Here is a 55,824-nt window from a genome sequence, read left to right as displayed (position 1 = left end):
ATGGCGAACACCACCCCGTCCTTCACCAGGACCGTCTGCTCGACCTCCCGGGCCTGGTCGCCCCCGTGTGGCTCGTCGACGGTCCTGAGGCCCGACTGCACGCCCCAGCCGGGCGGCACCGTCATGGAGACCTCCGTGGTGACCTGGAAGGCCTCACCGGCGCTGGTGGTGTCGTCCCACGCCACCTGGGAGTCGACCCACGGCATCACCCACGCCCACAACGCGATGACGGCGAACGCCACCAGCCCGTAGGGGATCGATCGACGGTCCAGGCCGAGCCAGCGATGCTCCACCGGCACCCGTCGTACGTCCTGCGCAGTCGGCGCCACACCGAGTCCCCTCCGCGAGCTGCGACCGCGTGCCGCAGGCGTGTCGGGAAGTCTAGTCAGGGGACGGCAAGGTGTGGCGCCCGTTGCGCGAGGAACCGGGTCTCGGTGGACCCGGTCCCTCGCGTCGTCACGAGGGGCAGGCCTCGGCTACTTCTTGAAGGCGTCCTTGACCTTCTCGCCGGCCTGCTTGAGGTCCGCGACGCCCTGCTCGCCCTTGCCCTGGGCCTCGCGCTCCTCGTCGCCGGTGGCCTTGCCCTCGGTCTCCTTGGCCTTGCCGCTCACCTTGTCCGCGGTGTTCTTGATCTTGTCATCGAGTCCCATCGGGGCCTCCTTCGATCGGTTTCCTCCAGTGGAGCACGGTCCCTCAACCCGTACCCGGTGGCGGCGGGAGTAGCCGGGGGTCGGTGGCGGTCGCGGGGGTTCGGCGCGCCCCATTCCGATTGGTCGAGGATCCGCCGAATTCTCGACCAATCCGAATGGGGCGCGAGCCGACCGCAAACCAGCCGCGAGCCCCTCACGCCGGGGTGAGGCGGACCAGACGACCGGCGCCCTCGTCCTCGAGCAGCCAGATCGCGCCGTCCGGCGCCTCCTCCACCGCACGGATCCGGGCGGGCATCTCCCAGGCCGTGACCTCGCCGGCCTCGGTGCCGTCGAGGTCGACCCGGATCAGCGTCTCCCCGGAGAGTCCGCCGAGGAACGCGTCCCCGTTCCAGTCGGCGAAGAGGTCGCCGCGGTAGAGCAGCAGGCTGCCGGGGGAGATGCTCGGGTTCCACGAGGCCACCGGGGCGTCGTACCCGTCTCCGGGGGCGTGGTCGGGGATGCCCGCGCCGTCGTAGTGGTCGCCGTTGGAGACCTCCGGCCACCCGTAGTTGTTGCCGGGCTCGATCAGGTTCAGCTCGTCGCCGCCCTCGGGACCCATCTCCGAGGACCAGAGGTGGCCGTCGGGGGCGAACTCCAGGCCGAGCGGGTTGCGGTGGCCGTAGCTGTAGATCTCGGCGCTCGGCCCGCCCCGGTCGGCGAACGGGTTGCCCGGCGCCGGGTCGCCGTCAAGGGTCAGCCGCACGATCGACCCGAGGGTGTTGGAGGTGTCCTGGGCCGGGTCCATCAGCTGGCGCTCGCCGGAGCTGACGAAGAGCCGGCGGCCGTTCGGGCTGAACGCGATCCGGTGGCCGAAGTGCCCGTCGCCGGAGACCTTGGGCGTCTGCCGCCAGACCACCTCGAGGTCCTCCAGGGAGGCGGAGCCGTCACCGCGTTGGAGCCGGGCCCGGCCGACCGCGGCCCCGACCCCGCCATCCCCCTCCTCGGCCCAGCTCAGGTAGACGACCTGGTCGTCGACGAACGTCGGGCCCGGTACGACGTCACCCAGCCCGCCCTGCCCGGCGTCGACGACCTCGGGCACACCGTCCACCTCGATCCGGTCGCCGGTCTGCTGGTCGCGCAGGTGCAGCACGCCGCTGCGCTCGCTGACCAGCAGGTCGCCGGTGTCGGGGAGGAACGCCATCGCCCACGGCTCGTCGAACCGGTCGACCTCCTCGACGGCGAACGGACCGTTGGTGGTGACCTCGCCGGTCGGCTCCCAGCTCGGGATCCCGTCCGCGCCGGACTCCTCTGCTCCCTCGGAGGCGCTGGGCTCCGCGGGCTCGGCGGACGTGCTCGGCCCGGCCGACCCGCCGGTGGGGCTCGCGGCCGACCCGTCACCGTCCTCGCCCGAGCAGCCGGAGGCGACCAGAGCGGTCACCGCCGCCAGTGAGAGGGCCCGGCGTAGGCGCGTCATCCCCCATCCTGCCTGGTGGTTGGTCGGGCGGCGCTCCCGTCACCGCCGTCGCAATCGTCGGCGTCCACAGGATCGGGCTGTCCGCGACCCGCCGGCCGGCGCGGTCGAGGGTTGACGCTGCGTCAAGGTCAAGCAGGTTCCGCGGACGCCATTGTCAGCACCGCGTCGCGGGCCAGCCGTGCCCAGCGCCGCGACCCGTGCAGCAGGTAGTGCCCGGTCAGCCCCATGTCGACGAACCGGGCGTCGGCCCCCGCCTCCCCCGCCCGTACGACGAACGCGCGGGTCATCCGCGCCGAGGTGATCCGGTCGCGGCGACCGTGCGCGGCGACCAGGCTCTTGCCGGCCAGGGGCGCCACCGGGTCGGCGGAGTCGAACCAGGGCGCGAGGGCGACCAGTCCGCGCACGGCCGGGTCGTCGGCCACCCGGGCACCGGTGCGCGCGCCCATCGAGTGGCCCAGCAGCACCACGGGCAGCCCGGGATGCTCCTCCCGCGCCCGGTCGAGTGCCCACCGTGCGTCGGCCACCGGGGCGCCGCCGTTCCACCCGCGGGCGTCGTACCGGAGCAGCCAGGAGGCGAGCCCGTGCCGGGCGAGCGCCGGTGCGACCGCGTCGCGCATCGCCTGCATCCGCCACACCGAGGCGCTGCGCGGCGGGACGGGGCCGGGGTCGCGGGGCTTGCCGCCGTGCAGCAGGAGCACGATCCCGCGGGGGTCCGGCGGACCCTGGCGGGCCAACGCCCGTCCGGTCGCCGCGTCGAAGCCGATCGAGGTCACGGGGTCGGTTCGTCACCGACGACCGGGCGGATGGGTGCGCCGGCGCGGAACCTGATCGGGAAGCGCAGGGCTCCGGTGTTGCCGGAGACCGGGAGCCACTCGCCGGGGCCGTCGGCCACCGCCTCCGGCATCCGTTGCGCGAGCAGCGGCAACGCGACGGCCATGTCGGTGCGGGCGACGAAGTGACCGAGGCAGTGGTGCACGCCGCCGCCGAAGCCGAGGTGCGGTGGCCGCCCGGCGGCGCGGGTGATGTCGAACCCCGGCTCCTCGACCGCGCTCGGGTCGGTGCCGGCCGCGTGCGAGAGCACCTGGACGATCGAGCCTGCGGGCAGGTGGAGGCCGTGCAGGTCGACGTCCTCGACCGCCTCCCGGGTCACCCAGGTGACCGTCGGGTTGACCCGCATCACCTCCTCGACCGCGGCGCTGCCGAGCTCGGGACGCTCGGCGAGCAGCCGCCACTGGTCGGGGTGGCGCAGGAAGGTCTGGATCGCGAGCCCGACCTGGTTGCGGGTGGTCTCCATCCCGGCGAACGCCAGGAAGACCAGCGACACGATCAGCTCGTCGCGAGTCAGCCGGCCGTCGCTCTCCTGCGCCTGGAGCAGGGTGGTGACCAGGTCGTCGCGGGGGTGGGCGGCGCGGTCGTCGACCACCCGCTCGACGTACTCGGTGAGGCCGGCGAGGGCCGCCTCGATCCGCGGCAGGTCCTCCTTGACCCGGATGCCGAAGGACTTGCCGAGGTCGTCGGCCCAGTGCGCGACCTGCTGCCACTCCTCCTCGGGCAGCCCGAGCAGCAGGCAGAGGATCCGCGCGGAGTAGGGCTCGGCGAACTCGGCGATCAGCTCGACCTCGCCGCGGTCGGCGAAGGCGTCGAGGAGCTCGGTGGCGATCCGCTGGAACTCCGGCTGCATCGCCTCGATGGCCTTGCGCCGGAACGCGGGCATCAGCAGTCGGCGCAACCGGGCGTGGTCGGCGCCCTCCAGGCTGAGCAGCACCTCCTGCCACCAGCGCAGGAACGGCCCTTCGTGGACGCCGTTCTGCTCGGGCCAGCGGGCGTTGCCCTGGCGGAAGCGGCGGTCGGTGAGCAGCGCGCTCGCCTCGGCGTAGCGGAGCACCGCGTGGCCGTAGGAGGTCTCGGCGTACCACTGCTGGTCGCGGGTCCGGTGCACCTGCGGGGAGGTGACGTCGAAGGCCGGGTCGGCGAGGTCGAGGAAGGGCGCCGGGGCAGCGGGGTCGGACACGCCGCGAGTCTGGCACGCGGGGGTCGGGGTGGCCGCGCGCCCCATTCGGATCGGCTCCGATCCGGCCGGATCCACGACCAATCCGAATGGGGCGCGCCACCCCACCACACCGCCCCGTGACAGATGTCATCGCGGACCGATGACGCTCGGCAGTCCCGGACCGGCGCGCCGACGAGCAGAGTCGTCCCCATGAGTTCACCGACCACGCCCGCCATCGAGCTGCGCGACCTGCGCAAGTCGTTCACCCGGCCGGGACATCCCCGGTCGAGGCCGTGCGCGGCCTCGACCTCACGGTCGACCGCGGCCAGATCGTCGCCTTCCTCGGCCCCAACGGCGCCGGGAAGACCACCGCCCTGGACATGGTGCTCGGGCTCACCGAGCCCAGCGCGGGCACCGTCCTCGTGTACGGCGAGCACCCCGCCGGGCCATCACCACCGGCCGGGTGTCGGCCGTGCTCCAGACCGGCGGACTGCTCCGCGACCTGACCGTGCGGGAGACGGTGCGGATGGTCGCCTCGACCTTCGCGGATCCGCAGCCCGTGGACGACGTACTGGAGCGGGCGGGGTTGCGCGAGCAGCGCAACCGGATGGTCAGCAAGTGCTCGGGCGGTGAGCAGCAGCGGCTGCGGTTCGCGCTGGCGCTGCTGCCCGACCCGGACCTGCTCGTCCTCGACGAGCCGACCGCGGGGATGGACGTCTCGGCCCGGCACGACTTCTGGGCGACGATGCGCGCCGAGGCCGACGCCGGCCGCACGGTCGTCTTCGCCACCCACTACCTGGAGGAGGCGGACAGCTTCGCGGAGCGGATCGTGATGATCGGCCAGGGCCGGATCATCGCCGACGGCACCACGGCCGAGATCCGCGGTCGCGCCACCGGCCGCACCGTCACCGCCGCGATCGACGCGGCCCGGGTGGTCGCGGTGGCCGACGCGCTGCGCCGCGAGGAGCACGTCGTCGAGGTGAGCGTCCACGGCACCCGGTTGACCGTCCGCACCGCCGACTCCGACCGGGTGGCGCGCGCCCTGCTCACCGAGCTGGGCGGCACCGACCTGGAGATCACCACCGGCTCGCTGGACGACGCGTTCCTGGCGATCACCGAAGCGGGGGCCACGGCATGAGCACCGTCTCCCTCGACAGCACCTCCTCCGACGACGCCCCCCGCACCGCCTCCTTCAACGCCGTCTACTTCGGCCTGGAGCTGCGGCGGATCACGCGGGACCTGGTCTCGATGTTCTTCACCGCGGTGCTGCCGGCGTTCATGTACCTCATCTTCGGCGCCGCCCAGGACTACGGTCAGGAGAGCGCCGGCAACGGCAACGTGACCATGTACGTGATGATCTCGATGGCCGCCTACGGTGCGGTCACCGCGACCACCGGGATCGGCGGGATCGCCGCCCTGGAGCGGATGCAGGGATGGGGGCGTCAGCTCGGCCTGACCCCGATGCGCGACGGACAGTACGTGCTGGTCAAGACGTTGGTCGGGCTGACCATCGCGGCGATCCCGGTGGCGTTGGTCTATCTGGTCGGCGGGCTGACCGGTGCCGAGGGCGAGCTCTCCGCGTGGGTGCTCAGCGGCATCCTGGTGATGGTCGGTGCCACGGTGTTCGCGGTCTTCGGCCTGGTCTTCGGCCTGGCGTTCCGCAGCGAGGCCGCGGTCGGCGCCGCGTCGGGCACCCTGGTCATCTTCGGCTTCCTCGGCAACCTCTTCTTCCCGCTCAGCGGGGTGCTGCTGACCATTGCCAAGTTCACCCCGCTGTACGGCTACGTCTCGCTGGCCCGCCGCCCGCTCACCGAGGGCTACGTGGTGGACGCGGGCAACGGCCAGGTCGAGTTCGAGCCGCTGTGGGTCGCGGTGACTAACGTGACCGTGTGGCTGCTGATCCTGAGTCTGCTGGCGATCTGGCTGGTACGACGCGGGCGCGGCCGCCAGTGACCGGCGCGACCTCCCCGGCCCGGTCCCCGGGTAAGCCCCAGGACCGCCGGGATCCGTGGGAGCGCCACGGCTGGCTGATGGGAGCCGTGTGGCTCTTCTTCCTCGGCTTCCCGATCATCGCGGTCCTGGACGGCGACGACTACTCCCCGCCCGTCCAGGTCGCCGCGCTGGCCCTGATCGTGGCCTTCGCGGTCGCCTACGTGTTCGGGTTCGTGCGCGGCTGGGGTGGCGTCACCCGCCGTTGGCTGCCCGGTGGTCCGGTCGGCTGGTTCCTGCTGCTGGCCGCGATCGTGGTGGCCACCGCCGCGCTGATCGGGGACGAGGCGCTCGGCATGGCGCCGTTCCTGGTCGCCTACGCCGTCTTCGTGCTGCCGCGCCGGGCGGCCGTGGTGGCGGTCGCGGCGATCTTCACGGTCGCGGCCGTGGCGGCCTCGGTCGGCGGCTGGTGGTCGGACCTGTGGTTCCTGTTCGGGGTGATGGCGCTGCTGGTGGTCGTCGGCACGATCGTCCGCGGCCTGGAGGTCGCCGAGGAGACCCACCGTGCCCTGGAGCGCGACCACGAGCTGGTCACCGAGCGGGAGCGGATGGCCCGCGACGTCCACGACGTGCTCGGCCACTCGCTGACCGTGGTCTCGGTCAAGGCCGAGCTCGCCGGACGCCTCGTCGACGTCGACCCGGCCCGCGCCAAGGAGGAGATCGCCGACATCCAGCGCCTCGCGCGCACCAGCCTCGGTGAGATCCGGGCGACGGTCGCCGGCCTCCGGGTGGCGCGGCTGGACGAGGAGCTGGCCACCGCCGCGGACGCCCTGGCCGGCGCCGGCGTGGAGGCGGTGCTGCCCGACGACGTCGCCGCGGTCGACCCCCGACACCGGTTGGTGCTCGCCTGGGTGCTGCGGGAGGCGGTCACCAACGTGGTCCGGCACAGCGCGGCCACCCGCTGTACCGTCACCCTCGGTCCGGACCGGCTGCGGGTCGAGGACGACGGCCGCGGCTCGGCGCAGCTGCGCGAGGGCAACGGCCTGCGCGGCATCCGGGAGCGGGTGGCCGCCGCCGGTGGAGCGATCGAGGTGGAGTCGGTCCCCGGCTCCGGGACCCGCGTGGAGGTGCGGTTGTGACGATCCGGGTGCTGCTGGCCGACGACCAGGCGCTGGTCCGCGGGGCGCTCGCCGCCCTGCTCGGCATGGAGCCCGACATCGAGGTGGTCGCCGAGGTGGGCTCCGGGGACGAGGTGGTCGCGGCGGCTCGTCGTACCGACGCGCAGGTGTGCGTGCTGGACATCGAGATGCCCGGGATGGACGGGATCGCCGCTGCCGGTGAGCTGGGCCGGGAGCTGCCCGGCGTCCGCTCGGTGATCGTCACCACCTTCGGCCGACCCGGCTACGTGCGCCGCGCGCTGGACGCCGGCGCCTCCGGGTTCCTGGTGAAGGACACCCCCGCCACCGAGCTCGCCGAGGCGGTACGACGCGTGCACTCCGGGCTGCGCGTCGTCGACCCCGCACTGGCCACCGAGTCGCTGTTCGGGGGCGAGAACCCGCTCACCGAGCGGGAGCGGGACGTGCTGCGCGCGGCACTGGACGGCAGCCCGGTCGCGACGATCGCCACCCTGCTGCACCTCTCCCCCGGGACGGTGCGCAACTACCTCTCCTCGGCGATCGGGAAGACCGCGACCTCCACCCGGGTGGAGGCGGCCCGAGCCGCCCAGCAGCGCGGCTGGCTGTGACGGCGGACCTCCGCGTCAGAGCGGAGGCCGCCGCTGCCCCGCTCCAGGTCGCCGAGCACGCTGCGCACCAGCGCGGCCTCGGCGAAGTCGTCGTCCATCAGCGCCTCCTGCAGGAGGTCGTGGAGATCGTCGATCCGGTGGTCAGTGGTGGCATGGCGGTCGCTGGTCGTCATCGGGGCCCTCCTTCACGTCATCGATTAGGACGCATCGGACACCGTGAAGGTTGCACCCCACGCCGGACGATCTGCGATTCGGCGGGGGCGCTCAGTGGGGGCGACGCTCCAGGATCAGGTGGGTCACGCCGCTGGTCGAGGTCGTCGCCTCGATGGTGTAGTCGTCCTCCAGCGCCTCGAGCCCGTCCCAGAGCCGGACGCCGCGCCCCAGCACGATGGGCACCTGCACCAGGTGCAGGTGGTCGACGAGTCCGGCCGCCACGAAGTCCCGTACGACGCTCGGCCCGCCGCCGATCCGGACGTCCTGACCGGCGGCCGCTTCGCGTGCCACCTCCAGCGCGTCGGCCGGGGTGGTGTCGAGGAAGTGGAACGTGGTGCCGCCCTCCATGGCCAGTGACGGCCGGGGCCGATGTGTCAGCACGAAGGTCGGCGTGTGGAACGGTGGCTCCGGACCCCACCAGCCGGTCCAGTCGGGATCGTCCTGCCAGCCCGGCGGACCGAACTTGTTCGCACCCATGATCTCGGCGCCGATGCCGTCACTGTGCCGGGCGGCCAGCGCGTCGTCCACGCCGACGCTGCCGCCCTCGCCCCAGAACCGGGTGGCGATCATCCACTCGTGCAGCCGTTGGCCGGCGTGGCCGAAGGGTGTCTCGAGGCACTGCGGCTCACCGGTGGCGAAGCCGTCCAGCGAGATGGAGAGGTTGTGGACGCGGGTGCGGGACATGGCGGGTGGACCGTTGGGAGGGCTGGAACTCATCGGTCGACGGGTGGGCTGAGGCTGGGCGGGGCGGGGCTGGGCGGGGGCGTCTGGGCCGGGGCGGGACTGGTGCGGGGTGGGTGCCGTCCGGGGCGGGACTGGTGCGGGGTGGGTGCCGTCCGGGGCTTGGCGCGGCGAACCTGTCGGCCGAAACCCGCACGACACGCCGTGGCGCTCCGGCGTGTCGTGCGGGTTTCACCGGCTGACCGGTGAAACCCGCACCCCCCGACCGGCTCCACAAAACTTGTGCAAAGAACCCATGCATAACTATTGTGCACCCATGTCCGACTCCCAGATCCACCTCGACGCCGCGGCCGTCAAGGTGCTGGCCCACCCCCTGCGCTCCCGCCTCCTCAGCGCCCTGCGCCGCGGCGGGCCGACCACCGCGACCGAGCTCGCCGACCAGCTGGACACCAACACCGGTGCCACCAGCTATCACCTGCGCAAGCTCGCCTCGGTCGGCCTGGTCGAGGACACCGGGGAGGGTGAGGGGCGGCGCCGGGAGTGGAGGGCGGCGAGTCGGCTGCACTCCTGGGACCCCAGCGACTTCGCCGAGGACGAGGATGCGACCACCGCGCTGAACTGGCTGATGCGCGACTACCTGACCCAGTTCGTCGCCCGCTACCAGGACTGGCTCAACGTGGAGGACACCTGGCCGCTGGAGTGGCGCGATGCGACCGGCCACGACGACGACATGGTGGTCGCCACCCCCGAGCAGCTGCACCAGATGCGCACCGAGATCTGGGAGGTCGTTCAGCGCTACCGGCAGGCGGGCTCGGACGACCCGGCGGCCCGCGCGATCTCGGTGCACTACGTCGCCTACCCGCGCGACCCGCGCGCCGAGCCGTGAGCGCCCACCCCGCTCCCCGACCCGGCCGCACCTCACCCCGCCGCGGCCCGGCGGGTCTTCCTGCTGCTCTCCTTCACCCGCTGGTTCCCGGTCGGGCTGACCGTGCCGATCCTGGTGCTCTACCTGCTCGACCGCGGCCTCACCGTGCCCCAGGCACTGACCGTGAGCGCGATCAGCGGGATCGCCGTGATGGTGCTGGAGCTCCCCACCAGTGGCTTCGCCGACGGCTTCGGCCGGCGCCCGGTCTACGTCGCGGCCGCGGTCGTCAACGTGGCCGCCGCCGTCGGCTACCTGGTGGCCCAGGACTTCTGGATGTTCGCGGTCGCCTCCTGCCTGATGGGGACGTTCCGCGCCCTGGACTCCGGCCCCCTCGAGGCCTGGTACGTCGACACCACGCACCTCACCGACCCCGCGGCCGACGTGGACGGCGTCCTCGCCCAGCAGGGCGCCGTACTGGGTGGTGGGATCGCGGCAGGCTCCCTGATCTCCGGTGCGCTGGTCTGGTGGCACCCGGTGGGCGCAATGTCGGCGCTGACCCTGCCGGTCGTGCTCTACGTGGTGCTCAACGTGGCGCACCTGGTCGCCGTCCTGGCGCTGATGCACGAGCCGCCCCGCCCGGCCCCGACCCCGCGCACGCCCCCGTCGACGTCGGCGCCGACACCAGCACCCGCGGCGCGGGACGGGCCTGGGCGTCGGTCCGCGGTGCGCCGCGGGTGGTGCTCGACGGTCTCGGCCTGCTGCGCAGCAACCGCGTGCTCCGGGGGCTGGTGATGGTCGAGATCTTCTGGTCCGTCGCGATGGTCGTCTACGAGACGTTCCAGCCGATCCGGCTCGGCGAGTTGCTGGGCGACGAGGCGCGTGCCGGCGTCTGGATGGGTCCGGTCGCGGCGGCGGGCTGGGCGGTCTTCGCCCTGGGCTCGGGCCTGGCCGGGCTGGCCTCCCGCCGGATCGGGGTCACCCGCACCGCGATCCTGGCGCGGGTGCTCAACGGGCTGGGTGCCGTGGCGATGGGCCTGGTGGTCGGGCCCGCCGCGCTGGTCGTCGCCTACCTGGTCACCTACGCGCTGCACGGCGCGGCCGGACCGATGCACAACGCGCTGCTGCACCGGCAGGCCACGGCCGGCAACCGGGCCACCCTGCTGTCGATCAACTCGATGACCGCCTCGGCCGCCTTCGCGATCGGCGCGCCGCTGCTGGGCCTGCTCGCGGCCGCCACCTCCAACCAGGTCGCCATGGTCGCGGCCGGCGGGTTCAGCATCCTCGGCGCCCTCTGTTATCTCCCCGCCCGCCGGGCGGAGCGAGTCGTCCGGCACGAGGTCGATCTGACCGAAGGATCTCCCACAACTTTGGGGTAAAGACGGATCGGGGGGGTTCACACAGTCGCCGAGAGGCCCTAGGTTCGGCTGCACCGAAGGGTCGGCGATGCGCGCTCGGGAGCGTTGTCGCCCGGGTCCCCGTCGATCTCCCGAGCATGCACCTCGGGAGATTCATGTGAGGCGAACCCGCACACTCACGACCACGGCCGCCCTGGTTTCCGGCGGCCTGCTGCTCTCGTTCGGCGCCACCGCGCCGAGCAGCAGCGCCGTCCCGGACGTGGACGGCACGGAGAAGTCCAACACCAAGTCCGAGCGACGCTCGGCGATCCACGAGTCGGCAGCCAAGGGCGGCAAGAAGGATCCCAAGTTCGACTTCGCCGACACCGTCAAGGCGAAGGCCGTGATGGATCGACTGGAGGACTTCCAGGAGATCGCCGACGCCAATGACGGCAACCGCGCCGTCGGCACCCCCGGCTACGAAGCATCCGGCAAGTACGTCGAGCAGACCCTGCGCGCGGCCGGCTATGCGACCAAGCGTCAGTACTTCAGCGCCGAGCAGTACTCCGTCGACGCCTTCTCCCTCACCGTGACCGGCGTCCCGCTCGAGCCGATCGTCATGTCGTACTCGTCCTCCACTCCCGAGGGCGGCGTCACCGGCGACCTCGTGGCTCCCGCCGATCCGCTGGGCTGCGACGCCGCCGCCTGGGACGGCGTCGACGCGGCCGGTGGCATCGCGGTGGTCAGCCGTGGCGCCTGCTCGTTCGCGGAGAAGGCCGCTGCCGCCGGTGCTGCGGACGCCGCCGGCGTGATCGTCTACAACAACACCGAAGGCGCGCTCAACGGCACCCTCGGCGGGACCCTCGAGGGTTCCGCACCGGCCGTCGGCGTGACCCAGGCCGAAGGTCAGTCGCTGCTCGACGCGATGGCCCAGGGCCCGGTCGAGGCCACCCTGAACATCCAGGCCGCGGTGTCGACGACCCGGACGTTCAACGTGATCGCCCAGACCCGCACCGGCGACACGGACAACGTCGTCATGCTCGGAGCCCACCTCGACGGCGTCGAGGACGGAGCGGGCATCAACGACAACGGCTCCGGATCGGCCGCGATCCTCGAGACCGCGGTGCAGCTGGCCAAGGCGACCGGTCAGGACAAGGGCCGGTCGACCACCACGAGCGCGGTCAAGGGCGCGAAGGACAAGGCCAAGAACAAGGGCCCCAAGAACAAGTGCAAGAAGGACAAGGGCCCGAAGAACAAGGGCCTGAAGAAGTGCAAGAAGCCGAAGCCCCAGGGCCCGAAGATGGAGCTGGAGAATGCCGTCCGCTTCGCCTGGTGGGGCGCTGAGGAGATCGGTCTGGTCGGCTCGACGCACTACGTCGACAACATCGTCGAGAACAACCCCGAGCGCCTGGACCAGATCAGCTCCTACCTCAACTTCGACATGATCGGCTCGATCAACTACACCGTCGGTGTGTACGACGCCGACGAGTCGACGTACGAGGCGCCGGTCGAGGTGCCGGAGGGCTCGGCCGAGCTCGAGGCGGTCTTCACCGACTACTTCGACGACAACGGGCAGCCCTGGGTGGACTCGGAGTACTCGGGCCGCTCGGACTACCAGGCGTTCATCGAGAACGGCGTGCCGGCCGGTGGCCTGTTCAGCGGCGCGGACGCGATCAAGACGGAGGAGGAGGCCGAGGTGTTCGGCGGCACGGCGGGTCGTGCCCTGGACCCGAACTACCACTCCGCCAACGACGACATCGACAACATCTCGCGTGCGGCATTGGAGATCTTCGTCCCGGCGATCGCGCACTCCGTGCAGGACCTCGCCGCGAAGCAGCGTCGCCGCTGACCCGGCGCTGATCCAGCACGACCCACGACGACCGCCGTCGCGCCCCCCAGGTGCGGCGGCGGTCGTCGCACGTCGGGCCGGCACCCTCACCCCGGTGAGGTGCTCGCGCCGGACTCAGAGGTCCCAGGCCACCAGCCGGATCTCGGCGCGCTGGGGGGCGACGACCTGCTCGCACCGTGCGTCCACCGGGCAGTCCCAGCCGCTCCACCGCCCGTCCTCCTCGGTCACCACCAACACGCTGCCGTCGGTGTCGAACGTGGCCGCTCGCACCGACCCCGGCGGGTCGTAGCGGACGGTCTGGTCGGGGTCGCGCCAGTTGACGATGGTCGGCTTGCCGCTGTTGTCGAGGAACCAGGCGCCGTCGTAGGACAGGATGCCCTCGTAGCCGTCCACCGGCTCGGCGAACTCCCAGTCGCCGGCCAGCCGCGACACGTCGACCTCGAGGTCCTCGAAGCCGCCGACCACCCGGTCGTGCGCCTGGCTGACCATGCTGCCGGTGGACACGGTGGTGTCGGTGGCGACGTCCCAGGCCAGCGACCTGCCGCCCTCGCCGTAGAAGACCGTGCCGTCGGCCACCACGTAGGGGAACGGGCAGTCCACCCAGACGTCCTCTCGGGGCGGGGCGTGCCGTCCACCCCGAGGTCGCGGTCCTTGCCGGTCCTGGTGTCGAAGGCGGTGCGGGTGCAGGCCAGCGAACGCCTGGCGACCTCACGTTGCTGGTCGATGTCCCAGACGACCATCTCGGTGCGCAGGGTGGCCTGGTCCTCCTCGGCCCAGGAGACCAGGCCGCTGCCGCTGTCGGCCGCCACCCAGTCGCGGTACGTCGCACCCGGGGCAGCCGGCCGCGCCGGCCCCAGCGGGACCAGCCGTCCGTCGAGGTCCAGGAGGGTCGGTCGACCGGTGTCCGGGTCGGGGAAGGCGAGTCCCGCGCGCTCACGTGGGCGCCGGTGTCCCAGACGGTCTCGACCGCGTGCCGTTCGCCGTCGAGATACACGGCGTCACGGGTGATGAAGATACCGGTCGGACCGTCCACCGCGGCCGGTCCCGCCGCCCCGTTCGCCGCGACCGGGACGCCGTCGGAGATGCTCTGGCGGGTGGGGCCATCGCTCCCCGCGGCCACGCCGAGCGCGAGCGCCACCACGGTGGCGGCGCTCGCCAGCACGACCGCACCACGTCCGCGGCGCCGACGCCGGCCCCGGCGGACCAGGGATGCGCTGTCCGGCGCGCCCGGATCCAGCGCGTCGAGTCGCTCCTCGAACACCGCGGTGAGGCGGTCCTCCAGCTCGGTGCTCATCGGGGTCCTCCAACGTCGTCGCGGTCCTGGTCCGGGGTGCGTGGGTCCGCCGCGAGTGCGGCACGCAGCTTGGTCATCGCGGCGCTGGCCAGGCTCTTCACGGTGCCGCGGGCGATGCCCAGCGAGTCGGCGATCTCGCGCTCGGAGAGCCCCTCGTAGTAGCGGAGCACCAGCACCGCGCGCTGCCGCTCGGGCAGCTGGAGCACCAGCGTCCACAGCTCGTCATCGAGGTCGGGCGGGGACGTCGCCGGCGTCACGACTCCGCGCCACGGGTCGTCCGTCACCACCTCTCGGCGGGTGCTGGCCCGCCGCCACGTGCTGGTCGCCTGGTTGACCAGGATGCGCCGTACGTAGGCGTCCTGCTGATCGGCCCGTCGCACCCGGCGCCAGTTCGCATAGACCTTGATCAACGATGCCTGCAGCAGGTCGTCGGCCGCATCGATCGACCCGGTCAGGGCGTAGGCGGTGCGGAACAGCCGTGACCACGCCGCCTCCACGTAGGCGGTGAACTCCTCGGCCTGGTCCATGCCCTCTCCCCATCCGGCGATCCGCTCTCGCCAACCAGACGCGGGACGGCTCCACCGGGTTCGTCCCCGGTCGGAGGATCCTCAGCCGGCGCGTGCGTCGCGCCGGGCGAGCACCTCGACCACGGCCGGCGCCGCGACCTCGATCCCGAGCAGCAGGTCGTGGAAGCGGTGCGGCCGGCCGATGCTGGCGCGGGTGGCCAGGCGGGAAGCACCCCCGACTGCCATCAGCCCGGCCAGCAGCCGCATCCGGCCCAGGTCGGGCTCCTCCCGGGAGGAGGCGAGCCAGTTCAGCCCGTAGCCGGCGAAGATCGCGCCCATGAAGCGCAGGTGGGAGTCGACGGTGGCGTCCCCCTCCATCCCGGGCTCCACCCGGACCCCGCCGAGGATCTGCATCCCTCCGATCGCGATGCAGGACCAGCCCATCAGCCGTCCGAATCCGTTCAGTGCCGCCATACCGCCAGCCTCCGGCTCGACGCACCGGCTTGGCAAGTCCGAGCCAGGAGAAGCCCGGGTCGAGCGTCGGCTGGAACCCGCGGAGCGTGGCGCACGTTGCATCCCTGTCGATACCCGCGGCGAGAGGACTCCATGACCACCAGCCACCCCATCACCGCCCAGCTCGACGTGCTGCTGAGCCTCGGACTGGCCGAGCTCTCCGGTCGCGACGCGACCTGGCTGCGAGCGGCGGCCCGTGACGCGGTCGCCGCGGCCGGCCCCGCCACCCCGGGCGGCGTGCTCGCGGTGCATCCCGATCTGGTGCCGGCCAGCCGCCTGACGCCGCTGCTCCAGCGCGCGGGACGGCCCGGGTTCGTGGTCGTGGACATGACCGACCTGGACGAGTTCGTCGCGGTGCCGGGGGTCGACGTACCGGACCGGGCGCTGTATCTGGTCACCGACGTCGACCGCGGCGACGACCTGCGGAACCGGTCGCCGGAGGAGGCGGAGCCGGTCCTCGCCGAGCGCGGGCGGACTCCGCTCACGGTCAACGAAGGGATCAGCTGGCTGCTCCAGGAGCCGGACCGCCTCGCGCCCGACCACTGCTTCATGTGCATCGGCTCCCGCAAGCCGAAGACCCCGACCACCAAGGGGTACGACGCCCGCACCCCCGCGATCTGGATCAGCAACGGCACCGGGCGGGACGGGCGCGAACGCAAGGATGCGCCGAAGGTCGGCTGGTGCTGGTGGCGCAACCGGCACACCTGGCTCGGGTTCGCGTCGGCCACCGGGCGGGTCTGAAGGGCCTCGGAGCGACGGTGCCGTCGTCCACGGGCACCATCCGCCGGTGAACGACGGCGTTGACCGGTCTCAGGACCACGGATCGGTGAGCGCCCGCAGGTCGTGCAGGGCGTCGCGCAGCGCGGTCATCCGCTCGACCCCCAGGTGGGCCTCCCACTCGGCCTCGACGATCCGCTCGATCTCGCGCGTCACATAACGCGCCCGCTCCAGCTGGTCGACCAAGAAGCCGGCGGTCTGCTTGGTGACCTGAGCCGACGCGGGGTCCGGCTGGTGGCCACCGACACCGACTGGGAACGCGGCCGCGACGCGGGGCCCCGCACCACGGTCCTGGAGGGGCCGATGCTCGAGCTGCTCCTGCTCTGCGCAGGGCGGCAGCCCGACGCGGCCCGGCTCACTCAGCGGCGCACCCGGTAGCGCAGGTAGTGGATCTGCGAGGCGAACCTGCGGGTCTGCACCAGCTCCAGGTCGACCCTGCGCTCGGCGTGGTCGAAGTAACGCAACCCGCCACCGACCAGCAGCGGGCACAGCCGGATCCGGTACTCGTCGATCAGGTCCTCCGCGGCCGCAGCGGCGGCGAGCGTCGCCCCGCCGATCGCCAGATCACCCTCGCCCGGCTCCGCCCGCAGCCGCTCGACCTCCTCGCTCAGCGTGCCGGTGGCCAGCCGGGCGTTGCCGCGGACCGAGGGCAGCGTGCTGGAGAAGACCACCTTGGGCAGGGCGTTCCAGATCGTGGCGAACTCGCGGCCGGCCGCGTCGAGCTCCGGGTCCTGCTCGCGGCCCTCCCAGAAGAGCATGTCCTGATAGAGCCGCCGGCCCAGCAGGTGGGTGTGCAGGCCCCGCACCTCGTCGGTGGCGAGCGCGAAGACCTCCGGATCGGGGTCGGTCCACGCGAACTGCCCGTCCGGGCCGACCACGTAGCCGTCGACCGAGACACCCATCGAGTAGGTCAGGAGTCGAGTCATCGCCGATCGCCTTCCACGCCCGCTCGCCCGCTCCGCGGCGCACTCCCAGCGTACGCCCGGTCAGCCTCGGGGGAGGCGGACCAGGTCTCGCGCAACTGACGGTCGCGCGCGTCGCCCAGGTCGCGCAGCTGCACGACGATCCCGATCACGAAGAGCACCGGCCAGGCGACGTACCAGAGCAGGTGCTCGTCACCGACCCGGCCCTCGCTGATCTGGTCCAGGGTGATCTGGTCGACGATCAGCAGCAGACCGCCCAGCACCAAGCTGGTGCCGGACGCCGCGCTGAGCAGGACCAGCAGCAGCGCCGGGAGGTCGGCGACCACCGCGAGCACCCCGAGCAGCAGCCCCGCGACCACACCGAACACGGTGAGCAGCCAGGGGGTCTCGACGTCGAGCGCGGCCGCGACCGTCGCGCCCAGCACGAAGCCCATCGAGACCATGGAGAGGACCACGCTGACCGCGTAGAAGAGGTAGGCGAGGACCGCGACGACCACGGCCGCCACGATCCCGACCAGCCAGCCGGTGAGGGTGGTCAGGTAGCCGTCGCCGGTGACGTTGTCGACAATCCCGGCGCCGAGGGCGAAGCCGATGAACCCGCCCCAGATCGCGAGCAGCACCCGCATCGCCCAGTGGCCGCGCAGGCACAGGTAGAGACCGATGGCGACCGCGAGGAGCCCCACCACGATGTCGTTCATGCTCGTCCTCCACGCGCCGTGACCGCGCCCGGATGCGAGCGGCGGCCTGCCGCCGCAGCCTAGCCGCTCGCCCTCGCCGCGATGCCCCGCCCACCGTCGATGAGGTAGGAAGTGAGCCGTGATCCTCACCCTGCGCATGCTCGCCAGCTCGATGATCGGCGCGGTCGTCCTGATCTGCTTCGCCCTGTGGTTCGTGGTCGGCACCGGCGACGACCCGTTCGCGGTCCCCGAGACCTGGGCGCTGGCCGTCGTGGTCGCCGAGGGTGCCGCCGCGTACCTGCTGGTGACCGTCGTCGGTTACAACGCCCCGGCGGTGCCGCCCGGGGCCGCGCGGGAGAGCTGGGTGGCCCGCTTCCAGGCGTCGATGATGGTGCGGCTCGCCCTCGGCGAGAGCACCGCGCTGATCGCCCTGGCCCTCGCCTTCATCGTCCCCGACGGCGGCTACCTGCTGCTGCTCGTCGGCGCCGCGATGTCGCTGGTGACGATGGGCGTGCACGGCTACCCGTGGGACTACCCGGTCGAGCGCTACCGGGCGCGGCTGGAGCGCGACGGGGGTACGTCGTACCTGCGCGAGGACCTGGGCCTGCCGCCGAAGCCGAGCGGGGCCATCCGAGAGCTCTGACCGCGACCGTCCCTCACTCGCCGGACGTGCCTCAGTCGCCGGCGTGGTGCGCGCGGTAGGGCCGGTAGAGCCGCGCGAGGAACGCCTCGAGCTCGACGGCCGTCTCCTCCTCCAGCGTCGGGAAGGAGAACGTCGCCTTGCCGGTGCGCCGCTTGCGGAACTGCTCCGAGGAGCCGTCCAGCGCCTCGGGCCAGGTGTCCACCGCGATCGCGTAGAGGCTGACCTTCTTCGCGCTGCGCTGGACCGCGGCGAAGTAGTCGTGGCTGCCGGTGCCCGGCCACCGCAGCGACGGCATCCCGTAGATGGTCGCGTCCTCCAGCTCGTCCCGGTAGGGCTCGAGGAGCTCCCAGATCCGGCTCTCCACGGCGTCCAGGTCGGTCATCGCTGCAGCCTAGCGAGGTCGCTCCCCGGCGGGTGGCCGCCGACCGGCGGCCCGGCGTGAGCGGCTCGGTCCGATTCGAGGCGGCTCGCCCGGTTGGCTCGAGCCGCGCTCCAGTGCGGCCCAAGTCCCACTCCAGCGGGCTCCCCGACGGTGGTGGCACGAGATCACCCGATCCGACCTCACCGATCCAACGGAGCATCCCCATGAACACCCTTCATCGCGTCGGAGCCGCCACCGCGGCCCACCCCTGGCGCACCCTGGCCGCGTGGCTGCTGGCGCTGATCGCGCTCGGCGCCGCCAGCGCGGTCGCCGGCGGCGACCTGCAGGAGGACTGGAACGTCCCCGGCACGCGCGCCCAGGCCGGAGTGGACACCATCCGTGACCACTTCCCGGAGGCCGGCGGCGCCACCGCCCAGGTCGTCCTCCACAGTGACGGCCCCCTCGACCCCGGCGTGGTCGGCGAGGTCGGCGACCGTCTCGCCGCCGCCGACCACGTGGCCGGCGTGACCCCGCGACTCTCGGACGACGGCGACACCGCCCTGCTCGACGTCAGGTACGCCGTCGAGGTCACCCACCCCGACCTGATGGGCGTGACCGCGCCACTGACCGCCGCGGCCGAGCCGGCCGAGGCCGCCGGCTACGAGGTGGAGCTCGGCGGCGAGCTGCCCAGCACCGCCTCCGAGCTCGACGGCCGGGGCGAGCTGATCGGCATCGGCGTGGCGCTGCTGCTGCTCGTGCTCGCGTTCGGCTCGGTCGTGGCGGCGGGTCTGCCGATCGCGACCGCGCTCGGCGGCCTGATCGCGGGATCCTCCGGGGTGATGCTGTTGGCCGCGGTGCTGGACGTCTCCCCCACCGCGCCCACCGTGGCGACCATGGTCGGCCTCGGCGTCGGGATCGACTACGCCCTGCTCATCGTCACCCGCCACGTCGCCCGGCTCCGTGCCGGCGACACGCCCCGCCAGGCCGCGGCGCACGCCACCGGCACGGCCGGACGCGCGGTGCTCGGCGCCGGACTGACGGTCCTGGTCTCGCTGATGGGTCTGCGGCTGGCCAACCTCCCCACCTTCAGCGCGTTCGGGTTCGCGACCGCGCTCGCGGTGGTCGGCGTGATGGCGGCCGCGCTCACCCTGGTCCCCGCGCTGTGCGCCCTGGCCGGCCACCGGCTGCTGCCGCGCCGGGTCCGCAGGACGCGCCCGGTCGGCACCGATGGTTCCGGCCAGGCCGAGCGTTCCGACGACACCGAGCCTTTCGACGACACCGAGCGTTCCGATGACACCGGGCGCGAGCCGCTCGCCGGCCGCTGGGCCCGCGTGGTCTCCCGCCGCCCGGTCGCCTGGGGTGCCCTCGCACTCGTCGTCCTGGTCGCCCTCGGCGCCCCCGCCCTGGGGATGCGCACCTGGCCGCAGGACGGGGGCAGCGACCCGCAGGGCAGCACCACGCGCGCGGCGTACGACCTGATCAGCGCCGAGTTCGGCGAGGGCGCCAACGGTCCGATCACCTTGGTCGCCGATCTCGACGAGCTCACGCCCGCCGAGGTGGAGGCGCTGCACGCCGAGGTCGACGCGCTGCCGCAGGTGGCCGCCTCCTCACCGGCGGTGACCTCGCCCGACGGCGCGATCGCGATCTGGGACGTCCAGCCCACCACCGCGCCGATCGACGAGGAGACCAGCAGGTTCCTCGACGACCTGCGCGCCGACGTCCTGCCGGCCGGGGTCGAGGCGACCGGCTACACGCCGATCCTGGGGACATCTCCGACATGCTCGCCGACCGGCTCTGGATCGTCGTGGGCTTCGTCGTCGCGATGTCGGTGGTCCTGCTGATGCTGCTGTTCCGCTCGGTCGTCGTGCCGATCAAGGCGGCGGCGATGAACCTGCTCTCCATCACGGCCGCCTACGGCGTGCTGGTGCTCGTCTTCCAGCACGGGTACGGCGCCGGCCTGCTCGGCGTGGACCACGCGATCCCGGTCTCCAGCTGGGTGCCGATCCTGCTGTTCGCGGTGCTGTTCGGACTGTCGATGGACTACGAGGTGTTCCTGCTCTCGGCGATCCGGGAGGACTGGCTCGCCACCGGCGACGCCCACGGCAGCGTGGTCCGGGGCCTGGCCTCGACCGGCCGGGTGATCTCCACGGCAGCGGCGATCATGGTCGCCGTCTTCCTGGGCTTCGCCACCGAGCCGGGTGTGGTGGTCAAGATGATCGGGGTCGGCCTAGCGGTGGCCGTCGCGCTGGACGCCACCGTGGTCCGGATGGTCCTGGTGCCGGCCACGATGACGCTGCTCGGCCGCTGGAACTGGTGGTTCCCCGGCCGTGGGTTCGGGCTGCCGGCCGCCGCCGATCCGGCCCCCGCAGCCGGCAGCGCCGCGCTCACCCCGACGGGCATCGCCGGCACGCCCGACGACGACGTCGACCCCGACCGCACACCGGTCTCGGTGTGAGCACCCCGGCCGCCGCGGCACCCGCCGCCACAGCGTCGCCGCACCCGGCGACATCCGAGCGACACCCCCACGAAGGAGACCCCCTGATGAGCACCACCACCCGCACCACCCGCACCACCCCGGAGCCCGTCCGTCCGGAGCAGGTGCGCCTGCCCGGTCAGGCGGCCGCACCGGAGGGCCCGGTCGACATGCTGATGATGTACGTGATGCACCACGCGTTCCGTCGCGACCTGCGCCGGTTCGCCGTCGCCGCCGAGCACACCCCGGCCACGGCGACCGCCACCTGGGTGGCGCTCGCCGAGCGGTGGGACCTCTTCGCCGAGATCCTGCACGGCCACCACACCGGCGAGGACACGGCCTTGTGGCCGGCCCTGCTGGAACGGGCCGACGAGTCCGAACGGGCGACGCTGGTGGCGATGGAGGCCGAGCACGCCCGGATCGATCCGCTGCTGACCTCCTGCCACGAGCTGGTCCACGCCCTCGCGGCCGGGCCCGACGCCGTGCAGGCGACCCGGCTGCGGGCGCGACTGGCCCTCGTCCTCGCCCAGACCCGGGAGTCGCTCGGCCGGCACCTCGCGCACGAGGAGTCCGAGGCGATCGCGATCATCCAGCGCCACCTGACCCAGGAGGAGTGGAAGCGGATCGAGGAGGAGGGGTTCCACGAGAAGCGGCCGATCTCGTTCCTGCTCCACGCCGTCTCCTGGATCGCCGACGACCTGCCTCCGGCCGCGCGCAACCGGGCGTTCGCCGAGGCCGGCCAGGCGATGCGGGTGGTCTGGTGGCTCGGTCGACGGCGCTACCACCGCGGGACGCGGGCCGCGTTCGGGTTCGTCCCGGACGCCGGCTGACGCCGGGGGCGGCACCGGCCCGGGGACCGGGGTCGCCGGGCCGGATCAGAACCCGTGGCGCTCCCGCAGGTCGAGGAACCACCTCTCGGCCTGCGGGATCCGCCACTCCCGCATCTGCGCCCACGCGTCGTCGGCGTGCCGCGTCGCCAGGTCGGTCGCGCCGACCGCTGCCGCCGCCAGGGCGAGGTAGGCGTCGACCGGGCCGTGCGCCGGGGAGGTGCCGGACATCACGCAGGTCCCGGCGTAGGGCGCCAGGCGCTGGTAGGCCTGCTCGGCGATGTCCTCCCGACCCAGGCCCAGGCCCAGCTCCGCCCCGAGCGACCAGAGGAACTCGGAGAACCAGTTGTCGGTGGTCAGGTCGACGCCATGGGCCTCGACCACGGCACGCGCCACCTCGTCCGCGCCCTTGCGCAGCGCCATCACGGCTGCGGCCGGCGCCACCGGGATGGCCGCCTCCGCCAGGTAGGTGATCACCTCGTCCGCGGGCGGGGCCGGGGCACCGGGGTCCCACAGCGGCACGAAGAGCGCGGCGCCCCGGACGATGTCGATCTTGTGCGACGTCGAGACCCGCTCGAAGCAGGCGCCGAGCTCGGCGTAGGTGCTGGCGATCCCCGCCTCGTCCCCGGCCATCGCCGCCCAGCTGTGGGAGAGGGTGAGCACCACCATCTCGACGAAGTAGTGCTTCTGCGCGCGGGCGACCCGGGTCAGGTCGGCGAGCTCGGCCCGCGCCCGGGCGACCTCGCCGAGCTCGCACAGGATCGAGGCGCGAAGGGCGCGGAGGTTGGTCAGCGCGCGCTCGTCGGCACCCGCGATCTCGAGTGCCTCCTCGACCCAGGCCCGGCGCTGCGGAGCGGTGCTGCGGCGGGTCGTCGCCACCGCCGCAGCCATCAGCGCCTCGACGAGCAGCGCCCCGTCCCCGGTACGGCGGGCGGTGGCGACCGCCTCCTCGGCCAGCGCATCGAGCTCGGCGCACCCGGCGGCGTAGTACGACTCGGCCGCGAGCGCCAGCAGCGCGCGGACCCGCAGCGCACCGTCGCCGGCCAGCTGCGGCAGCGTCGCCCGGATCACCGCGATCACCTCGTCGTTGTGCTCGCCGTAGGAACGCGCCGGCCACAGTGCGTCGGCGGTGGCGATGGTGGCGGCACGGACCACCAGCTCCGGGGCGTCCAGCCCGCCGGCCAGCACCACCGCCTCGTCGATCGCGCGGTGCATCTCGAGCCGGCGGGTGCTCCAGCGGCAGGCATCGGCATAGCCGACCAGCAGGTCGAAGCGCTCACGTTCGGTGCCGCCCGGGTCGTCGGCGTGCCAGGCCAGCGCGGCGGCGTACTGCTCGCGGGCCTCGTCGGGGGCGTGGGCGGCCATCGCCCGCCTGCCGGCCCGCGCGGCGGCGGCGTGGGCCGCGCGCCGGTGGCGGGGACCGGCGGCGCCCCAGTGCCGGGCGATCTCGGCAGCACGTGCCTGCGCTTCCCCGGACGCCTCGACCAGCCCGGCGACCACGGCGTGCATCCGCTCGCGCCGCGACGCGGGCAGTGCGATGTAGGCACCGTCGCGGACCAGTGCGTGGCCGAACCGGAACCGGTCGCCGCCGAGGTCGGCGATCAGGTCGGCGTCCAGGGCCGGCTCCAGCAGGTCCAGCGCAGCGTCCTCGTCGGCGCGCAACGCCCCGGCGAGCAGCTCCAGGCCGAACTCCCGGCCGATCACCGCGGCCGCGGTCAGCGCCTCCGCGGACGAGGTCGGCAGCTGGGCGATCCGGCGGTCGACCACCGCCGCGACCGTCGCCGGCACCTGGTCGTGCAGCACCTGGTCGAGCAGCTGCTGGGCGTCGGCGTGCTCGTCGCGGGCCAGACGGATGTACTCGATCAGGAAGAAGGGGTTGCCGTCCGTGCGCCGGTGCAACGCCGCCACCAGCGCCGGGTCGCGGAGGCCGGTCATCTCGCTGACCAGGGCCGCGGTGTCGTCGATCGACAGCCCGCTGACCTCGAGGTCGACCGCGTGCCGCCGAGCCAGGGCCTCCGCGGCCTCGGCGAGCGCCGGGACCTGCTGCCGGGCGCCGCGACGCCACGTGCACACCACCAGCAGGCGGCCGGTCTCCAGGTGGGAGGCGAGGTGCCGCAGCACCCGCAGCGTGGAGGTGTCCGCCCAGTGCAGGTCCTCCAGCCCGACCACGACCGTGCGGTCGCGGGCGAGTGCGGTCAACGCCTCGCCGATCGCCTCGGCCAGCGCGAACCGGGCCGCGTCGTGGTCGGTCTCGGCGTCGGTGACGCCGGCCAGCGCCTCCCGAGCGCCTGCAGCCACGGCCACAGCGGTGGTGCGTCCTCCTCCTGGGAGCAGCGACCGACCAGGACCAACGCCCCGGCGTACTGGGCCCGCACCGCGAACTCGGTGCCCAGCCGGGTCTTGCCCGCCCCGGGCTCGCCGCGCACCGTGACGAACTGCGGCGTCCCGCGGCCGGCCGCGGCCAGCGCGTCCTCGAGCGTGGCCAGGTGGGCGGATCGGCCGACCAGCGACCAGTCGGGAAGCGCGATCCGCGGACCCTCGGCGCCGGGGGGCCGGGGGCCCGCGGCCGCGCGAGCCGCGCGGGCCGCGGGCGATGCTGGTGATGCGGATACGGCCGGTGCCGCGGGGCTCGTCGCGGGTGCCGCGGGGAGCTCGTGGCGCAGGATCGCGGTCTGCACCGCGTTGGCGGCCGCGGACGGCTCCAGCCCGAGCTCCTCGCCGAGCACCGTGCGCAGCCGGTCCACCGCGGCGAGCCCGTCGGCCTGGCGGCCCGCCCGGGCCAACGCCGCCGCCAGCAGCAGCCACGGCCGCTCCCGCAACGGCAGCTCGGCGGTCAACGCCTCGAGCTCGACCGCCGCCTCCGCGTCGCGACCGAGCGCGACCAGCAGCGTGGCGTGGTCCTCGCGCGCCAGGTGGCGCAGCTCCTGCAGCCGCCCGCGCTCGGGCCGGACCACGTCGGAGTCGGGCAGGTCGGCGTACGGCTCACCGCGCCAGAGGGCGAGGGCGGCCTCCACGCGACCGAGCAGCTCGGAGGCGGCCGCGGGGTCGTCGGCCACCGGCACCGTCGCGCCCGCCAGCGGCCCGAGCGCCGCATGCACCTCGCGCACCCCGGTGGCGAACGTGGTGGCGTCGATGTCGGCCACCAGCCGATAGCCCCCGTCCACGCTGGGCAGGTACGACGACGGCGCGCGCGGTGCGAGGCCCGGCTGCAGCAGTCGGCGGACCGCCGACACGTAGGTCTGCAACGTGCCGGCCGCGCTCGGTGGGGCATCGGTGCCCCACAGCGACTCGATCAGCGTCTGGCTCGACACCGCCCGGCCCCGCGCCAGGGCGAGGGCGGAGATGAGGGCGCGGTGCTTCGCCGTGGCGACCTCGACCGCCCCGTCGGCGGCCGTGACGGCGGTCGGGCCGAGCACACCGATCCACATGATCGGAGGATAGGTCCGGTGGCCCCCGCCGGTCACCTCAATTCAGGCGAGGTGGGGCGCAGGAGCGGGCGGGGTGACCACCGGCGGGTCCGCGATACGGTGCTCGCCCAGACGACCCGGAGAGGACGGACGACAGCGATGCGGTTCGTGCCGCGGCCCGCCCTGGCCGCCATCGCCGCGCTGCTCCTGCTGGCGAGCGGCTGCGACCTGCTGAGTGCCGAGGCCGAGGTCTACGACTCGCCGCTGTCGGCGGACGATCGGCGGGCCCCGGGCCCGTCGTACCTGCAGATGCCCGTCCGGCAGCAGGGCGGGGCGGTGCTGCACACTCCGTCCGGGACCCGGGTGGTGCGCGGCGCCTACGACTGGTGGACGCGCGATGGTGACCTGGTCACGGCGGCGGCCGGCGGGCTGCTGCTCTACGGCGCCGACGGTCAGGACGGCCGGGTGAAGGACCGCGGGCTCAACCCCGACCAGACCGGCAGCACCGGGGAGGCGATCTCGGCGCTGCACTACAGCGACCGGTTCCGGATCGACGTCTTCTCCCCGGACCTCGCCGACCGTCGCACCATCGTGGTGCCGGCCTCCGCGTTCGACACCGACCAGGCGTCGGGGTCCGGCGCCGAGCTGCAGCTCCACGGCGACCCCTACACCCTCGACGGCGTCACGTGGGTCGAGTGGGGCGTCAACTCCGAGGACGACACCCTCACCGACCACGGTCTGTTCCGGATCGAGGGCGACCAGATCGACGGTGTGCTCCGCAACGAGCCGATCGTCCGCCTCTACCCCGCCTACGACGGCTCCGCGCTGATGCTGCTGCGCCAGGACAACGGCGAGGACGAGGACTGCGGTGGCTGCGTGGTCGAGCAGGACCTGGTCGAGCTCGACCCCGAGACCGGCGAGGTGGCCGCCGAGTACGGCATGCCGCCCGGCTACGACCGGGACTGGCGGGTCGACGCGGTCGACAAGGTCGGCGACACCGTTGCGGTCCGCTTCCGGGTGTACGACGGCGAGGGGCGCGACGCGACCGCGCAGTGGCAGCTGTGGACCTACGACGGTGAGTGGGCCGAGCGCGAGGAGCTGGCCGGCGTTCGGGTCTGGTTCCAGGACGGCGGCCGTCTCGTGGAGAGACCGACCGATCCGGCGGGGTCGCCCAGCACGTCGGCCGGGGCCTACCCGGCGACCCTGACCTGGGTCCCCGGCGAGACCGGCGACCTCTCGGACGGTGAGGCGGACGGGGAGGTGGACGGGGAGGTGCTGTTCGAGCCGTCGGGGGCGACCTGCCGGCTGGGCCGCGGCGAAGAGTTCTGTCCGCAGCTGTCGACCACGGGCTCCCTGCTGCCGCGGGAGTGACCCTGCGGCCGGCCGGCCGGGTTTGCGGAGGCGTCCCGGGGGCAGAGCACGGACGGTCCCCGCCGCTTCATCGCGCGTGCGACAGACTTCCCACTCACCGTGGCACAGGAGGAGCGAACGTGGCCGACGACGACTTTCTCGAGGTGATCGAGACCGAGGTCGAGCGCGACCCGCAGAACCTCGCGCTGCTCGAGGACTTCATCACCCTGCTGCTGCAGTCCGATCCCGACCGGGCACTGGACGAGCTGGCCGGCTTCGAGGCGAGGGGCGGAGATCCGGCACGGGCCCGCGTGCTGCGGGCGCGGGTGATGGCGGCGCGGCTGCGGGGCGGTACGTCCCCGGCGCCGAGCGAGCACGCCGCACCCACCCCCGCCCCGGCACCGACCCCCGCCCCGGCACCGACCGACGCCCACCACGACACGGGCGACACGGGCGACGCCGAAACCGGGCTGTGGGACGCCGAGCGTCCCCGGGTGACGCTGGCCGACGTCGCCGGCCTGGCCGAGGTCAAGCAGCACCTCGATGCGACCTTCCTGGCGCCGCTGCGCAGTCCCGAGCTCGCCGCTGCGTTCGGCCAGACCCCCGGCGGCTCGTTGTTGATGTACGGGCCTCCCGGGTGTGGCAAGACCTTCATGGCACGCGCGATCGCCGGCGACCTCGGCGCGTCCTTCCTCCACGTCACCCTCGCCGACCTGATCGGCCAGTGGATCGGCGACAGCGAGCGGGCGATCCGCAGCGTCTTCCGCCACGCCCGCGCCGCCGCCCCGTGCGTCATCTTCATCGACGAGTTCGACGCGCTCGGCGGGCGTCGTACGTCGGGAGGCGGCGGCTCGCACGCGATGCGGATGATGGTGACGCAGCTGCTCGAGGAGCTCGACGGCGTCTCCAGTGCCAACGACGGCGTGTACTTCCTGGCTGCCAGCAACCGGCCCTGGGACATCGACCCGGCACTGCGGCGTCCCGGGCGGATCGACAAGACCGTGCTCGTGCTGCCGCCCGACGCCGTGGCCCGCGCCGCCATCCTGGCCGGCGCCCTCGCGGACAAGCCGACCGACGAGGTCGACACGGGTCGGGTGGCAGCGGCCACCGAGGGGTTCTCGGGCGCCGACATCGCCCACGTGGTCAAGGTCGCGCTGCAACAGGCACTCACGGCGTCGATGGAGGCCGGCAGCGTGGTACCGGTGACGACCGAGGGGCTGCTCGCCGTCGCCGACGGCGTCACCCCCTCGACGGCGTCGTGGTTCGACCAGGTCGCGCCGGTCCTCGAATACGGTGTCGACGACGGCACCTTCGAGCAGCTGCGGGCCTACCGCGTGAAGCGAGGCATGCGATGAGGATCTTCGGGCGGAGGTCCGACGACCGTGATGACGTGGAGCGGGACCTGGACACCGCCTGGGAGCTCTTCGCGGCCCAGCCGACACATCCCGAGATCGCGGTACTCGCCGCACGGGTGATCGCGGCCCAGCCGGAGCGCAGCAGCGCGGCCCTCCTGCTCGGCAACCATCGCGAGCTGTGCGGCGACACCGACGAGGCCCGGCGGCTCTACCTCGACGTCGCCGGCCGCCGCGACGGGCAGTTCGTCAATGCCGCGCGGTCCCTGCGGCACCTGGCGAGCGTCGACCACGACCGCGGCGAGGCCCTGCACTGGGCCCAGGTCGTGCTGCGGGAGGAGCAGGAGGACTGGCGCGACTGGATGGAGCTGGGCGCCGCCCAGGCCACCGCCGGGCAGCACGAGGCCGGCTGGCAGCACCTCGACGACGCCGTGGCACGGTGCGCGCGGACGACGCCGGACGAGTTGCCCAGAGCCCTCGGGATGCGGGCGGTGTCGCTGCTGGAGACCTTCGCACCCGCCGACCGGTTCATCGCCGCCGCCGAGGAGGCGATCCGCGCCGACGCGGCGAACACCTCGGTCGCACTGATGCTCGGTTGGTCCTACCTCCTGCAATACCGCTTCACCGACGCCGAGGAGCTCGGGCTCCGGCTGCTGCGCGACGATCCGACCGACGAGCTGCTGCACAACCTGGTGCAGACCACGCGCAGCTTGACGAAGGCGATCGAGTCGGGCGAGGCCGACGGCTACACCCTGGACGACATCCGCCGTTCCGGCGTGATCGAGATGTCCTGGCAGCAGATCCGCGACCGGACGATCGGCATCGACCTGGCGTCCGCACTGGCCGCCCTGGAGGCCGCGGTCCCCGCCGACCTCCGCGCCAGCCTGCGCCCCGCGGCCTCGGTCACCGACCTCGCCGACCGGGAGCGGCTCGGCCCGGTGGTCGCGGAGGACCTGGTCTCCTGGCACGACGGTCAGCGGCCCGGCTCCGGACACCTGTGGGGGCTCGACGAGGGGTTCCGACTGATGACGGCGGCCGAGATGATCGCCTTCGACGCAGCGGTCGAGGAGGACCCCGCGGGCCATCCGGACTGGCCGGAGAACGAGCTCTGGGAACCCGTGATGACCGACGACCAGGGGGCCTACCTGGTGGTCGTCGGACACGGAGCACTCGTCAAGCGGCGTCCCGGACACCCCGACGAGCCCGTGGCCGCATCGATGGCCGACTGGATCTGGGACCGCGTCGCCGGGTTCGGCGGCCGGGACCCGCGACCGGCGCCGGCTCAGCTCGACGGTGCAGCAGAGGTCGAGCGACCTGCCGACAACGACCCGGAGACGGTCGCCGAGATCGATCGGCTCAGCCAGGCGGTCAGGTCGGCGCCCGAGGGCGACAGCACGGCGGAGGTGGCCCTCTGGCAGCAGGTGGCCGGGTTGCGGACCTGGTTCTTCATCGCCCGCGGACCGGACGACGAGCCGCGCCCGTTCGCCCTGGCGCTCGACCAGGGTCCGGTGATCTGCCTCTACAGCAGCGCCGCTCGGGCGAGGGAGGCGGCGCGGCTGCTGGACGCGGCGGGGGTCGAGGGTGGCCCGGTGCCGTTGCTCGGGGTGCCGATGCCGGAGGCAGTCGACTACGTCGCGTCGTTCGGTCGGTCCGGCGTCTTCGGCGTGGCCCTGGACCATCCGCACGCCGGCCACTACATCCCGCTGGCGAACCTCGGCATGGTCAAGGGCTGGGCCGACGGCTCGGCACGCTGAGCCGCGAACCCCCGGCGGACCCGAGGGTCCGCGCTACTGGACCTCGACGACGTCGATGAGGAACCAGAGGGTGGAGTTGCCCGGGATCGACGTACCGCTGCCCGCGGCGCCGTAGCCGTAGGCCGGCGGGATCTGCAGCAGGACCCGACTGCCGACCTTCACACCGGTGAGGCCGATCGTCCACCCGGGGATCAGGCCGCTGAGCGGAGAGGTGAGCGGCTCGCCGCGGGAGAAGCTCTCGTCGAACGGCGCGTCGGCGTCGTAGGTGGAGCCGAGGTAGTTGACGACGACGGTGTCGGAGTCCTTGACCGCTGCGCCGTCGCCCTCCTCGAGGACCACGCGCTGCACCGGGGTGTCGAGCTCGGGCTCCTCGATGCCGGAGAAGTCGAGTCCGGTCGGCGCTCCGCCCTCCTCGACGACCGACGGCTGGGTGCTGGGGTCGGCGTCGTGCGCCTTGTCGTCGGTCGGCTCCGGTGAGGTGGCCTGCTTCTCGATCAGGTCCCCCACGACCACCACGCTGTCCTCGGCGCCGATCCCCAGCGAGTTGCCCTCGACCTGATCGCCGAAGAGCGCCGTCGGGTCGGCGACCACGGCGACGCGGGAGCCGTAGGTCTGACCCTCGAACAGGGCGGTGAACGCCTCGGCGACCTGGGTGGGCTCGAAGGGGATCGCCTCGGGCGCACCGTTGTCGTAGTCGCTGTACAGCTCCTTCTGGGAGGTGCCGTTGCCGACCCAGAGGTAGACCATCACCGTGTCGCCCTCGGCGACCTCCTCGCCGTCCCCGGCGACCAACGTGGTGGTCGTGGTCTCCTCGGGCAGCGCGACGCTCTCGGCCCACTCGGCGCTGATGCCGTCACCCACCTCGCCGCTGAACGTGACCTCCGCCAGGCTCCCCTCACCGCTCGCCGGCGACGACTCCGAGCCGGTGTCGTCCTTCGCCGCGTCGGAGTCGGAGTCACCGCAAGCGGCGAGGGCGGTGGCGAGCACCGCGGCGGACAGCAGGGCGGTGGTACGGCGGAGACGTCGATGCACGGGTTCAGACCTTCTGGTTGGGGCGCGCGACGTCGGCCGCGCGGACGAGCGCGAGGCTACCGGGCGCACCTGTGCAGGGCCTGTGGCCGCCCGGGTCAGCCGGCCCCGACCAGCAGCAGCGTCGCTGCGAAGATCACCCCGGTGAAGAGCAGCACGATGCTGGTGTAGCCGAGGATGTCGCGCACCCGCAGACCCGCGACGGCCAGCAGCGGCACCGCCCAGAACGGCTGGATCATGTTCGTCCACTGGTCGCCGTACGCGATGGCCATGATCACCACGGGCTGGGAGACGTCGAGCGACTCGGCGGCGGTCGCGAAGATCGGGGCCTGCAGCGCGAACTGGCCACCGCCGGAGGGCACGAAAAGGTTGAGCAGGCCGGCCGACAAGAACGCGAACAGCCCGAGCGTGCCGGGCGTGGCGGCGTCGACGACCCAGTTGCTGAGCTCCTCGGCCAGTCCGGTGCTCATCATCGCCGCGATGCCGGCGTACAACGGGTATTGCAGGAGTACGTCGACGACGGTGCGCCCGCCACGCGCCACCAGACCCCCGAGCTGGCGGGCGTTGGCCACGATCAGCAGGATCAGGCAGAGGAAGGTCCAGTTGACGATGTCGAGGGTGAGGTCGAAGCCCTCGTCCATGAAGTAGATGACCAGGTAGAGCCCGAGCAGCACCCCGAGCACCGTGGTCACCAGTCGGGAGGTCTCCAGCCGGTCGGCCGGCGAGCCTGCCTCCTGAGCCACCGGCTCACTGCTGTCGCTCCCCGCGGAATCCTCCAGTGCCGCCGCCGGAGCCTCACGCACGGGATCGTTCGGACCGGGCGCCATCAGCGGCATGATCACCGCCAGCAGGACCAGCACCACGACGATCGCGACGATGTTCCACCAGGCGAAGATGGTGTCCGAGACCGGGATCGTGCCCATGTCCAGCGTGGTGGCGTAGACGCCGCTGTCGGTGGCCGCGTTGAGCGGCCCCGAGCCGGAGTAGCCCATGTGCCACACCACGAACCCGGAATACCCAGACGCCACCAGCAGCGGGTAGTGCAGTGGGATCCCGCGCTCCTTGAACCGGCGGGCGACCTCGACGGCCACCACCCCACCGACGATCAGCCCGAGCCCGAAGCTGAGCAACGAGGCCAGGCCCGCCACCACGGCGACGAACGCGTACGCCGCCCGCGGGCTGCGCGGGATGCCCGCGACCCTGGTCAGCAGCCGATGCACCGGAGGCAGGTTGGCGAGGGTGTAGCCGAGCAGCAGCACCAGCGCCACCTGCGTCATGAAGGCGAGCAGCCCGATCAGGCCGTCACCCCAGGCGCGGGTGAGGTCGCGCGGTCCGACGTCGGTGAAGATCAGCGACAGCGCCGCGACGACGAGCGTCAGCGCGACGGCGAAGACGAAGGCGCCGGGGAGCCACCGTTCGACGATCCTGCTCGCGGGTCCAGCGATCCTTCGCAGCATGCGTCCTCCCGAGATGGTGCTGAGTCCCGGTCACTCCACTGCATCGCGAAAGGTGCCGTCAAGGGTCTGCACTCGATCGGTGGGACCTGAGGCACCAGCTGACCGACGACCTCGTCGGTGAGGTGGTCGGCCAGCTCTGTCCACTCGTCCCGACGCGCCACCGCACCGGCAGGTACGGACAGCGGTGGGCGCCCACGTCGGCCCAGTCGGTGAACGGGGAGCGCAGTACGACGCCGGCCGTTGCCCGTGCGACCAGCACCGCCATCCCTCGGCCCGAGGAACGGGCAGGCTCCGGGACGAACCGGGCCTGGTGGCTCAGCCCGTCGGCGGTGCGCAGCGTGACGTCGGGTGCTCGACCGTCGCAGCTACCCCGCTCTGACGCGTCCGGTGTCATGGGCCCACATCGCGATCTCCACGCGGTTGCGGGCACCGAGCTTGGCCATCAACGCTGCGACGTGGGTCTTGGCGGTGCTCAGGCCGACGAACAGCTCGGTCGCGATCTCGGCGTTGGTCCTGCCGCGGGCCACCAGCACGAGTACCTCCTCCTCGCGCCGGGTGAGCGGTTCGCGGGGCTGCGCCGGCACCACCGGCGCCTGGTCGGCGAAGGTCGCCAGCAGACGGCGGGTGACGCTGGGGGCGATCAGCGCGTCCCCGTCGGCTGCCGCGTGGATGGCCTGGACCAGGAGCTCGGGCCCGGCGTCCTTGAGCAGGAAGCCTCGGGCGCCGGCGCGTAGGGCGCCGAGGACGTATTCATCGAGGTCGAAGGTGGTGATCACGACGACCGCCATCGGGTCCGTCACGTCCGGCCCGGCCAGGCGCCGCGTCACCTCGACGCCGTCGAGCCCGGGCATCCGGATGTCGACCAGGAGCACATCGGGTTGGAGCCGGGTCGCCAGGTCGAGCGCGGCGAGCCCGTCGGCGGCCTCCCCCACGACCTCGAGGTCGGGTTGAGCCCCGAGGATCATCACCAGTCCGGTCCGGACCAGGTCCTGGTCGTCGGCGACGACCACCCGGATGGTCATGCCGGCGCCTCCGCCGGCACGACCGCCTCGACCACCCAGCCGCCTTCGGGCGCCGGGCCCGCAGAGAGCGATCCGCCGAGGAGCTGGGCGCGTTCGACCATGCCCAGCAGGCCGAACCCAGGCTCGGGGGCTGGCCCTGACCGCGTCTGTCCGTCGTCGCTGACACGCAGCCTGACCGCGTGGCCCTCCCGGCGTACGTCGATCTGGACGCGGGTCGCGTTCCGCGCGTGCCGTACGGCGTTGGTCAGCGACTCCTGTGCGAGCCGGTAGAGCGCGGCGTCCACGGGTCGTGCCAGCCCGGTCAACGCACCGTCCAGCGAGACCTCGACGGTGGGTGTGGCGTCGGCGCGGGCCAGGGCTGGAAGGTCCGCGAGGCCCGGCTGCGGTGCGTAGGCGACGGCCTCCTCCTCGCGCAGCACCTGCACCATGGACCTCATCTCCTCGAGGGTGCGCGAGGCCTCTGACTCGATCGCGGCCAGGACCTCGACGGCCTTCTCGGGCTCGATTCCGGCGATCACTCCACCGGCCTGCGCCTGCACCGCGATCGCCGAGACGTGGTGGGCCACGGTGTCGTGGAGCTCGCGAGCCAGCCCCGCCCGCTCCTCGTTGCGGATCTCGCGCTGCTGGCGATGCCAGAGTTCTGCGCGGTAGCGGAACACCGCCGCAAGGGCGACGACCAACAACAGGAGCGCGCTCCCGCCGACGATATCGGCCCAGCCTGCGGAGGCGGCGTACATCCCCAGCGCGACGACGACCGTCACGAACGCCGTCCCCGCGACCATCTCCCGGCCCGAGCCCCACCGCACCAGGGAGTAGAGCAGGACCAGGACGGCCATCATGGAGTTGAGGCCGAGCTCCTCGGCGTGCATCGTCAACTGCAGGACGGTGAGCAGCCCGGCGACGCCCCACCCGACAAGGACTGCCCCCAGGGGGCGAACCCGCCGCCAGAGCAAGGCAGGCACCAGCGCCAGGGCGAGCACCGTCACCAGGGGGCGCCAGTCCACACCCGGTCGTGCGAGTGCCTCGGCCACGGCGGCGGCCACGAACACGCCCACCAGCAGCCAGTCGATCCGACCGATGGGCGGCGCGTCAGCAGGGCGCGGCTCTCTCCAGAGGGAGCGCCTGACGGTGACCACGGCTCCAGCCTAGGGATCGGCGCGCTCCGGCGTACCCGCCGAAAGGACGAGAGAGCGGCCGTGCCATCGGCCAGGTGAACCCCGGCCTCCGGACCGATGCACCCCACCGCCGGGCTCGGTGATCGTGGACCCACTCGTCCTCACCACAGCAACGGAGCCCCATGATGCGAACACGCCACCACACGACCACTCTGGACGACCGGCCGATCCCGGTGGGAGCCAAGCTCGCCGCAGCGTGGACTGGCGTCATGTTCCTGTACGCCTACGTGGACATCATCGCCTTCTTCAAGCCCGGCGTCGTCGACGGCATCCTCGCCGGCAGGGTCTGGGAGTTCGACGTCACCCAGACGCTGTTGACCACCTTCCTCGCGCTCATGGCGATCCCGATCTTCATGGTCGTGCTGTCGACGACGCTGCCCGCCCGGGCGAACCGCATCACGAACCTGATCGTGGCGTCGGTCCAGATCCCCTACGCGGCGTTCAACGTGGTGGGCGAGTCCTGGACGTACTACTACGGACTCGGGGTGGTCCTGGAAGTGGCCCTCCTCGTCCTCATCCTCCGCTACGCCTGGACGTGGCCCCGCGCCACACCGGCGACGACCACTGCGGTCCCTGCGGAGCCGGCGACCAGGGTCGTCACCACGCCTCCTGGGGTCTGATGCGGCCGAGATCGTGTGCGACCGCGCCGCCGCCGAGCACAAGCATCCGATCCGGGAGGCCGCCGAGGTCCCACACCGTGGCGGATGTCAGGAGCGCACCGCCCGAGCAAAAGGCAACCGGGCGACCGTCGACCTCAGCCGAGCGTGGAGCGTTGAAGCGCACCGTTCCCTGCGCGACGAAGTCGACGTGGACCTCGGCGACCTCTACCCCCACCGGGCCGCGTTGCGGCGTCGCCGAGAGTCGACCGAACGGTAGACCGGGCACTCGCCGGAGAGCGCGTCGTACCACCGCACGCCACGGCGGTAGCGCCACGACCGTCTCTGGGTTGCGGCTACCCCGTCAGCATGCCGTACGTCGCGGACTCGAGGTCTCTCCGGCGTCAGGACCCATAGCCCGCACTCCGAGACTGAAGTTCCTTCAGTTTGAAACGTTCGATTTCAGGTTCAGCGCTCGTCTGCAGCAGCAGCACGATCAGTGGGCCATGTCGACGAACCGGCTGTAGTGACCCTGGAACGCCACCACGATGTCGCGGGTCGCGCCGTTGCGGTGCTTGGCGACGATCAGGTCGGCCTCCCCGGGGCGGGTCGACTCCTTCTCGTAGACGTCGTCGCGGTGCAGCAGGACGACCATGTCGGCGTCCTGCTCGATCGAGTTGTGCAGGGCGATCCCGTTGGCCACGAAGTTGTGCACGCCGAGGACGGTGGCATCGTAGACGGGCTGCTCACCTGCGGGCTCGATGGCGGTGATGCTGTCCCAGTAGACGTCGTTGGTGGCGGTGATCTCGAGGGCCGCGTCGTCGAGGACGGTCGCAACCTGGGCGAGCCTCTCGCGACTGGGCGCGTGCTTCCACATCGATGATCCGCAGAACTGCGTGCCCATGGCGGCGGCGAACTCGCGGTGCGTCATGCCCTTGGCTGTCAGGACCCCGCGTACCTGGTCCCAGACCTCGACGGGCACGGTGTCGCTGTTGGTGTTGGGAAGGACGTCGCGGATCTCTGCCGCCACTCGCTCCGCTGCGAGTCCGCGGGCGCCGTGGACGCCGATCTCGTCCAGGAAACGGAGCTGGTTCTCCACCCCGTAGATGTGGAGGTGATAGCTGTCGCGGTAACCCTCCTTCCGGATCCGCTTGATCCGCGTGAAGACGTTGAACCGCCCGAGCAACCGCGCCACGTCATCGATGAGACGCCGGCTGGTCGAGGCGTAGTAGATCCGCCCGATTCGCCGCTTCTCGTCGTAGTGCACACACCCATCGGTAGCCCACAGGTGCCGCACGAACAGTCCCACCTGCTCCTTGGGCAGCCCGAAGACCCAGTCCGGCACGAACTTCTCGTGCGACCGGAGCCCGAAGAGACCGTCCTCGTCCAACCAGGCGGCGATCGGATTCCGTCGCCCGCGCGCCAGTCGGAACGGCGCTGGGAGCCGTAGGGTCGTCACCCGCGCGGCGGCATAGTCGTCGCGGACAGCCGTGATGCCGAACCGTCGTGCGGCGGCCGCCGCCACCGCGGACAGGTTGTCCTCGTCGATGCTCGCATAGCGGATCGGCTGTCGCCGGACGAACGAACCGTCGCCGAGTAGATGTGCCAGCAGGGTGATCTCGTCCTCGTCACGCGGGACGATCTCCATCGGCGGCGGCACATGCCGGATCGAGCCCACCCGGCTGCCGACCTCGAGCTCGGCGAGCGGCATCCAACCGTCGTAGGTGAGGAACGGGTGGTTGCCAGTGGCGCTCACGCGCCGGCCGGAGGCCAGGGTCACGTCGAAAACCTGCTTGGTGCCACTCGGGAACGCGTGCGTCAGGGTGCGCGGCACGAGTTTGAGGCGGTCGTCGAGCGCCCACACCGGCACGTCCCGCGCGCCGGACTCGAGCAGGTTCCCCAGCGAGATCTCGGCGTTCGTGTCGGCCCGCAGGAGTCGGGTGTCCGCGGTGAGGCAGCCGGACTCGCGGAGGTCGCTGGTCATCGGACGCTTGTCGGAACGCTGCTCCGGGCCACGGTTGAGCTGGGAGAGCGCGATGATCGGGACCTCGAGCTCCTTGGCCAGCAGCTTGATCTGGCGGGAGAACTCCGAGACCTCGATCTGACGGGACTCGACCTTCTTCCCCGAGGTCATCAGCTGGAGGTAGTCGAGCACGATCAGCTTGAGGTCGTGCTTCTGCTTCAACCGGCGCGCCTTCGCGCGGATCTCGGTCATCGTCATGTTCGGCGAGTCGTCGATGAACATCGGCGCGGCCGACACCTTGGACACGTGGCGCGCCAGGCGCTCCCACTCCTCGGTGGTCATCTTGCCGTTGCGGATGTGGTTCAGCGGGATCCGCGCCTCTGCGGAGAGCAGTCGCATGGTGATCTCGGTGCGCGTCATCTCCAGGCTGAAGAAGACGCTGGCCAGGTTGTTGTGGATCGAGGCGGCGCGGCAGAAGTCGAGGGCCAGCGTGGACTTGCCGACCGCGGGGCGCGCCGCGACGATGATCATCTGGCCGGAGTGGAAGCCGTTGGTCAGCTCGTCGAGGTCGGCGAAGCCGGTGGGCACGCCGTAGATGCCCTGCTCGCGGTTCTCGATCGCCTCGATCTCGTCGAGGACGCCGTCCATGATGTCGCTCAGCGGCGCGAAGTCCTCGGCCTTGCGGCGGTCGGTGACCTGGTAGACCTCGGCCTGGGCCTGGTTGACGATGCCGTCGACCTCGCCCTCGCCGGCGTAGGAGAGCTGCACGATCTTGGTGCCGGCGTCGACCAGCCGCCGGAGGATCGCCTTCTCCCGGACGATCTCGGCGTAGAACCCGGCGTTGGCGGCGATCGGGACGTTGGCGGCCAGCGTGTGCAGGTACGGCGCGCCGCCGATCCGCTGCAGCTCGCCCCGGCGCTGGAGCTCGCCGGCGACGGTGACCATGTCGGCGGGCTCTCCGCGACCGTAGAGGTCGAGGATCGCGTCGTGGATCTGCTCGTGGGCCGGCCGGTAGTAGTCGACGCCCCGCAGCACCTCGACGACATCGGCGATGGCGTCCTTGGAGATCATCATCGCGCCGAGGACGGACTGCTCCGCCGCCATGTCCTGGGGTGGGGTGCGGTCACCGGGGCGCTGCGGCGCCTCGCCCGGCGCGTAGGCCGCCGGGCCGTCGCCGAAGTCCTCGGGAGGTTCGTCGGTCCAGGGCCGAGACCCCGTCTCCGTGACGCTCACGCGACCTCGTCTTCCCGCCCGCGAGGGGCATCTGCTGGACTGTGCGCGCCGACCCGGCCGGTACGGTCCTGCGCCGATCGGGAGGGCTTCTCCGGGGTGATGCTTCCCGGAGGGTCCGACCGATCTCCGTCGCAGAAACTACGGGCTGGACGAGGCGGACGAAAGGACGTTATCCACAAGCCTTGGGGATAACTGGTGGACGGTCGTGGACGACACGCCATGTCGGTGTGCACGGCCTGGGGACAGATCTGTGGAGAGATGGCGCCAAGACTCCGAGAAGGGGCCGATGACCTGCATGAACGCGTTCCCTCGTCTGTGGAACCAGAAATTCCGACCAGGAAATGTAGTGTGACCTTGTTCACTTTCCGTTGGTCCAGCCTCCGGTCGGACGTCATCACCGGGACCTCGTCCCGCCTCGGGTATCCACAGAGTGACGAAAGTTATCCACGGGGCCTTCCCGGACCCCGTGCCGACCGTCGGCGAGCAGCGTGAAGCGCGCCGCGTTCCGCCGTACCGAGCGGCAGCGCAGCGAGGACCGGGAGATCGCGCGGATCGCGATCCCGGCCTTCCTCGCCCTGGTCGCCGAGCCGCTCTTCCTGCTCGGCGACGCCGCCGTCGTCGGCCACCTCGGCACCCGTGAGCTGGCCGGACTCGGCATCGCCGCCACCGTCCTGCAGACAGCCGTCGGCCTCTGCGTCTTCCTCGCCTACGGGACCACGGCCGGTGTCGCCCGGCAGCTCGGCGCCGGGCGGTTGGCAGCCGCCCTCGGGCAGGGGGTGGACGGACTGTGGCTGGCGGTGGCGATCGGGATCCCGACCACGGCGGTCGTCGGCCTCGGCGCCGCACCGCTGGTCGGCGTGTTCGGTGCATCGCCGGCGGTCGCGGACCCGGCGGTCGAGTACCTGCAGGTCGCCGCGCTCGGGATCACGCCGCTGCTGCTGATGCTCGCCGCGACGGGGGTGCTCCGGGGCCTCCAGGACACCCGGACCCCGCTGGTCGTCGCCATCGCCGGCAACGGCGTCAACCTGGTCCTCAACGTGGTGCTGGTCTACGGCCTCGGACCACTGCCGCGGATGGGCATCGCCGGCTCGGCGCTCGGCTCGGTGCTCGCCCAGCTCGCGTCGGCGGCGGTGCTGGTGCTGATCGTGTCCCGCGCCGCGCAGCGGGAGGGCACCTCGCTGCGCCCGCGTCGTACCGGGATCGCGGCGGCGGGCCGGGCCGGCGTACCACTGTTGGTGCGCACGCTGACGCTGCGGGCCTCCCTGCTGGTCACCACCTACGCCGTGGTGCTCGGCACCGGCGACGCGGCCGGGGGTGACGACGCGGTGCCGATCGCCACCCACCAGCTCGCAATGACGCTGTGGGGTTTCCTCGCCTTCGTGCTGGACGCCATCGCGATCGCTGCGCAGGCGATCACCGGGCGCTACCTGGGTGCCGGGGACGTCGCCGGCACCCGCGCGGTGACCACGCGCATGGTGTGGTGGGGGGTGATCAGCGGCATCGGCACCGGGGTCGGCCTGGCGGTCGTCGCGCCACTCCTGGGGCCGCTGTTCACCTCGGATGCCGGCGTCCACGACGCGCTCGTCCCGGTGCTGCTGATCGCAGCACTCGGCCAACCCGTCGCCGGCGTCGTCTTCGTCCTCGACGGCGTGCTGATCGGGGCCGGGGACGGCCGCTACCTGGCATGGGCCGGGCTGGTCGTGCTCGCCGCCTACGCCCCTGCGGTGCTGCTCGCCGCCGCCCTCGGCTCCGGTCTCCCGCTGCTGTGGCTCGTCTTCGTCACGGTGTTCATGGGCGGACGCTTCGTGACGCTGCTGCGCCGGTCGCGGGGAGAGGCGTGGATGGTCACCGGCGCAGGGAGTGGTGGCTGAGCGCTGGCGTGGGTGTGGGCGGCGCTGTGTGCGGCGCGGCCGGCAGGGGCGGGCGGGACCGCCGAGAGGTCGCTCGGGGCCAGGCGAGAGGTCGGGCGGGGCCAGGCGAGAGGTCGGGCGGGGCCAGGCAAGAGGTCGGGCGGGGACACGCCAGGGTCGATCCGTGGCGAGTCGGTCGGCTGGCGATCGAAGCCCGGGTGGTCGGTCGTTCGTGGTCCGCGACGGGGGGTTGTCGGCCGAAACCCGCACGACACGCCGAGGCTGGTCGGCGTGTCGTGCGGGTTTCACCGGCTGACCGGGGAAACCCGCACCCCCGGGCAAAAGCAGCGGCGGCCGGCCCCGTGAGGGACCGGCCGCCGCCGTACTGCTGAGCTGCGCCTGGGTCAGGCGGGGATCACGTTGAGCGCGACCGCCGCGGAGACCTCGTCGTGCAGACGCACGGACACCGCGTGGGAGCCGAGCGACTTGATCGGCTGGCCGACGACGATGGTCCGCTTGTCGACGGCCTCGCCGGTCAGCTCGGTGATCGCCGACGCGATGTCGGCCACCGTGACGGCGCCGAACAGGCGACCGCCCTGGCCCGCCTTGACCTTGACGTCCACCGGAGTCTGCTCCAGCTTGGTCTTGATCTCGGCGGCGTGGCTCTCGTCGCGGACCGCGCGGGCGGCGCGGGCCTTCTTGATCGCGTCCGCCTCGGCCTGCGCGCCGCGGCTCCACCGGATGGCGAAGCCCTGCGGGAGCAGGTAGTTGCGGCCGTAGCCCGACTTCACCTCGACGATGTCGCCGGCGGAACCGAGCCCCTCGACCTCCTGGGTGAGGATGATCTTCATGTCAGTTCTCTCCTTCTCTACCGCTGCTCAGCGACCGCTGGAGGTGTAGGGCAGCAGCGCGACCTCACGGGCGTTCTTCACCGCGATCGCGATGTCCCGCTGGTGCTGGACGCAGTTGCCGGTCACCCGACGGGCGCGGATCTTGCCGCGGTCGGAGATGAACTTCTTCAGCAGGCCGGTGTCCTTGTAATCGACACCGGTCGCCTTCTCCTTGCAGAACTGGCAAACCTTCTTCTTCGGCTTGCGGACGACTGCCTTCGCCATTGTGGTGCTCCTCCTCAGAGCCCGGCCGCCTCAGTCACGAGCGACCGGAATGGTGGTGATGAATATTCAGGTGGTGACACGGAATGGTCCGCGCACCGGGTTGATCCTCAGAACGGGGGTTCGTCGCTGCCGACACCGGGCGCGCCCCAGGGGTCGTTGGCACGGCTGCCGCCGCTGTTGCCACCGCCGCTGTTGCCGCCACCCTGGCTGCCCCACGGGTCGTTGGCCGGCTGGCCACCGCCCGAGGGCTGACCGCCGCCGTAGCCGCCGCCACCGCCGGCTCCACCGCCGCCGTTGTAGCCGCCGCCACCGCCGGAGCGCTGGGCACGGGCCACCTTGGCGGTCGCGTAGCGCAGCGACGGGCCGACCTCTTCGACGTCGATCTCGAACGCAGTGCGCTTCTCACCCTCGCGGGTCTCGTACTGCCGGGACTTCAACCGTCCCTGCACCACGACGCGCATCCCCTTCTGCAGCGACTCGGCCACGTTCTCGGCCATCTGCCGCCAGGCAGCGCAGGAGAGGAACAGCGCTTCGCCGTCCTTCCACTCGTTGCTCTGGCGGTCGAAGGTGCGGGGCGTGGACGCGATCCGGAAGTTCGCCACGGCCGCACCCGACGGGGTGAAGCGCAGCTCCGGGTCGTCGACCAGGTTGCCGACGACGGTGATGACGGTCTCGCCTGCCATTTTCTCTCCTCAGATGCCGGTCAGTCGCCTGACACGTGCCGGGGTCGCTGAAGCTTGCGTTCGCACCATCGTGTCCGAGACCTCCGACAAGCAACAGCGTCGGTCCACAGGCACGAGGTGCCGAGCCACGTCAGGAGACGGGGCGCAGCACCTTGGTACGGAGGATCGCCTCGTTCAGGCCGAGCTGACGGTCGAACTCGTCGACCGTCGCGGGCTCTGCGGTGAGGGTGATGACGGCGTAGATGCCTTCGGCGTTCTTCTTGATCTCGTAAGCGAGACGCCGGCGGCCCCACACGTCCACGTTGTCGACGGTGCCACCGTCGTTGCGGATCACGTTGAGGTACTTGTCGAGCGACGGCTGAACGGTGCGCTCGTCGAGGCTCGGGTCGAGGATGACCATGACTTCATAAGCACGCAAAGCGGTCTCCACCTCCTCTGGACTCAGGCGGCCACGGACTTTCCGTGGCAGGAGGGCTTTGCCATGCGCCCACCTCGGTGGCGGACGCGACGGGTCAGGCTATCAATCCGGTACGACGCCCGCCCAATCGTCGTTCCGGCCCCACCTGCCCCGGCCCGGCGCCCCGGGCCCCGGACGCCACCGCCGGACGCCACCCCCGGACGCCACCCCCGGACGCCGCCCCCGGGGTCGGCGAGCCCGCGGCCGTTCAGCGTCGGCCCCCACACCTACGCTGGCGCCATGACCTCGTTGCGCATCGGAGCCCATGTCGACCAGACCGACCCGATCGCCGAGGCGTCCGCCCGACGGGCGCCGCTGGTGCAGTTCTTCCTGGGCAACCCGCAGTCCTACAAGGGGCCGGTGCTGGCCTACGAGGCCGGGCCGGAGGCGCTCAGGGCCGAGGCCGAGGCGGCCGGCGTCGACCTCTACGTGCACGCGCCGTACCTGATCAACGTGGCGACCACGAACAACCGGCAGCGGATCCCGAGCCGCAAGCTGCTGCAGCAGCACATGGACGCGGCGGCCGAGATCGGCGCCAAGGGGCTGATCGTGCACGGCGGCCACGTCACCGACGAGGACGACCCGGCCAAGGGCTTCGACAACTGGCGCAAGGCGATCGAGGCGACCGACATCAAGGTGCCGCTGCTGATCGAGAACACCGCCGGCGGCACCAACGCGATGACCCGCTACCTGGATCGGATCGCGGGCGTCTGGGACGCGATCAGCAGCGCCGAGGGGTCCGACCGGGTCGGCTTCTGCCTCGACACCTGCCACGCCCACGCCGGCGGCAACGCCCTGGAGACCGTGGTCGAGGACGTCCGCCGGATCACCGGCCGGATCGACCTGGTGCACGCCAACGACAGCCGCGACGCCTTCGACTCCGGTGCCGACCGGCACGCCAACTTCGGGTCCGGGCAGATCGACCCCGACCTGCTCGCCCAGGTGATCCGCGACGCCGACGCCCCGGTGATCTGCGAGACGCCCGGAGGCGCCGACGAGCACGTCACCGACTTCGACTGGCTGCGCGAGCGCCTCTGACCGCGGCCGCCGGACCGACCGATAGCCTCGTGACCATGTCGACCGAGCGCCCGCTGACCCTGCGCCCGATCACCGACGACGAGCACCGCGCCTACCTGGCCAGCCTGCCGGGGGCGAGCTTCCTGCAGACCCCGGGCTGGGCCCGGGTGAAGCCGGAGTGGCGCAGCGAGTCGGTGGGCTGGTTCGGCCCCGACGGCATCCAGTACGGCGCCGCGCTGGTGCTGCACCGGCAGCTGCCGAAGATCGGGCGGAGCCTGGCCTACCTGCCCGAGGGTCCGGTGATCGACTGGACCGACGACCGGCTGGCCGACTGGCTCGACCCGCTCACCACCCACCTGCGCCGGCAGGGGGCGTTCGCGGTCCGGATCGGCCCGCCGGTGGTGGTCCGCCGGTGGAGCGCGGCGCAGGTCAAGGAAGGCATCGCCGACGACGGGGTGCGCCTGCTCAGCCAGGTGCCGCCGGCCGAGCGCTCGGCGGTCGGCGCCCGCGTGCTCAGCCAGCTCGACGAGCTCGGCTGGCGCCACCAGGGCGTCGAGGGTGGCTTCGCCGCCGGTCAGCCCGCCTTCGTCTTCCAGGTCCCACTGCGCACCACCGACGAGGCCGGCGAGGAACGTCCCCGCACCGAGGACGAGGTCCTCAAGGGGATGAACCAGCTGTGGCGGCGCAACATCAAGAAGGCGGTCAAGTCCGGCGTGGAGGTGACCCGGGTGGCCACCGGCACCCCGGAGATGACCGCGGCGCTCGCCGAGTTCCACGCCCTCTACGTGCACACCGCCCGGCGCGACCACTTCACCCCGCGGCCGGCGTCGTACTTCACCACCATGGCCGAGGCCCTGGGCGCCGACGACACCGACCGTTTCACGCTCTGGCTGGCTCGGCACGAGGACGATCTGGTGGCCGCCACCATCGCGATCCGGGTCGGCGAGCACGCCTGGTACTCCTACGGCGCGTCCTCCACCGACAAGCGCGAGGTGCGCGGCTCCAACGCGGTGCAGTGGGCGATGATGCGCGACGCGCTGGAGCGCGGGGCGGCCGTCTACGACCTGCGCGGGATCACCGAGACCCTGAACAGCGAGGACCCGCACGTGGGCCTGATCCAGTTCAAGGTCGGCACCGGCGGCGAGGCGGTCGAGTACGCCGGCGAGTGGGACCTCCCGCTCAACCGGGTGCTCTACAAGGCGTTCGACCTCTACATGAAGCGGCGGGGGTGAGGGGCCGGTGAGTGAGCCGAGCGAGCGCACCGGACGACACAGCGCCCCTGGTGCCTCCCGGGCGCCCGGAGCGAAGCGAGCACGTCCATGAGCCTCACCCTGACCGTCGACGGACCCCGCTGGCGGGCCCACCTCGAGGCGGTGGCCTCCGCCAACCCCGGCCTGGTGCCGGTGGCCAAGGGCAACGGCTACGGCTTCGGCCTCGGCCGGCTCGCCCGCAGGGCGCAGTGGCTGCGCGACCGCGGCCACGACGTCCCGGCGCTGGCCGTGGGCACCTACGAGGAGCTCGACCAGGTCGCCACCCGGTGGTCCGGCGACCTGCTCGTGCTGACCCCGTGGCGACCCTGGGTCGCCCTGCCCGGCCCCACCTTCGGCAAGCGCCTGATCCACACCGTCAGCCGGCTCGAGGACCTGCGTGCCCTGCTCGCCGCCGACCCGCGCGCCCGGATCGTGGTCGAGCACGTCACCAGCATGCGGCGGCACGGGATGACCGCCCGCGAGCTGTGGGAGGCCGGCGAGCTGCTCCGCAAGCACCCCGGCGCCCGCGTCGAGGGGCTCGCGCTGCACCTTCCGCTGGCCGCAGGCGGCCACTACAGCGAGGTCAGCCGACTGATCACCGACGCGGTGGGCGCCGACGTCGCCGACCTCTCCACGATCTGGGTCTCCCACCTCACCGGCGCCGAGCTGACCCGCCTGCGCAGCGAGTACGGCGACTTCGCCGTCCGCCCCCGGATCGGCACCGAACTCTGGCTCGGTGACCGCGGGGCGCTGACCGTCGCCGCCACCGTGATCGACGTGCACCCGGTCGCCCGCGGCGAGCACTTCGGCTACCGGGGGCGCAGCGCCCCGAAGGACGGGCACCTGCTGATCGTCTCCGGCGGCACCGCCCACGGGATCGGTCTGGAGGCCCCGACCGGGGAGCACTCGCTGCGTGCCCGGGCGGCGACGATCGCCCGCGGCGGCCTGGACGCGGCGGGCTTCGTGCGCTCGCCGTACTCGATCGACGGCAAGCAGCGCCTCTTCGCGGAGCCGCCGCACATGCAGGCCTCGATGCTGTTCCTGCCCGCGGGCGCGCGCGTGCCCGCGGTGGGCGACCCGATCGACGTGCGGGTCCGCTACACCGCGACCGCGTTCGACCGGGTCGACATCACCGACTGAGGCTCTCCGCCGTCGTTCGCGGACGGTGTCCGCCGGCGAACGACGGCACCGGCACCTCCGCCTTGACCGGGTCGTGTGCGGGTCGGTACATGTCCCGGACGATCACCCCGGCCAGGTAGAGCTCGCCGAGCACCCGCACCAGGATCGCCAGCCAGTAGAACCCGGCGTCGCCGCCGCCGGCCGGGTCGAGGTAGCCCCCGAGGTACCACCAGACCGAGCAGAAGTAGAAGATCTCGCAGCCCTGCCAGATCAGCTGGTCGCGCCACCGGGGCCGGGCCAGCACCGCCAGCGGCAGCAGCCACAACACGTACTGCGGCGAGTAGACCTTGTTGACCAGCAGGAAGCCGACCACGATCAGGAAGCCGAGCTGGGCCAGGCGCGGCGACTCCGGTGCTCGCAGGCCGAGCAGGAGCACCCCCAGGCACCAGGCCCCGAAGAGGTACCACGACCAGTCGTTGATGGTGGACGGCGCGAACCCGATGTCGCCGGCCTGGTCGGCCAGCAGCCAGAGCGACCCCAGGTCGCTGCCCCGGTCGGCGTTGAAGCTCCAGAACACCTTCCACTGCTCGGGGCCGGACAGGTAGGCGGGCAGGTTCACCACCACCCAGCTGGCCGCGGCGGCACCGACGGTGACCGCGAGCTCGCGCCAACGGCGACCCCGCCAGCAGAGGATCAGGATGCCGCCGAGCAGGAAGAGCGGATAGAGCTTCGCGGCGGTGCCGAGCCCGATCATCACCCCGGTCAGGACCGGTCTCTCCCGCGACCAGGCCCACAGCGCTCCGGCCACGAAGGCGACCGAGAGCAGGTCCCAGTTGATCAGCCCGGTGAGCAGCAGCGCCGGGGAGAGGGCGAAGGCCGCCGCGTCCCACGGCCGGTCCCGGTGGGTGGTGGCCAGCAGCCACACCGAGAGCAGTGCGAGCACCGCGAATCCGAGCGCGTTGACCAGCAGGAACCGGGTGACCTCCGTGCTCACCGACTCCAGCCCCCACAGCTCGTCGACCGGGAGCCGGTAGCGCTCCGAGAGATCCGGGAGGCCGTCGATCGCCTGCGTCACCCAAGCCGTCCCCAGGCCCAGTAGGCGATCCCGACCGGATACTCCATGACCTCGTAGCGGTCGCGGGTCTGCTCGTCGTCGGAGTAGGGCCACGCCCGCTCGGCCAGCCCGCGGCCGACGTACAGCGGGCGCAGGTCGGTGTAGCACATGTGGGAGTAGGTCCAGTCCTGGTCCTTCCCCTCGGCCACCGAGCACGGCGCCTTCTGCAGCATCCCGAGGGAGAAGACCACCGCGGTGAGCAGCAGCAGCACCCGGACCGGGGTCCACCAGCGATGCCGCGTGGCACGCTCACCCATCGGGCCGCCCACCGACTCGCTCATCGCGCGGACGACCGGATCCTCCCGGCTCGGGTGTGCGGTCACCTGCCAGGCCCGCTCCTGCGTTGCCGCCCGCGACGGCCGGTGCGATGACTGCGGCGGCCGACCCGTTCACGTTGCGCCGTGGCCCCGCGACGGCCGAAGAACCCGCCGCCGCTGCCGCCGCCCGGAGGGGACGAGCTCTCGTCCGGCGGCGTGCTCTGGCTGGTCGGGTCGTCGGTGGGATCCGTCGGCTCCGGCTCCTGGGTCGTCGGCTCCTTCGACGGCTCCGGCTCCTTGGTCGTCGGCTCCTTCGACGGCTCCGGCTCCTTGGTGGTCGGCTTCTTCGACGGCTGCGGCTTCTTCGACGGGGGCGGCGTGTAGGTGGGCAGCGGCTCGTGACCGTCGATCGGCGCGTCTCCGTCGACGTAGACCGGCTCCGGCAGGTCCTCCACCGGCTCGCCCTCCAGGGCACGGTTCATCACCGCGACCCAGGTGTCGGCGGGGTAGCCACCGCCGAAGTAGGACGGCAGCCAGTCCTTGAGCTGCTCGTTGCCCTGGCCCCGCACGTACATCACCGTGGTGGCCAGCTGCGGGGTGAAGCCGGCGAACCAGGCCGAGGAGACCTCGCCCGCGCCGTTGGTGGCGGTGCCCGTCTTGGCGCCGGCGGGCCGGTTGATGCCCGCCGCCTTGTACGCCGTACCGCCGTCGGCCTCGACGGTCTCCTGCAGCGCGTAGGAGACGTCGGCGGCGATGTCCTCGCTGACCGCGCGGTGGTTGGTCACCTGGTGCTCGTAGCGGACCACGCCGTCACGGTCGACGACCTTCTCGATGACGTAGGCGTCGGCCGCGACGCCGCCGTTGGCGATCGTGGCGTAGCCGTTGGCCATGTTGATAGGGCTGACCGTCTGGGAGCCGAGCGAGACCCGGGCGTTCGGGTCGAGGCCGGGGCTGGTGGTCGGGATGCCGTAGGGGTCGGACGCCTCCTCCTTCGGGGGACGCCCATCGCGTTGGCCATGTCGATGATCTGCTGCGGCCCGTCGCCGCCCATCTCCAGGGTCATGTCGACGTAGGCGGTGTTCACCGAGTGCTCGGTGGCGGTGACCATGGTGATCGCGGACCCGTAGTCCTCGTCTCCCTGGTTCTCCACGTACTCCCCGTCCGGGGTCTCGTACGGGGAGTTCCCGTCGAAGGTGTCCTTCAGCGAGTAGCCGGCCTTGATCCCGGCGGCGAGCGCGAACGGCTTGAACGTGGATCCGGCCTGGCCGCCGGCCACCGCCCAGTTGAGCTGGGACTCGAGGTAGTCCTGGCCGGCGTACATGCCGCGGACCGCGCCGGTGCCCGGCTCGACCGAGGCGACGCCGACGTGCAGCTGCTTGTCGGAGAACCCCTCGGGGCGGGCCTCGGCCACGCCCTCCTCGGCGGCGCGCATGGCCTTCGGGGTGAAGGTGGTGGTCACCTCGAGGCCGCCGCCGGTGATCTCCTGCTCGTCGAAGCCGAGGTCGAGCAGCTGCTGCCGGACCAGCGAGAGCACGTGGCCCTTCTGGCCGCCGTACTGGTCCTCGGAGGAGGTCTTCGGGAACTTCGGCAGCTTGCGGGAGGCCTTCTCGTAGACGCTGTCGGAGATGTTGCCCATCTCGTGCATGCCGTCGAGGGTGTAGGCGTAGCGCCCCTTGAGCCGCTCGCGGGCGTCCTTGCCGTTGGCCGGGTCGAAGCCGGTGGGGTTGTTCAGGATCGCGGCGAGCGCCGCCGACTGGCGCACGGTGAGGTCCTTGGCGTCCCGCCCGAAGTAGGCCTGGGAGGCGGCCTGGATGCCGTAGGCGCCGCGCCCGAAGTAGATGGTGTTGAGGTAGCCCTCCAGCACCTCCTCCTTCGAGTACTGGTTCTGGATCTTCAGGGAGAGGACCGCTTCCTTGATCTTCCGCTTCCAGGTGCGGTCCTGGGTCAGGTAGAGGATCTTCACGTACTGCTGGGTGATCGTGGACGCGCCCTGCGTCGAGTTGCCCTGGGCGTTGCTGAAGGCGGCACGCAGGATGCCGCGGGGGTCGATCCCCTCGTCGGTCCAGAAGGTGCGGTTCTCGGCCGCGACCACGGCGTTCTTGATCGAGTCCGGCATCTCGTCGTAGTCGATGGCGTCGCGGCGCTGGATCGCGAACTGCCCGATGTCGGTCTCGCCGTCGGAGTAGTAGACGTGCGTGGTCTCGGTGAGGAACTCCGAGTTCGCCTCCGGGATGTCGATCGTCTTGTAGGCGTAGACGAACGCGCCGATGCCGATCAGGGCGAGCACGAGCCCGAGGATGAGGCCCCACTTGAGGGTGGTCCGCAGCCGGGTCTTCCAGGTCTTGGGCGCAGCCTTCTTGGTGCTGCGTCGGGAGCTGCGCGAGCTGCCGCTCGCTGCGCCCGCCTTCCGCTTGCCTTGGGTCACGTCCTCACTCATTCGTGCTGGGGATCGGTACGGCGCCGACTCCCCCCGCCGAACGCCGCAGATCAGGGTACGGGCCAGTAGGTAGGGCTCCCTCATCGTGAACCGCGGGTGTCGTGCGGCCGACGGCCCGGCGACCACGTCCGCGACTTCCGACCCATCGAGAGTTCACGTTCGCGGGATATATCGGTACGATAGGTCGCATGGCACGTCGTGGAGAGACCATCGAGCTGGCAGTCCTCGGGCTGCTGCACGAGGGTCCGATGCACGGCTACGAGCTGCGCAAGCGGCTGAACCTGATGCTCGGCTGGGGCCGCCTGCTCTCCTACGGCTCCCTCTACCCGGCGCTGAAGAAGATGCTGCGCGGCAGCCTGATCGCCGAGGTCGCTCCCGACCAGGTGCCCGGCGTCGCGTCGCGTCGTCAGCGGATCGTCTACCAGTTGACCGACAAGGGCGCCGCCGAGTTCGAGCGGCTGATGTCCGAGGTCGGGCCCACCGCCTGGGAGGACGACAACTTCGACATCCGCTTCCGCTTCTTCTCCTCCACCGACATGGAGATCCGTCTCCGGGTCCTGGAGGGTCGCCGCTCCCGACTGCAGGAGCGGCTGGACCGCGTCCAGCGTGAGCTGGCGATGACCCAGAAGGAGGTCGACCGCTACGCCGCCGAGCTGCAACGGCACGGCGTCGAGTCGGTCGAGCGGGAGGTCCGCTGGCTCTCGGACCTGATCAACGCAGAACGAGGGGCGCGTACCGACACGCCGCCCCCTCCCCCGTCCCCGGCACCGTCGCCGGCGGGCAACGACTGACCACAGACGACGACGTGACCGGCGCACACCGCCGGTGACCTCACCACCGCGAGGAGACCCCTCGCACCGGACGGGCCCTTGCCGTCCACGACCACGACAGGAAGGACTCCCATGGGTTCGGTTCGAGTAGCGATCGCCGGCGTGGGCAACTGCGCGACGTCCCTGATCCAGGGCGTGCACTACTACCGGGACGCAGACCCGGCCAGCAGCGTGCCCGGTCTGATGCACGTCCAGTTCGGCGACTACCACGTGAGCGACGTGCAGTTCGTCGCCGCGTTCGACGTCGACGACAAGAAGGTCGGCAAGGACCTCTCGGAGGCGATCAACGCCAGCGAGAACAACACCATCCAGATCGCCGACGTGCCCACCCTCGGCATCGAGGTGCAGCGCGGCCCGACGCTGGACGGCCTGGGCAAGTACTACCGGGCCACCATCGAGGAGTCCGCGGCCGAGCCGGTCGACGTGGTCCAGGTGCTCAAGGACGCCGAGGTCGACGTCCTCGTCTCCTACCTCCCGGTGGGATCCGAGGAGGCCGACAAGTTCTACGCGCAGTGCGCGATCGACGCGGGCGTCGCCTTCGTCAACGCCCTGCCGGTCTTCATCGCCTCCGACCCCGAGTGGGCCGCCAAGTTCGAGGCCGCCGGCGTCCCGATCGTCGGTGACGACATCAAGTCGCAGGTCGGCGCCACCATCACCCACCGCGTGATGGCGAAGCTGTTCGAGGACCGCGGCGTCGCGCTGGACCGCACCTACCAGCTCAACGTCGGCGGCAACATGGACTTCAAGAACATGCTCGAGCGCGAGCGCCTGGAGTCCAAGAAGGTCTCCAAGACCCAGGCCGTCACCTCGAACCTGAACGGCTCGCTGGCCGGCAAGATCGACGACAAGAACGTCCACATCGGACCGTCGGACTACGTCGCCTGGCTCGACGACCGCAAGTGGGCCTACGTCCGCCTCGAGGGCCGCGCCTTCGGTGACGTCCCGCTGAACCTGGAGTACAAGCTCGAGGTCTGGGACTCCCCGAACTCGGCCGGCATCATCATCGACGCCGTCCGCGCCGCCAAGATCGCCAAGGACCGCGGCCACGGCGGCCCGATCCTCCCGGCCTCGGCCTACCTGATGAAGTCCCCGCCGGTGCAGATGGAGGACACCGAGGGTCGCGCCGAGCTCGAGGCGTTCATCAGGGGCGAGTGACTCAGTACGTGTCCGGTCGACCGGCCTCCGGTTGACCCAGTACGGCGAAGGGCCGGTCTCCCCCACGGGGAGGCCGGCCCTTCGGCATGACCCCGGGAGCCGGGGACTCAGACGGCGGTGGTCCGGATGCCCCTCAGCCCTCTGCCTCGCGCTTGATCCGCTCCAGGGTCTGCCGCATCCCGGTGCGCAGCCCGGCGGTGAACTTCTCCTGGCCGCCCAGCACGTGCTTGGTCAGGTTCATCGAGAGCGAGGAGATGCCGTCGGGGGTCTCCCGGCGCTGGGTCACCCGGGTGCCGGTCGCGGTGGGCTCGAGGGCGAAGGACCAGATGGTCTTGTTCTCCGCGATCCGGAAGGCGAAGTCGCCCGGGGTCGCGTCGGTGGGCGGGGAGAAGCGGACGATCTTGCCCTTGGTGGGCCAGACCAGCAGCTTCTGCCGGTTGATGTTGGAGAACTTCGCGCCCTGCTTCACGACGCCGCCCTTCACCGTGGAGCGGACCACCTGGGGGCTCCACTGCGCCATCCGCGGGACGTCGGTGACCAGCGCCCAGACCTTGGCCGGCGGGGCGTCGATCTCGATGGAGTCCTCGAGGAGCTTCTCGTACGTGTCCGTCATGCCGCGGAACATACTGCGAGTACGCCGTCGGCGGAAGGGACGTCCACCCGGGCCAACCCGGCCGGCTAGCCGCGCTCGGCCCACCAGCCCCGCAGTGCCGCGGTCGCGTCCTCGGTGCTCATCGGGCCGTTGTCCAGGCGCAGCTCGAGCAGGAACTTGTACGCCTCGCCGACCTCGCGGCCGGGGCCGATGCCCAGGATCTCCATGATCTGGTTGCCGTCGAGGTCCGGGCGCAGCGAGGCCAGCTCCTCCTCGGCCTCGAGCCGCTCGATCCGCGCCTCGAGGTCGTCGTAGGTGCGGGCCAGCCGCTGCGCCTTCCGCCGGTTGCGGGTGGTGCAGTCGGCGCGGGTCAGCACGTGCAGCCGGGCGAGCTGGTCACCGGCGTCGCGGACGTAGCGGCGCACCGCGGAGTCGGTCCACTCGCCGGTGCCGTAGCCGTGGAACCGCAGGTGCAGCTCGACCAGCGAGCAGACCGCGTCGGTGACGTCGTTGGAGAAGCGCAGCGCACGCATCCGCTTGCGGGTCAGCTTGGCGCCGACCACGTCGTGGTGGTGGAAGGTGACCGTGCCGTCGTCGAGGAACCGTCGCGTCTTCGGCTTGCCGACGTCGTGCATCAGCGCGGCGAACCGGGAGACGAAGTCGGGGCCGCCGTCCTCGCCGAGTCGGGCCTCGAGGTCGATCGACTGCTCCAGCACGGTGAGGGTGTGGTCGTAGACGTCCTTGTGCCGGTGGTGCTCGTCGCGCTCCAGCTTGAGCGCGGGCAGCTCCGGGAGGACCCGGTCGGCCAGCCCGGTCTCCACCAGCAGCTCGAGGCCGAGCCGCGGCTGCGGGGCGGAGATCAGCTTCACCAGCTCGTCGCGCACCCGCTCGGCGGAGATGATCTCGATCCGGTCCGCCATCGCGGTCATCGCGGCGACCACCTCGGGAGCGACGGTGAAGCCGAGCTGCGCTGCGAACCGGGCCGCCCGCATCATCCGCAGCGGGTCGTCGGAGAAGGAGTCCTCGGGGCGACCGGGGGTGCGCAGGACGCCGGTGGCCAGGTCGACGACGCCGCCGAACGGGTCCTCGAGCTCGCGCCCGGGCACCTTCACCGCCATCGCGTTGACCGTGAAGTCGCGCCGGCCCAGGTCGCCGGCCAGGCTGTCGCCGTACTCGACGTCGGGCTTGCGGCTGTCCGGGTCGTAGGCCTCGGACCGGTACGTCGTCACCTCGACCACCCACTCGCCCAGCCGGGCGCCGATGGTGCCGAAGTCGCGCCCCATGTCCCACCACGCGTCGCCCCACGCGCGGAGGATCCGCTCGCTCACCTCCGGGCGCGCCGAGGTGGTGAAGTCGAGGTCGTTGGAACGGCGGCCGAGCATCGCGTCGCGCACCGGGCCGCCGACCAGGTGGAGCTCGTGCCCGGCGGCGGCGAACCGCTCGCCGAGCTCGTCGACGACCGGCGCGATCCGGTCCAGCTCGGCGGTCACCGCGGCCTGCACGTCGACCACCCGCCGTGCGTCGCCGCCGGCGTCGGGGGTCCCGGCGGGTCCGGTCGGCGGGGCATCGGTGCGGTCGGTCACGGCGCAGAAGTCTAGGGCGTGCCGGGCCGCATCCGGTCCTCGCCGGGGTGCGTGCGGCGCAGGGCGCAGCGCGACCTCGGCCCCGGCTGCCTCGCCCCTCACCCCCGGACCCGACCGGCGGCCCGGTTCGGCCCGCCCTCCGCGAGCGGGCCGACCCTCCCCACTACGCTCGTGGGGTGGTTCAGCACTCCCGGTCCCTGCGCGTCGCCGCGGGCCTCGTGACCGGGCTGCTGACCCTGATCGGTACGACGACAGCCGCGCCCGCCGCCCGGGCCGACGCCCCCGCGGCATCACCGGCTCGGGCGCCGTCCACCGTCGGCGTCGCGGACCGGCGCGACGACACCCGGGCGGCCTCGACCGAGGACGACGCCCCGCTGGCGCTCACCATCGACGCCCTCGACCCCGGCGTGCTGCCGCGCACCGGACCGGTCACCATCAGCGGCACGATCACCAACACCGACGACGTCGCGTGGAACGAGATCCACCTCTACCCCTACCTGAACACCGACGACTGCCGTGCCGACGGCACCTGCGGCGGTCCGATGACCACGGTGGAGGAGCTGGTCGAGGCGGCCGACTCCGATCCGGAGACGCCGGTCGGGGAGCGGATCACCGACCTGGAGATCCGGGACACCGTCACCGAGCTCGCACCCGGGGCCACGATGACGTTCGGCCTGACCATCCCGCAGCGGGTGCTGCGCCAGGAGATCGGCGACCCCGAGCCGGGGGTCTACTGGTTCGGCGTGCACGCGTCGGGCTACTCCGAGGACACCCCCCGCGACGACTTCGCGGACGGACGGGCACGGACCTTCCTGCCCTACGTGCCCACCGGGAAGGAGGCGCCCGCCGGCACCGTCGACGCCGCGGTCGTGCTGCCCCTGCGCGCGCCGATCACCCACCGCGCCGACGGGTCGCTGACCCGCACCAAGCGGTGGGAGCGTCGACTCTCCGCCGACGGCTACCTGGGCCGGATGCTCGGCTTCGGCGAGGCCGCGGACGGCCGCACCGTCAGCTGGCTGGTCGACCCGGCCGTGCTGGACACCGTGCGCAAGCTGGCCAACGGGAACGTCCCGCGCCAGCTGCTGCCCGACGTACCCGAGGACGACGGCGAGGGCGACGGCGGCGAGTCGGAGTCGCCGACCGACGAGGAGACCACCGAGGAGCCGGAGGTCGACCTGGACACCGCGCCGGGCGTGGACGGCCTGCCGAACGCCCAGCCCTGGCTCGACCGGGCCCAGCCCGCGCTAACGGGCGAGGAGATCCTCACCCTGCCCTACGGCGACCCCGACCTCTCCGGTGCGGGCACCGCCACCGCCGACCTCTACGCCGCCGCCCGCGACCAGCAGGGCGACGTGCTCAGCGCCTGGAACGCCGCGACCACGCCGGCGGTCGCCGGTCCGGACGGCTACCTGGCACCCGACGTCTTCGCGGAGCTCTCCGACGAGCCGGTGGCGCTGCTCACCGACCGGATGTTCGGTCAGCAGGAGTATCCGGACGGAGCGCCGGCCACCGGCGAGGTCGACGGCGCCGCGGTGGCGGTCACCTCCTCCGCCGCGGCCAGCGGCGGTCCCGGCCCCAACGACCGGCAGACCGCGGTGGCGCTGCGGCAGCGGCTGCTCAGCGAGGCGGCCCTGCGGTTGGTCGAGGACGACCTCGCCCCGGACCCGGTCCTCCTGGAGATCCCCGCGACGGTCTCCGCCGACGACGCCGACGAGTTCTGGGACGGGCTGGACCAGCCCTGGCTGAGCCTGACCGGCGTCGGCCCGGTGGTCGCCGGCGAGCGGACCGCGATCGACGCCGACTCCCTCACCTACCCCGACGAGCAGGCCGCCCAGGAGCAGCAGCCCAGCCTCTACGGCGAGGCGGAGCTGCTCACCCGGTCCGGGGCGACCCTGCAGAGCATCCTCGGCGAGGACTCCACGGTCGGCGGCGAGGTCACCCGGGAGGCCCTGGCCGGGACGTCGTTCGAGCTGCGCGGCGACGACCGCGCCACCACCCGGCTCTCGGTGTCGCGGGCCCGGATCGACCGGCGGCTCGGCTCGGTCGAGATCAGCGCTCCCCCCGGCGTCACCCTGTCCAGCTCGTCGGGCCGGTTCTCGGTGACCATCAGCAACGACCTGGAGTACATCGTGCAGGTCCAGGTGGTCGCCGACGGCGACTCCGGGGTGGAGATCGATGCCGGCGACCCGATCGTGCTCGGCGCCGACAGCCGCACCTCGGTGTCGCTGGAGGTGCACACCACCCGGCCCGGCGTCCACGACGTACGGCTCGAGCTGACCGACATCGAGGGCGAGCCGCTCGGCTCCTCCGACACCGTCCCGGTCC

The 55,824-nt window shown here is 72.2% G+C and carries 54 protein-coding genes and 2 pseudogenes (2 of these 56 running past the window's edge); 26 read left to right on the top strand and 30 right to left on the bottom strand.

From position 1 onward, the window contains the following. The 5 genes from FIV43_RS16535 to FIV43_RS16515 all read right to left on the bottom strand — a co-directional run. Positions 1–329, bottom strand: the start of a protein-coding gene (locus FIV43_RS16535) for a hypothetical protein (protein ID WP_141015009.1). The gene continues 403 nt to the left of window position 1, outside the view; the window shows 329 of its 732 coding nt (coding positions 1–329); the start codon lies at positions 327–329; its stop codon lies off the left edge, out of view. A gap of 147 nt (positions 330–476) precedes the next feature. Further along, complete coding sequence (locus FIV43_RS16530; protein ID WP_141015008.1) at positions 477–650, bottom strand: CsbD family protein; 174 nt, start codon at positions 648–650, stop codon at positions 477–479. Positions 651–843: 193 nt separating this feature from the next. After that, a complete protein-coding gene (locus FIV43_RS16525) occupies positions 844–2,103 on the bottom strand; it encodes a PQQ-dependent sugar dehydrogenase (protein WP_141015007.1) in 1,260 nt (419 codons plus the stop codon). A gap of 128 nt (positions 2,104–2,231) precedes the next feature. After that, positions 2,232–2,876 (bottom strand): alpha/beta fold hydrolase, encoded by a 645-nt coding sequence (locus tag FIV43_RS16520; protein ID WP_196780853.1) that lies wholly within the window; start codon positions 2,874–2,876, stop codon positions 2,232–2,234. Further along, positions 2,873–4,114 carry a cytochrome P450 gene (locus FIV43_RS16515; protein ID WP_231123465.1) on the bottom strand — a complete coding sequence of 414 codons (1,242 nt, stop codon included), beginning with the start codon at positions 4,112–4,114 and terminating at the stop codon, positions 2,873–2,875. The genes FIV43_RS16520 and FIV43_RS16515 overlap by 4 nt, the downstream gene beginning before the upstream one ends. Positions 4,115–4,386: 272 nt before the next feature. Here FIV43_RS16515 and FIV43_RS23925 point away from each other — a divergent pair, with 272 nt between their 5' ends. From FIV43_RS23925 to FIV43_RS16495, 5 genes are all read left to right on the top strand, one after another. Continuing rightward, entirely contained in the window at positions 4,387–4,599 is a 213-nt protein-coding gene (locus FIV43_RS23925; RefSeq protein WP_269204029.1) for an ATP-binding cassette domain-containing protein, read from the top strand. After that, the gene (locus FIV43_RS16510; RefSeq protein ID WP_269204028.1) at positions 4,557–5,231 is read left to right on the top strand and encodes an ATP-binding cassette domain-containing protein; all 675 of its coding nucleotides are present in this window, start codon (positions 4,557–4,559) and stop codon (positions 5,229–5,231) included. Before FIV43_RS23925 ends, FIV43_RS16510 begins: the two co-directional genes overlap by 43 nt. Then, complete coding sequence (locus tag FIV43_RS16505; protein WP_141015005.1) at positions 5,228–6,046, top strand: ABC transporter permease; 819 nt, start codon at positions 5,228–5,230, stop codon at positions 6,044–6,046. Before FIV43_RS16510 ends, FIV43_RS16505 begins: the two co-directional genes overlap by 4 nt. 77 nt (positions 6,047–6,123) lie before the next feature. Further along, positions 6,124–7,161: a sensor histidine kinase gene (locus FIV43_RS16500; protein ID WP_141015004.1), complete on the top strand. Its 1,038-nt coding sequence runs from the start codon at positions 6,124–6,126 to the stop codon at positions 7,159–7,161. Beyond that, complete coding sequence (locus FIV43_RS16495) at positions 7,158–7,766, top strand: response regulator transcription factor (protein WP_141015003.1); 609 nt, start codon at positions 7,158–7,160, stop codon at positions 7,764–7,766. Before FIV43_RS16500 ends, FIV43_RS16495 begins: the two co-directional genes overlap by 4 nt. On the opposite strand, the gene FIV43_RS16490 is transcribed toward FIV43_RS16495, so the two are convergent. Continuing rightward, a complete protein-coding gene (locus tag FIV43_RS16490) occupies positions 7,682–7,939 on the bottom strand; it encodes a hypothetical protein (protein ID WP_141015002.1) in 258 nt (85 codons plus the stop codon). The genes FIV43_RS16495 and FIV43_RS16490 overlap by 85 nt on opposite strands. A 91-nt stretch (positions 7,940–8,030) precedes the next feature. Then, positions 8,031–8,663 carry a dihydrofolate reductase family protein gene (locus tag FIV43_RS16485; protein ID WP_141015001.1) on the bottom strand — a complete coding sequence of 211 codons (633 nt, stop codon included), beginning with the start codon at positions 8,661–8,663 and terminating at the stop codon, positions 8,031–8,033. A 313-nt stretch (positions 8,664–8,976) separates the two neighbouring features. On the opposite strand from FIV43_RS16485, the gene FIV43_RS16480 reads away from it, so the two are divergent. From FIV43_RS16480 to FIV43_RS16470, 4 genes are all read left to right on the top strand, one after another. Further along, positions 8,977–9,546 (top strand): ArsR/SmtB family transcription factor, encoded by a 570-nt coding sequence (locus FIV43_RS16480; RefSeq protein WP_141015000.1) that lies wholly within the window; start codon positions 8,977–8,979, stop codon positions 9,544–9,546. Between the two features lie 102 nt (positions 9,547–9,648). Next, positions 9,649–10,317 carry an MFS transporter gene (locus FIV43_RS21660; RefSeq protein WP_231123464.1) on the top strand — a complete coding sequence of 223 codons (669 nt, stop codon included), beginning with the start codon at positions 9,649–9,651 and terminating at the stop codon, positions 10,315–10,317. Next, complete coding sequence (locus FIV43_RS21655) at positions 10,260–10,901, top strand: MFS transporter (RefSeq protein ID WP_196780852.1); 642 nt, start codon at positions 10,260–10,262, stop codon at positions 10,899–10,901. The genes FIV43_RS21660 and FIV43_RS21655 overlap by 58 nt, the downstream gene beginning before the upstream one ends. 136 nt (positions 10,902–11,037) lie before the next feature. After that, positions 11,038–12,708 (top strand): M28 family peptidase, encoded by a 1,671-nt coding sequence (locus FIV43_RS16470; RefSeq protein ID WP_141014999.1) that lies wholly within the window; start codon positions 11,038–11,040, stop codon positions 12,706–12,708. Between the two features lie 114 nt (positions 12,709–12,822). Here the strand turns inward: FIV43_RS16470 and FIV43_RS16465 are convergent, their stop codons facing one another. From FIV43_RS16465 to FIV43_RS16455, 3 genes are all read right to left on the bottom strand, one after another. Continuing rightward, positions 12,823–13,308, bottom strand: a complete 486-nt coding sequence (locus FIV43_RS16465; protein ID WP_141014998.1) for an NUDIX hydrolase — start codon at positions 13,306–13,308, stop codon at positions 12,823–12,825. A gap of 690 nt (positions 13,309–13,998) precedes the next feature. After that, complete coding sequence (locus FIV43_RS16460; protein WP_141014997.1) at positions 13,999–14,529, bottom strand: SigE family RNA polymerase sigma factor; 531 nt, start codon at positions 14,527–14,529, stop codon at positions 13,999–14,001. A gap of 81 nt (positions 14,530–14,610) precedes the next feature. Then, the gene (locus FIV43_RS16455; protein WP_181407545.1) at positions 14,611–14,982 is read right to left on the bottom strand and encodes a DUF4345 domain-containing protein; all 372 of its coding nucleotides are present in this window, start codon (positions 14,980–14,982) and stop codon (positions 14,611–14,613) included. 132 nt (positions 14,983–15,114) lie between these two features. Here FIV43_RS16455 and FIV43_RS16450 point away from each other — a divergent pair, with 132 nt between their 5' ends. Beyond that, positions 15,115–15,762 carry a DUF5701 family protein gene (locus FIV43_RS16450; protein WP_141014995.1) on the top strand — a complete coding sequence of 216 codons (648 nt, stop codon included), beginning with the start codon at positions 15,115–15,117 and terminating at the stop codon, positions 15,760–15,762. 69 nt (positions 15,763–15,831) lie between these two features. Here the strand turns inward: FIV43_RS16450 and FIV43_RS16445 are convergent, their stop codons facing one another. Further along, positions 15,832–15,984, bottom strand: coding sequence for a hypothetical protein (locus FIV43_RS16445; protein WP_196780851.1), 153 nt, complete (start codon positions 15,982–15,984; stop codon positions 15,832–15,834). A 48-nt stretch (positions 15,985–16,032) separates the two neighbouring features. Between FIV43_RS16445 and FIV43_RS21150 the strand changes: the two genes are divergently transcribed. Further along, positions 16,033–16,176, top strand: a complete 144-nt coding sequence (locus FIV43_RS21150) for a hypothetical protein (RefSeq protein ID WP_181407816.1) — start codon at positions 16,033–16,035, stop codon at positions 16,174–16,176. Here the strand turns inward: FIV43_RS21150 and FIV43_RS16440 are convergent. Next, the gene (locus tag FIV43_RS16440) at positions 16,158–16,724 is read right to left on the bottom strand and encodes a dihydrofolate reductase family protein (protein WP_141014994.1); all 567 of its coding nucleotides are present in this window, start codon (positions 16,722–16,724) and stop codon (positions 16,158–16,160) included. The two genes, FIV43_RS21150 and FIV43_RS16440, sit on opposite strands and share 19 nt — an antisense overlap. Then, on the bottom strand, positions 16,721–17,419 hold the full coding sequence (locus FIV43_RS16435; RefSeq protein ID WP_181407544.1) for a DUF4203 domain-containing protein: 699 nt from the start codon (positions 17,417–17,419) through the stop codon (positions 16,721–16,723). The genes FIV43_RS16440 and FIV43_RS16435 overlap by 4 nt, the downstream gene beginning before the upstream one ends. Before the next feature lie 118 nt (positions 17,420–17,537). Between FIV43_RS16435 and FIV43_RS16430 the strand changes: the two genes are divergently transcribed. After that, the gene (locus tag FIV43_RS16430; protein WP_141014992.1) at positions 17,538–18,041 is read left to right on the top strand and encodes a hypothetical protein; all 504 of its coding nucleotides are present in this window, start codon (positions 17,538–17,540) and stop codon (positions 18,039–18,041) included. A 31-nt stretch (positions 18,042–18,072) separates the two neighbouring features. Here the strand turns inward: FIV43_RS16430 and FIV43_RS16425 are convergent, their stop codons facing one another. Next, positions 18,073–18,423: a hypothetical protein gene (locus FIV43_RS16425; protein ID WP_141014991.1), complete on the bottom strand. Its 351-nt coding sequence runs from the start codon at positions 18,421–18,423 to the stop codon at positions 18,073–18,075. Positions 18,424–18,626: 203 nt separating this feature from the next. Here FIV43_RS16425 and FIV43_RS16420 point away from each other — a divergent pair, with 203 nt between their 5' ends. From FIV43_RS16420 to FIV43_RS16415, 3 genes are all read left to right on the top strand, one after another. After that, positions 18,627–20,243, top strand: coding sequence for an MMPL family transporter (locus FIV43_RS16420; protein WP_196780850.1), 1,617 nt, complete (start codon positions 18,627–18,629; stop codon positions 20,241–20,243). Next, on the top strand, positions 20,180–20,857 hold the full coding sequence (locus FIV43_RS21650) for an MMPL family transporter (RefSeq protein ID WP_196780849.1): 678 nt from the start codon (positions 20,180–20,182) through the stop codon (positions 20,855–20,857). Before FIV43_RS16420 ends, FIV43_RS21650 begins: the two co-directional genes overlap by 64 nt. Positions 20,858–20,943: 86 nt before the next feature. Continuing rightward, complete coding sequence (locus FIV43_RS16415; protein ID WP_141014990.1) at positions 20,944–21,705, top strand: hemerythrin domain-containing protein; 762 nt, start codon at positions 20,944–20,946, stop codon at positions 21,703–21,705. Between the two features lie 45 nt (positions 21,706–21,750). Here the strand turns inward: FIV43_RS16415 and FIV43_RS16410 are convergent. Then, positions 21,751–25,130, bottom strand: a pseudogene (locus FIV43_RS16410) (ATP-binding protein). 138 nt (positions 25,131–25,268) lie between these two features. Between FIV43_RS16410 and FIV43_RS16400 the strand changes: the two are divergent. The 3 genes from FIV43_RS16400 to FIV43_RS21645 all read left to right on the top strand — a co-directional run bounded on the left by FIV43_RS16400 (position 25,269) and on the right by FIV43_RS21645 (position 29,565). Continuing rightward, the gene (locus FIV43_RS16400; protein WP_141014987.1) at positions 25,269–26,480 is read left to right on the top strand and encodes a hypothetical protein; all 1,212 of its coding nucleotides are present in this window, start codon (positions 25,269–25,271) and stop codon (positions 26,478–26,480) included. Positions 26,481–26,599: 119 nt separating this feature from the next. Continuing rightward, positions 26,600–27,814: an ATP-binding protein gene (locus FIV43_RS16395; RefSeq protein WP_141014986.1), complete on the top strand. Its 1,215-nt coding sequence runs from the start codon at positions 26,600–26,602 to the stop codon at positions 27,812–27,814. Between the two features lie 35 nt (positions 27,815–27,849). Further along, complete coding sequence (locus FIV43_RS21645; protein ID WP_196780848.1) at positions 27,850–29,565, top strand: tetratricopeptide repeat protein; 1,716 nt, start codon at positions 27,850–27,852, stop codon at positions 29,563–29,565. 33 nt (positions 29,566–29,598) lie between these two features. Here FIV43_RS21645 and FIV43_RS16385 read toward each other — a convergent pair whose 3' ends face one another. The 4 genes from FIV43_RS16385 to FIV43_RS16370 form a co-directional block, all read right to left on the bottom strand. After that, entirely contained in the window at positions 29,599–30,597 is a 999-nt protein-coding gene (locus tag FIV43_RS16385) for an FKBP-type peptidyl-prolyl cis-trans isomerase (protein ID WP_141014985.1), read from the bottom strand. 95 nt (positions 30,598–30,692) lie between these two features. Further along, positions 30,693–32,051 carry a short-chain fatty acid transporter gene (locus FIV43_RS16380; RefSeq protein ID WP_141014984.1) on the bottom strand — a complete coding sequence of 453 codons (1,359 nt, stop codon included), beginning with the start codon at positions 32,049–32,051 and terminating at the stop codon, positions 30,693–30,695. 365 nt (positions 32,052–32,416) lie between these two features. Further along, on the bottom strand, positions 32,417–33,073 hold the full coding sequence (locus FIV43_RS16375) for a response regulator (RefSeq protein WP_141014983.1): 657 nt from the start codon (positions 33,071–33,073) through the stop codon (positions 32,417–32,419). After that, on the bottom strand, positions 33,070–34,209 hold the full coding sequence (locus FIV43_RS16370) for a sensor histidine kinase (protein WP_141014982.1): 1,140 nt from the start codon (positions 34,207–34,209) through the stop codon (positions 33,070–33,072). Before FIV43_RS16370 ends, FIV43_RS16375 begins: the two co-directional genes overlap by 4 nt. Positions 34,210–34,370: 161 nt before the next feature. Here FIV43_RS16370 and FIV43_RS16365 point away from each other — a divergent pair, with 161 nt between their 5' ends. Then, positions 34,371–34,868: a DUF6326 family protein gene (locus FIV43_RS16365; RefSeq protein ID WP_331251029.1), complete on the top strand. Its 498-nt coding sequence runs from the start codon at positions 34,371–34,373 to the stop codon at positions 34,866–34,868. Positions 34,869–35,340: 472 nt separating this feature from the next. On the opposite strand, the gene FIV43_RS16360 is transcribed toward FIV43_RS16365, so the two are convergent. Beyond that, positions 35,341–37,911 carry a replicative DNA helicase gene (locus FIV43_RS16360; protein WP_196781118.1) on the bottom strand — a complete coding sequence of 857 codons (2,571 nt, stop codon included), beginning with the start codon at positions 37,909–37,911 and terminating at the stop codon, positions 35,341–35,343. Between the two features lie 617 nt (positions 37,912–38,528). Between FIV43_RS16360 and FIV43_RS16355 the strand changes: the two genes are divergently transcribed. After that, positions 38,529–39,911, top strand: a complete 1,383-nt coding sequence (locus FIV43_RS16355) for an MATE family efflux transporter (protein ID WP_141014980.1) — start codon at positions 38,529–38,531, stop codon at positions 39,909–39,911. Between the two features lie 383 nt (positions 39,912–40,294). On the opposite strand, the gene rplI is transcribed toward FIV43_RS16355, so the two are convergent. The 4 genes from rplI to rpsF all read right to left on the bottom strand — a co-directional run bounded on the left by rplI (position 40,295) and on the right by rpsF (position 42,106). Further along, positions 40,295–40,741, bottom strand: a complete 447-nt coding sequence (rplI, locus tag FIV43_RS16350; protein WP_141014979.1) for a 50S ribosomal protein L9 — start codon at positions 40,739–40,741, stop codon at positions 40,295–40,297. A 27-nt stretch (positions 40,742–40,768) separates the two neighbouring features. Beyond that, the gene (rpsR, locus tag FIV43_RS16345) at positions 40,769–41,005 is read right to left on the bottom strand and encodes a 30S ribosomal protein S18 (protein ID WP_141014978.1); all 237 of its coding nucleotides are present in this window, start codon (positions 41,003–41,005) and stop codon (positions 40,769–40,771) included. Between the two features lie 107 nt (positions 41,006–41,112). Continuing rightward, positions 41,113–41,688 (bottom strand): single-stranded DNA-binding protein, encoded by a 576-nt coding sequence (locus FIV43_RS16340; protein WP_141014977.1) that lies wholly within the window; start codon positions 41,686–41,688, stop codon positions 41,113–41,115. A 130-nt stretch (positions 41,689–41,818) separates the two neighbouring features. Further along, entirely contained in the window at positions 41,819–42,106 is a 288-nt protein-coding gene (gene rpsF, locus FIV43_RS16335; protein WP_141016016.1) for a 30S ribosomal protein S6, read from the bottom strand. A 279-nt stretch (positions 42,107–42,385) separates the two neighbouring features. On the opposite strand from rpsF, the gene FIV43_RS16330 reads away from it, so the two are divergent. From FIV43_RS16330 to FIV43_RS16320, 3 genes are all read left to right on the top strand, one after another. After that, positions 42,386–43,183, top strand: coding sequence for a deoxyribonuclease IV (locus tag FIV43_RS16330; RefSeq protein WP_141014976.1), 798 nt, complete (start codon positions 42,386–42,388; stop codon positions 43,181–43,183). Positions 43,184–43,218: 35 nt separating this feature from the next. Next, a complete protein-coding gene (locus FIV43_RS16325) occupies positions 43,219–44,394 on the top strand; it encodes a lipid II:glycine glycyltransferase FemX (RefSeq protein WP_141014975.1) in 1,176 nt (391 codons plus the stop codon). A gap of 87 nt (positions 44,395–44,481) precedes the next feature. Continuing rightward, positions 44,482–45,552, top strand: coding sequence for an alanine racemase (locus FIV43_RS16320; protein WP_141014974.1), 1,071 nt, complete (start codon positions 44,482–44,484; stop codon positions 45,550–45,552). On the opposite strand, the gene FIV43_RS16315 is transcribed toward FIV43_RS16320, so the two are convergent. The 4 genes and pseudogenes from FIV43_RS16315 to FIV43_RS23260 form a co-directional block, all read right to left on the bottom strand. Continuing rightward, a complete protein-coding gene (locus FIV43_RS16315; protein ID WP_231123462.1) occupies positions 45,542–46,606 on the bottom strand; it encodes a glycosyltransferase family 87 protein in 1,065 nt (354 codons plus the stop codon). The genes FIV43_RS16320 and FIV43_RS16315 overlap by 11 nt on opposite strands. Further along, entirely contained in the window at positions 46,603–46,968 is a 366-nt protein-coding gene (locus tag FIV43_RS22700; RefSeq protein ID WP_231123461.1) for a hypothetical protein, read from the bottom strand. The genes FIV43_RS16315 and FIV43_RS22700 overlap by 4 nt, the downstream gene beginning before the upstream one ends. Further along, the gene (locus FIV43_RS23265) at positions 46,965–47,867 is read right to left on the bottom strand and encodes a penicillin-binding transpeptidase domain-containing protein (RefSeq protein WP_269204085.1); all 903 of its coding nucleotides are present in this window, start codon (positions 47,865–47,867) and stop codon (positions 46,965–46,967) included. Before FIV43_RS23265 ends, FIV43_RS22700 begins: the two co-directional genes overlap by 4 nt. A 134-nt stretch (positions 47,868–48,001) precedes the next feature. After that, a pseudogene (locus FIV43_RS23260) lies at positions 48,002–49,018 on the bottom strand (transglycosylase domain-containing protein); the annotation flags it as partial. A 509-nt stretch (positions 49,019–49,527) separates the two neighbouring features. Between FIV43_RS23260 and FIV43_RS16295 the strand changes: the two are divergent. Together FIV43_RS16295 and FIV43_RS16290 are read left to right on the top strand one after the other, a co-directional pair. After that, complete coding sequence (locus FIV43_RS16295) at positions 49,528–50,130, top strand: PadR family transcriptional regulator (RefSeq protein WP_141014971.1); 603 nt, start codon at positions 49,528–49,530, stop codon at positions 50,128–50,130. A 111-nt stretch (positions 50,131–50,241) separates the two neighbouring features. Continuing rightward, positions 50,242–51,324 (top strand): inositol-3-phosphate synthase, encoded by a 1,083-nt coding sequence (locus FIV43_RS16290; protein ID WP_141014970.1) that lies wholly within the window; start codon positions 50,242–50,244, stop codon positions 51,322–51,324. A gap of 133 nt (positions 51,325–51,457) precedes the next feature. On the opposite strand, the gene FIV43_RS16285 is transcribed toward FIV43_RS16290, so the two are convergent. Beyond that, a complete protein-coding gene (locus FIV43_RS16285) occupies positions 51,458–51,937 on the bottom strand; it encodes an SRPBCC family protein (RefSeq protein WP_141014969.1) in 480 nt (159 codons plus the stop codon). Positions 51,938–52,002: 65 nt separating this feature from the next. Then, entirely contained in the window at positions 52,003–53,427 is a 1,425-nt protein-coding gene (locus FIV43_RS16280) for a CCA tRNA nucleotidyltransferase (RefSeq protein ID WP_141016015.1), read from the bottom strand. Between the two features lie 248 nt (positions 53,428–53,675). Here FIV43_RS16280 and FIV43_RS16275 point away from each other — a divergent pair, with 248 nt between their 5' ends. Then, positions 53,676–55,824 carry the 5' portion of a DUF6049 family protein gene (locus FIV43_RS16275; RefSeq protein WP_141014968.1) on the top strand. 122 nt of this gene lie beyond the right edge of the window, so the window shows 2,149 of its 2,271 coding nt (coding positions 1–2,149); the start codon lies at positions 53,676–53,678; the stop codon falls past the right edge of the window.

This window comes from Nocardioides sambongensis, assembly GCF_006494815.1.
Taxonomy (GTDB): Bacteria; Actinomycetota; Actinomycetes; order Propionibacteriales; family Nocardioidaceae; genus Nocardioides; species Nocardioides sambongensis.
This window is presented reverse-complemented; position numbering and strand designations above follow the sequence as displayed.

Bases quoted from the DNA above. Each gene is read 5' to 3' on its own strand.
- FIV43_RS16285 (WP_141014969.1), bottom strand. From the start codon at position 51,937: ATGACGGACACGTACGAGAAGCTCCTCGAGGACTCCATCGAGATCGAC.
- FIV43_RS16320 (WP_141014974.1), top strand. From the start codon at position 44,482: ATGAGCCTCACCCTGACCGTCGACGGACCCCGCTGGCGGGCCCACCTC.
- FIV43_RS16425 (WP_141014991.1), bottom strand. From the start codon at position 18,423: ATGACCGACCTGGACGCCGTGGAGAGCCGGATCTGGGAGCTCCTCGAG.
- FIV43_RS21650 (WP_196780849.1), top strand. From the start codon at position 20,180: ATGCTCGCCGACCGGCTCTGGATCGTCGTGGGCTTCGTCGTCGCGATG.
- FIV43_RS16480 (WP_141015000.1), top strand. From the start codon at position 8,977: ATGTCCGACTCCCAGATCCACCTCGACGCCGCGGCCGTCAAGGTGCTG.
- FIV43_RS16500 (WP_141015004.1), top strand. From the start codon at position 6,124: ATGGGAGCCGTGTGGCTCTTCTTCCTCGGCTTCCCGATCATCGCGGTC.
- FIV43_RS16485 (WP_141015001.1), bottom strand. From the start codon at position 8,663: ATGTCCCGCACCCGCGTCCACAACCTCTCCATCTCGCTGGACGGCTTC.
- FIV43_RS16420 (WP_196780850.1), top strand. From the start codon at position 18,627: ATGAACACCCTTCATCGCGTCGGAGCCGCCACCGCGGCCCACCCCTGG.
- FIV43_RS16525 (WP_141015007.1), bottom strand. From the start codon at position 2,103: ATGACGCGCCTACGCCGGGCCCTCTCACTGGCGGCGGTGACCGCTCTG.
- FIV43_RS16440 (WP_141014994.1), bottom strand. From the start codon at position 16,724: ATGACTCGACTCCTGACCTACTCGATGGGTGTCTCGGTCGACGGCTAC.
- FIV43_RS16375 (WP_141014983.1), bottom strand. From the start codon at position 33,073: ATGACCATCCGGGTGGTCGTCGCCGACGACCAGGACCTGGTCCGGACC.
- FIV43_RS16365 (WP_331251029.1), top strand. From the start codon at position 34,371: ATGATGCGAACACGCCACCACACGACCACTCTGGACGACCGGCCGATC.
- FIV43_RS16505 (WP_141015005.1), top strand. From the start codon at position 5,228: ATGAGCACCGTCTCCCTCGACAGCACCTCCTCCGACGACGCCCCCCGC.
- FIV43_RS16330 (WP_141014976.1), top strand. From the start codon at position 42,386: ATGACCTCGTTGCGCATCGGAGCCCATGTCGACCAGACCGACCCGATC.
- FIV43_RS16380 (WP_141014984.1), bottom strand. From the start codon at position 32,051: ATGCTGCGAAGGATCGCTGGACCCGCGAGCAGGATCGTCGAACGGTGG.
- FIV43_RS16295 (WP_141014971.1), top strand. From the start codon at position 49,528: ATGGCACGTCGTGGAGAGACCATCGAGCTGGCAGTCCTCGGGCTGCTG.
- FIV43_RS16415 (WP_141014990.1), top strand. From the start codon at position 20,944: ATGAGCACCACCACCCGCACCACCCGCACCACCCCGGAGCCCGTCCGT.
- FIV43_RS16450 (WP_141014995.1), top strand. From the start codon at position 15,115: ATGACCACCAGCCACCCCATCACCGCCCAGCTCGACGTGCTGCTGAGC.
- FIV43_RS16340 (WP_141014977.1), bottom strand. From the start codon at position 41,688: ATGGCAGGCGAGACCGTCATCACCGTCGTCGGCAACCTGGTCGACGAC.
- FIV43_RS16460 (WP_141014997.1), bottom strand. From the start codon at position 14,529: ATGGACCAGGCCGAGGAGTTCACCGCCTACGTGGAGGCGGCGTGGTCA.
- FIV43_RS16455 (WP_181407545.1), bottom strand. From the start codon at position 14,982: ATGGCGGCACTGAACGGATTCGGACGGCTGATGGGCTGGTCCTGCATC.
- rpsR (WP_141014978.1), bottom strand. From the start codon at position 41,005: ATGGCGAAGGCAGTCGTCCGCAAGCCGAAGAAGAAGGTTTGCCAGTTC.
- FIV43_RS16325 (WP_141014975.1), top strand. From the start codon at position 43,219: ATGTCGACCGAGCGCCCGCTGACCCTGCGCCCGATCACCGACGACGAG.
- FIV43_RS16530 (WP_141015008.1), bottom strand. From the start codon at position 650: ATGGGACTCGATGACAAGATCAAGAACACCGCGGACAAGGTGAGCGGC.
- FIV43_RS16360 (WP_196781118.1), bottom strand. From the start codon at position 37,911: ATGGCGGCGGAGCAGTCCGTCCTCGGCGCGATGATGATCTCCAAGGAC.
- FIV43_RS16435 (WP_181407544.1), bottom strand. From the start codon at position 17,419: ATGAACGACATCGTGGTGGGGCTCCTCGCGGTCGCCATCGGTCTCTAC.
- FIV43_RS16490 (WP_141015002.1), bottom strand. From the start codon at position 7,939: ATGACGACCAGCGACCGCCATGCCACCACTGACCACCGGATCGACGAT.
- FIV43_RS16400 (WP_141014987.1), top strand. From the start codon at position 25,269: ATGCGGTTCGTGCCGCGGCCCGCCCTGGCCGCCATCGCCGCGCTGCTC.
- rplI (WP_141014979.1), bottom strand. From the start codon at position 40,741: ATGAAGATCATCCTCACCCAGGAGGTCGAGGGGCTCGGTTCCGCCGGC.
- FIV43_RS16290 (WP_141014970.1), top strand. From the start codon at position 50,242: ATGGGTTCGGTTCGAGTAGCGATCGCCGGCGTGGGCAACTGCGCGACG.